General features: G+C 58.7%; 41 protein-coding genes and 2 rRNA genes (1 of these 43 only partly in view). 26 read left to right on the top strand and 17 right to left on the bottom strand.

The window, feature by feature from the left end:
- The 6 genes from ACVWYU_RS27715 to ACVWYU_RS27690 form a co-directional block, all read left to right on the top strand.
- A 23S ribosomal RNA gene (locus ACVWYU_RS27715) occupies positions 1-75 on the top strand; the annotation flags it as partial.
- A 156-nt stretch (positions 76-231) separates the two neighbouring features.
- Positions 232-347, top strand: a 5S ribosomal RNA gene (rrf, locus tag ACVWYU_RS27710).
- A 373-nt stretch (positions 348-720) separates the two neighbouring features.
- The gene (locus ACVWYU_RS27705; protein WP_090324564.1) at positions 721-2,325 is read left to right on the top strand and encodes a tetratricopeptide repeat-containing response regulator; all 1,605 of its coding nucleotides are present in this window, start codon (positions 721-723) and stop codon (positions 2,323-2,325) included.
- Positions 2,322-3,014 (top strand): sensor histidine kinase, encoded by a 693-nt coding sequence (locus ACVWYU_RS27700; protein WP_457374189.1) that lies wholly within the window; start codon positions 2,322-2,324, stop codon positions 3,012-3,014. Before ACVWYU_RS27705 ends, ACVWYU_RS27700 begins: the two co-directional genes overlap by 4 nt.
- 216 nt (positions 3,015-3,230) lie before the next feature.
- Complete coding sequence (locus ACVWYU_RS27695; RefSeq protein WP_457374190.1) at positions 3,231-4,472, top strand: glutamine synthetase family protein; 1,242 nt, start codon at positions 3,231-3,233, stop codon at positions 4,470-4,472.
- 69 nt (positions 4,473-4,541) lie between these two features.
- Positions 4,542-5,906 (top strand): MFS transporter, encoded by a 1,365-nt coding sequence (locus tag ACVWYU_RS27690; RefSeq protein ID WP_090324559.1) that lies wholly within the window; start codon positions 4,542-4,544, stop codon positions 5,904-5,906.
- 64 nt (positions 5,907-5,970) lie between these two features.
- Here ACVWYU_RS27690 and ACVWYU_RS27685 read toward each other — a convergent pair whose 3' ends face one another.
- The 4 genes from ACVWYU_RS27685 to flgA all read right to left on the bottom strand — a co-directional run bounded on the left by ACVWYU_RS27685 (position 5,971) and on the right by flgA (position 8,579).
- The gene (locus ACVWYU_RS27685; RefSeq protein ID WP_090324558.1) at positions 5,971-6,717 is read right to left on the bottom strand and encodes a flagellar brake protein; all 747 of its coding nucleotides are present in this window, start codon (positions 6,715-6,717) and stop codon (positions 5,971-5,973) included.
- A 92-nt stretch (positions 6,718-6,809) separates the two neighbouring features.
- Positions 6,810-7,277: a flagella synthesis protein FlgN gene (locus ACVWYU_RS27680; RefSeq protein ID WP_457374188.1), complete on the bottom strand. Its 468-nt coding sequence runs from the start codon at positions 7,275-7,277 to the stop codon at positions 6,810-6,812.
- 49 nt (positions 7,278-7,326) lie between these two features.
- A complete protein-coding gene (gene flgM / locus ACVWYU_RS27675; RefSeq protein WP_247257879.1) occupies positions 7,327-7,653 on the bottom strand; it encodes a flagellar biosynthesis anti-sigma factor FlgM in 327 nt (108 codons plus the stop codon).
- A gap of 164 nt (positions 7,654-7,817) precedes the next feature.
- Positions 7,818-8,579 carry a flagellar basal body P-ring formation chaperone FlgA gene (flgA, locus tag ACVWYU_RS27670; protein WP_247257880.1) on the bottom strand — a complete coding sequence of 254 codons (762 nt, stop codon included), beginning with the start codon at positions 8,577-8,579 and terminating at the stop codon, positions 7,818-7,820.
- 83 nt (positions 8,580-8,662) lie between these two features.
- On the opposite strand from flgA, the gene ACVWYU_RS27665 reads away from it, so the two are divergent.
- The 6 genes from ACVWYU_RS27665 to flgE all read left to right on the top strand — a co-directional run bounded on the left by ACVWYU_RS27665 (position 8,663) and on the right by flgE (position 13,679).
- Entirely contained in the window at positions 8,663-9,595 is a 933-nt protein-coding gene (locus ACVWYU_RS27665; protein ID WP_090324552.1) for a chemotaxis protein CheV, read from the top strand.
- 46 nt (positions 9,596-9,641) lie between these two features.
- Positions 9,642-10,469 carry a protein-glutamate O-methyltransferase CheR gene (gene cheR, locus ACVWYU_RS27660; RefSeq protein ID WP_457374187.1) on the top strand — a complete coding sequence of 276 codons (828 nt, stop codon included), beginning with the start codon at positions 9,642-9,644 and terminating at the stop codon, positions 10,467-10,469.
- 269 nt (positions 10,470-10,738) lie between these two features.
- A complete protein-coding gene (flgB, locus tag ACVWYU_RS27655) occupies positions 10,739-11,146 on the top strand; it encodes a flagellar basal body rod protein FlgB (protein WP_090324548.1) in 408 nt (135 codons plus the stop codon).
- 3 nt (positions 11,147-11,149) lie between these two features.
- A complete protein-coding gene (gene flgC / locus ACVWYU_RS27650; protein ID WP_034146132.1) occupies positions 11,150-11,593 on the top strand; it encodes a flagellar basal body rod protein FlgC in 444 nt (147 codons plus the stop codon).
- A 15-nt stretch (positions 11,594-11,608) separates the two neighbouring features.
- Complete coding sequence (gene flgD, locus ACVWYU_RS27645) at positions 11,609-12,331, top strand: flagellar hook assembly protein FlgD (protein ID WP_390957081.1); 723 nt, start codon at positions 11,609-11,611, stop codon at positions 12,329-12,331.
- Between the two features lie 31 nt (positions 12,332-12,362).
- Positions 12,363-13,679, top strand: a complete 1,317-nt coding sequence (gene flgE / locus ACVWYU_RS27640) for a flagellar hook protein FlgE (RefSeq protein WP_390957080.1) — start codon at positions 12,363-12,365, stop codon at positions 13,677-13,679.
- Between the two features lie 251 nt (positions 13,680-13,930).
- On the opposite strand, the gene ACVWYU_RS27635 is transcribed toward flgE, so the two are convergent.
- Complete coding sequence (locus tag ACVWYU_RS27635) at positions 13,931-16,825, bottom strand: ribonucleoside-diphosphate reductase subunit alpha (RefSeq protein WP_090324544.1); 2,895 nt, start codon at positions 16,823-16,825, stop codon at positions 13,931-13,933.
- Positions 16,826-17,558: 733 nt separating this feature from the next.
- Between ACVWYU_RS27635 and ACVWYU_RS27630 the strand changes: the two genes are divergently transcribed.
- Complete coding sequence (locus ACVWYU_RS27630) at positions 17,559-18,281, top strand: response regulator (RefSeq protein ID WP_090324542.1); 723 nt, start codon at positions 17,559-17,561, stop codon at positions 18,279-18,281.
- On the top strand, positions 18,278-19,888 hold the full coding sequence (locus tag ACVWYU_RS27625) for an ATP-binding protein (RefSeq protein WP_247257885.1): 1,611 nt from the start codon (positions 18,278-18,280) through the stop codon (positions 19,886-19,888). The genes ACVWYU_RS27630 and ACVWYU_RS27625 overlap by 4 nt, the downstream gene beginning before the upstream one ends.
- Before the next feature lie 100 nt (positions 19,889-19,988).
- On the opposite strand, the gene ACVWYU_RS27620 is transcribed toward ACVWYU_RS27625, so the two are convergent.
- Both ACVWYU_RS27620 and ACVWYU_RS27615 read right to left on the bottom strand, forming a co-directional pair.
- A complete protein-coding gene (locus tag ACVWYU_RS27620; RefSeq protein ID WP_457374186.1) occupies positions 19,989-20,714 on the bottom strand; it encodes a 4'-phosphopantetheinyl transferase family protein in 726 nt (241 codons plus the stop codon).
- A 109-nt stretch (positions 20,715-20,823) separates the two neighbouring features.
- The gene (locus ACVWYU_RS27615; protein WP_090324537.1) at positions 20,824-21,615 is read right to left on the bottom strand and encodes a dienelactone hydrolase family protein; all 792 of its coding nucleotides are present in this window, start codon (positions 21,613-21,615) and stop codon (positions 20,824-20,826) included.
- A 145-nt stretch (positions 21,616-21,760) separates the two neighbouring features.
- Between ACVWYU_RS27615 and ACVWYU_RS27610 the strand changes: the two genes are divergently transcribed.
- From ACVWYU_RS27610 to ACVWYU_RS27600, 3 genes are all read left to right on the top strand, one after another.
- Positions 21,761-22,363, top strand: coding sequence for a hypothetical protein (locus tag ACVWYU_RS27610; RefSeq protein ID WP_247257887.1), 603 nt, complete (start codon positions 21,761-21,763; stop codon positions 22,361-22,363).
- A 121-nt stretch (positions 22,364-22,484) separates the two neighbouring features.
- On the top strand, positions 22,485-23,162 hold the full coding sequence (locus ACVWYU_RS27605) for a response regulator (RefSeq protein WP_247257888.1): 678 nt from the start codon (positions 22,485-22,487) through the stop codon (positions 23,160-23,162).
- A complete protein-coding gene (locus ACVWYU_RS27600) occupies positions 23,159-24,505 on the top strand; it encodes an ATP-binding protein (RefSeq protein ID WP_457374185.1) in 1,347 nt (448 codons plus the stop codon). The genes ACVWYU_RS27605 and ACVWYU_RS27600 overlap by 4 nt, the downstream gene beginning before the upstream one ends.
- Positions 24,506-24,548: 43 nt before the next feature.
- Here ACVWYU_RS27600 and ACVWYU_RS27595 read toward each other — a convergent pair whose 3' ends face one another.
- Positions 24,549-25,547, bottom strand: a complete 999-nt coding sequence (locus tag ACVWYU_RS27595; RefSeq protein WP_090324531.1) for an AraC family transcriptional regulator — start codon at positions 25,545-25,547, stop codon at positions 24,549-24,551.
- 337 nt (positions 25,548-25,884) lie between these two features.
- Here ACVWYU_RS27595 and ACVWYU_RS27590 point away from each other — a divergent pair, with 337 nt between their 5' ends.
- Both ACVWYU_RS27590 and ACVWYU_RS27585 read left to right on the top strand, forming a co-directional pair.
- Positions 25,885-27,219 carry a dicarboxylate/amino acid:cation symporter gene (locus ACVWYU_RS27590; RefSeq protein ID WP_390957074.1) on the top strand — a complete coding sequence of 445 codons (1,335 nt, stop codon included), beginning with the start codon at positions 25,885-25,887 and terminating at the stop codon, positions 27,217-27,219.
- A gap of 144 nt (positions 27,220-27,363) precedes the next feature.
- On the top strand, positions 27,364-28,545 hold the full coding sequence (locus ACVWYU_RS27585) for a CaiB/BaiF CoA transferase family protein (protein ID WP_457374184.1): 1,182 nt from the start codon (positions 27,364-27,366) through the stop codon (positions 28,543-28,545).
- Positions 28,546-28,582: 37 nt separating this feature from the next.
- On the opposite strand, the gene ACVWYU_RS27580 is transcribed toward ACVWYU_RS27585, so the two are convergent.
- Positions 28,583-29,077, bottom strand: a complete 495-nt coding sequence (locus tag ACVWYU_RS27580; RefSeq protein WP_247257892.1) for a SprT family zinc-dependent metalloprotease — start codon at positions 29,075-29,077, stop codon at positions 28,583-28,585.
- A gap of 158 nt (positions 29,078-29,235) precedes the next feature.
- Entirely contained in the window at positions 29,236-29,838 is a 603-nt protein-coding gene (locus ACVWYU_RS27575) for a Yip1 family protein (protein WP_010457124.1), read from the bottom strand.
- A 313-nt stretch (positions 29,839-30,151) separates the two neighbouring features.
- Here ACVWYU_RS27575 and ttcA point away from each other — a divergent pair, with 313 nt between their 5' ends.
- Positions 30,152-30,976, top strand: a complete 825-nt coding sequence (ttcA, locus tag ACVWYU_RS27570) for a tRNA 2-thiocytidine(32) synthetase TtcA (RefSeq protein ID WP_247257893.1) — start codon at positions 30,152-30,154, stop codon at positions 30,974-30,976.
- Positions 30,977-31,108: 132 nt separating this feature from the next.
- A complete protein-coding gene (locus ACVWYU_RS27565) occupies positions 31,109-31,783 on the top strand; it encodes a DNA-3-methyladenine glycosylase I (protein WP_090324523.1) in 675 nt (224 codons plus the stop codon).
- A gap of 61 nt (positions 31,784-31,844) precedes the next feature.
- Here ACVWYU_RS27565 and ACVWYU_RS27560 read toward each other — a convergent pair whose 3' ends face one another.
- The 3 genes from ACVWYU_RS27560 to arsC are packed head-to-tail and all read right to left on the bottom strand — an operon-like array spanning position 31,845 to position 33,218.
- The gene (locus tag ACVWYU_RS27560) at positions 31,845-32,270 is read right to left on the bottom strand and encodes a DUF2069 domain-containing protein (protein ID WP_457374183.1); all 426 of its coding nucleotides are present in this window, start codon (positions 32,268-32,270) and stop codon (positions 31,845-31,847) included.
- Position 32,271: 1 nt separating this feature from the next.
- On the bottom strand, positions 32,272-32,868 hold the full coding sequence (gene wrbA / locus ACVWYU_RS27555) for an NAD(P)H:quinone oxidoreductase (protein ID WP_090324520.1): 597 nt from the start codon (positions 32,866-32,868) through the stop codon (positions 32,272-32,274).
- Positions 32,865-33,218, bottom strand: a complete 354-nt coding sequence (gene arsC / locus ACVWYU_RS27550) for an arsenate reductase (glutaredoxin) (RefSeq protein ID WP_090324518.1) — start codon at positions 33,216-33,218, stop codon at positions 32,865-32,867. The genes wrbA and arsC overlap by 4 nt, the downstream gene beginning before the upstream one ends.
- A 114-nt stretch (positions 33,219-33,332) precedes the next feature.
- Here arsC and ACVWYU_RS27545 point away from each other — a divergent pair, with 114 nt between their 5' ends.
- The gene (locus ACVWYU_RS27545; protein ID WP_090324517.1) at positions 33,333-33,800 is read left to right on the top strand and encodes a TlpA disulfide reductase family protein; all 468 of its coding nucleotides are present in this window, start codon (positions 33,333-33,335) and stop codon (positions 33,798-33,800) included.
- Between the two features lie 84 nt (positions 33,801-33,884).
- Here ACVWYU_RS27545 and ACVWYU_RS27540 read toward each other — a convergent pair whose 3' ends face one another.
- The 4 genes from ACVWYU_RS27540 to ACVWYU_RS27525 form a co-directional block, all read right to left on the bottom strand.
- Positions 33,885-34,289 (bottom strand): META domain-containing protein, encoded by a 405-nt coding sequence (locus ACVWYU_RS27540; RefSeq protein WP_090324515.1) that lies wholly within the window; start codon positions 34,287-34,289, stop codon positions 33,885-33,887.
- Complete coding sequence (locus tag ACVWYU_RS27535) at positions 34,289-34,723, bottom strand: hypothetical protein (protein ID WP_090324513.1); 435 nt, start codon at positions 34,721-34,723, stop codon at positions 34,289-34,291. The genes ACVWYU_RS27540 and ACVWYU_RS27535 overlap by 1 nt, the downstream gene beginning before the upstream one ends.
- Positions 34,724-34,800: 77 nt before the next feature.
- Positions 34,801-35,793, bottom strand: coding sequence for a 2-hydroxyacid dehydrogenase (locus ACVWYU_RS27530; protein WP_090324512.1), 993 nt, complete (start codon positions 35,791-35,793; stop codon positions 34,801-34,803).
- A 21-nt stretch (positions 35,794-35,814) separates the two neighbouring features.
- Positions 35,815-38,568: a response regulator gene (locus tag ACVWYU_RS27525; RefSeq protein ID WP_457374182.1), complete on the bottom strand. Its 2,754-nt coding sequence runs from the start codon at positions 38,566-38,568 to the stop codon at positions 35,815-35,817.
- A gap of 215 nt (positions 38,569-38,783) precedes the next feature.
- Between ACVWYU_RS27525 and ACVWYU_RS27520 the strand changes: the two genes are divergently transcribed.
- The 4 genes from ACVWYU_RS27520 to rlmD all read left to right on the top strand — a co-directional run.
- Entirely contained in the window at positions 38,784-39,503 is a 720-nt protein-coding gene (locus tag ACVWYU_RS27520) for a response regulator transcription factor (protein WP_457374181.1), read from the top strand.
- Positions 39,493-40,896 (top strand): histidine kinase sensor domain-containing protein, encoded by a 1,404-nt coding sequence (locus tag ACVWYU_RS27515; protein WP_457374180.1) that lies wholly within the window; start codon positions 39,493-39,495, stop codon positions 40,894-40,896. The genes ACVWYU_RS27520 and ACVWYU_RS27515 overlap by 11 nt, the downstream gene beginning before the upstream one ends.
- Before the next feature lie 87 nt (positions 40,897-40,983).
- Positions 40,984-41,886, top strand: a complete 903-nt coding sequence (gene cysM / locus ACVWYU_RS27510) for a cysteine synthase CysM (RefSeq protein ID WP_090324505.1) — start codon at positions 40,984-40,986, stop codon at positions 41,884-41,886.
- Positions 41,886-43,208, top strand: partial view of a 23S rRNA (uracil(1939)-C(5))-methyltransferase RlmD gene (gene rlmD / locus ACVWYU_RS27505; protein WP_247257901.1) — the 5' portion only. 30 nt of this gene lie beyond the right edge of the window; only the first 1,323 of its 1,353 coding nucleotides appear in the window; its start codon is at positions 41,886-41,888; the stop codon falls past the right edge of the window. The genes cysM and rlmD overlap by 1 nt, the downstream gene beginning before the upstream one ends.

The raw sequence follows: 43,208 nt of genomic DNA, 5'->3' as shown, positions 1-43,208 counted from the left end.
CGTTGATAGGTTGGGTGTGTAAGCGCTGTGAGGCGTTGAGCTAACCAATACTAATTGCCCGTGAGGCTTGACCATATAACACCCAAGCAATTTGCTTGCTTCGAGCTGAAAAGCGAAAGAGCACCAGATTGCGGTGTGTGAGACGCAATGAACCGAAAGTTCGCACAAACACACAAACTATCGCATACCCAATTTGCTGAAGCGTCGAAAGACGGTTCGGTACCCGAATTTCTTGACGACCATAGAGCATTGGAACCACCTGATCCCATCCCGAACTCAGAAGTGAAACGATGCATCGCCGATGGTAGTGTGGGGTTTCCCCATGTGAGAGTAGGTCATCGTCAAGATTAAATTCCGAAACCCCTATCTGCGTATGCAGGTAGGGGTTTTGTTTTTGCGCGCAGGAAAGTGCCGTGATGGGCAGAGAGCGCCTGACGGTTGTGCCAGATTCCCGAGGCATTGCATTAGAAGCCTGTTTCGCAACGAAAAAGGGCAATTACCCTCCCGCCGCTTCAAGAGAATGGCACCACTGGCCGATAACTCATTTGGGCGCAGTGAGCTTGATTTCTCGCCATCTCTTTTCGTCGCTTCGTTCTGAGAAAATCGCTTGCTAGATAATGGCTACTCGCTATCATCTGCGCGCCGAAAAAGGCATTGAGTCTGCTCTTGTTTGCGTATTGGCCTTGTGGTTTTTCTTCTTAAATTGCCTGGAAATCTTCGATGCTGTCGTATCACCAAAAGAGCTTTTTGATCGTCGATGATTTTTCGGATTTCCGCAGTTCGGTCAGATCCATGTTGCGGGAGTTGGGTGTCAAGGATGTGGACACTGCCGATACCGGTGAGCAGGCGCTGCGCATGTGTTCGCAGAAGTCCTACCATTTCATCCTGCAGGATTTTCACCTCGGAGATGGCAAGAAGAACGGCCAACAGGTACTCGAAGACCTGATGATCGAAAAGCTGATCAGCCATGAAAGTGTATTCGTCATGGTCACCGCTGAAACCAGCCAGGCAATGGTGCTCAGCGCTCTGGAGCATGAGCCCGATGCTTACCTGACCAAGCCTTTCAACCGCTCTGGCCTGGCTCAGCGCCTGGAGCGACTGGAGCAGCGCAAAACCTTGCTCAAGCCGATCCTTCAAGCTCTTGATCGTGGCAAGCCGGTTGAAGTCCTCAACGCCTGCATTGCCCTGTGCAAGCAAGACATCCGTTACTCGCCACTGTGCCTGCGCTATCGGGCTGATGCCCTGCGCGACCTCAATCAGAATGAGGCGCTGGAGCGCCTCTACGACAGCATCATTGCAGATCGCCCTTTGCCTTGGGCCTTTGCCGGCTTAGGTCAATTGCTGTTCAAGCGGGGTCAGGTTGCGCAAGCTAAAGGCGTCTACGAAAAGGCACTGAAAGTGTTCCCGATGATGCCGGCGCTTTACGACGGGATGGCGGATGTGCTGGTCGCCGAAGGTGATACCAAGGCCGCGCAGGCGGTGTTGGAAGAAGCGATTCGCTTGTCGCCACTGGCGGTGCGCCGACAAGCGCAGTTGGGCAAGTTGGCGATGACCAACGAAGATTTTGACACAGCCTCCAAAGCCTATCGTCAGGCTGTCAGCCAAGGAGCGCAGTCACGTTTCAAGGATGCGGAAAGCAACCTCGGGCTGGCCCATGCCTTGATCAGCAAAGGCAGTGAAAAGGGTCTGGATACGCGAACTCGCCTGGAGATCAATACGACACTGAGCGCTGTGGCCAAGGAAAATCCGTCCGACCCCGGTCTGCAAATTCGTGCGCGGTTAATGAAGGCTACCAGTCTTCTGCTCAACGACGGCGAAACTGCTGAAAAGCTTACTGAACAAGCAATGATGCGCCTTGAAGGCATGGAGCAATTCATGAGCGCGGAAGCTGCACTTCTGGTAGCCAAGCAACTACAGATGCTCGGACAACCCAGCGCAGGCGCCTCCATGTTGAAAAACTGTGCGGAAATCTATGGTGACGATCCAACCGTCATGAAGGGCATCGCCAAGCTGACCGACGATCCGGCTATCCTCAACTCCGGTAACGCTGCTGCCGACCTCAACCGCCAAGGCGTACGCGTGTACAAGACCGGTAATCTGGTCGAGGCCCGGGAAGTGTTCCGCAAAGCCCTGGCGCTACAGCCGAAAAACATCAGTATCGCGTTGAACCTGGCGCAGGCATTGCTGCATGGCACTGATACCAACGTGCCATCTGCCGAGCTCGAAGAATGTCGGACCTGCCTGAAAATGGTTGGTTTGATGCCTGACACCGATACCCGTTATCCGCGTTATAAGAAGCTTAAAAGCAAGGCGTTTGGCGAATGAACGACAACCAGCAGGCGTTGGATTTTTCTACGGTGATTGCTTCCACCGTACATGACATGAAGAACTCGTTGGCGATGCTGATGCAGGCCCATAGCCAATGGTTGGCGAATCTGCCCGACACGGCCCGTCATTCTGCGGAGCAGGGCGTGATCGAGTTCGAGTTCGCTCATCTCAACGGCATGCTGGTGCAGTTGCTCGGACTGTACAAGTTGGGTGTCAATCAAATGCCCCTGCAACCGGCCTACCATGAACTGGATGACTTCATCGAGGCACAATTAGCGTGTCATCAGGACGTGTTCGCCAGTCGTGGTATTGCCGCTTCTTTTGAGGTCGATCCGCTGAGCCCTCTGGGTTTCTTCGATCGAGAGTTGATTGCATCGGTATTGGCCAACAGCATCAACAACGCCATTCGTTATGCCCGGCATGCGCTATTGATCACGGTCAGTGACGAGGCTGGGCAATTGGTACTGACCATCAACGACGACGGCGAAGGTTATCCGACCGAGATGATCGAGCGGCAGGCGGAATACGTGCAGGGCATCAATCAAAGTAGTGGTAGCACGGGCTTGGGTCTTTACTTTGCGGGACGGATCGCGGCCTTGCATCAGCGAAACGGCGTCGGCGGGCATACCAGAATCAGCAACGGCGGCCCGTTGGGGGGAGGCGTGTTCAGTCTTTACTTGCCCTGATCTTGCCGCTTGGGCATACAGCTTTTTGTTCGGCGCTGCTTGATATTCCGAACGCGCGGAGCCTATTTTGTACGGGTCGCCGTTCACGGCTCGCGTAAAAACAAGGATTGCGTCATGACAACGGATGACCTGAGGTCACTCGCGCAACGATTGACGGGTATTGATGAGATTGAATGTGTCACGCCCGATTTGAATGGTGTGCCGCGGGGCAAAGTGATGACCGCCGAGGGATTCCTCGAAGGTCGGCGTTTGCAGATGGCGCGGGGTGTCTTGCTGCAATGCATCATGGGAGGTTATCCACCAGCACGTTTTTACGGAAGCGATGACGGCGACCTCGCGCTGGTTGCTGATCCTGCGCAGATTCACCGTTTGCCGTGGAGCAAGCAACCACGCGCATTTGCCATTTGCGATGCAGTCGAACTGACCGGCACCGGCTCCAATCTTTCGACTCGCGGTCAACTCAAATCAGTGATCGCGCGTTACTCCGCCCTTGGTCTGGCACCCGTTGTGGCAACCGAACTGGAGTTCTTTGTCTTCGCCCCCAATACCGACCCGACTCAGCCTTTCCAGCCGCCGAGGGGGCTGGATGGACGTCGCGAGGACGGTCATTCAGCGTTCAGTGTCAGTTCCAATAACGGTTTGCGACCCTTCTTCAGTGAGGTCTACGAATGCATGGCGGCTTTGGGGCTGCCACGCGATACCTTCATGCATGAAATGGGCGTCAGCCAGTTCGAGATCAATTTGCTGCACGGCGATCCGCTGCTATTGGCCGACCAGACCTTCCTGTTCAAGCATTTGCTGAAAGAAGTGGCGCTCAAACACGGCCTCACGGTTGTCTGCATGGCCAAGCCGTTGGCGCACACGCCAGGCAGTTCGATGCATATTCACCAGAGCATCGTTGATATCGATAGCGGACGTAATGTATTTAGTGGCGAAGACGATCAACCGACGGCGACCTTCCATCATTTCATTGCCGGACTGCAGATCTGCATGGCCGATTTCACTGCGCTGTTTGCACCGAACGTGAACTCGTATCAGCGCTTGTTCCATCCCTTCGCATCCCCGAATAATGCCTGTTGGTCCCATGACAACCGGGCGGCAGGCTTGCGTATTCCGGTCAGTTCGCCGGACGCTCGTCGGGTCGAGAATCGCTTGCCGGGGGCTGATGCCAACCCTTATCTGGCAATTGCCGCAAGCCTGGCGGCGGGACTCTATGGCATTGAACGACAACTGGAACCGAGCGATCCGATCCAGGGCGAATTTGAAGTGCCAGACAATCTTTCGTTACCCTGTACCTTGCATGCAGCTCTGGTGCGTCTGAAACGTAGCCAATTGGCGAAGGAACTGTTCGGCTCGGAGTTCATCGAAGGCTACATTGCTTCGAAGACCCTGGAGCTGACCAGCTTCCATGATGAAATTACTCCCTGGGAAAGGCGTGTTCTAGCGGCCCAGGCCTGACGAAATGTCGACATCGGGCTATCGTTTGGATAGCCCGTTTCTCACTGCAAGGAGCCGCTCGGAACGCCGATGCGCCAAATCTGGAAATCCTTTCGAGCGCTTTATTTCGCCTCGCTGATGATGTTGATCGGTTCAGGCTTGTTGAGTACTTACCTGGCGTTGCGCCTGGCTGCCGACCATGTCGATAGCCTTTGGGTCGGTGCGTTGATGGCCGCCAACTATTTCGGTCTTGTGCTGGGTGGCAAGATCGGCCATCGACTGATCGCCCGGGTTGGTCATATTCGAGCTTATTCGGCCTGTGCCGGGATCGTTGGCGCGGCAGTGCTGGGCCATGGCCTGGTGAACTGGTTGCCTGCCTGGCTTTTCCTGCGGGTGATCGTCGGCCTAGGCATGATGTGCCAATACATGGTCATCGAGAGTTGGCTCAACGAACAGGCCGACACCAAGCAGCGCGGGATGGTGTTCAGCGGCTACATGATTGCTTCGTATCTGGGGTTGGTGCTTGGACAACTGATTCTGGTCATGCACCCAGGACTGGGGCTCGAGCTGCTGATGTTGGTCGCTCTGTGTTTTACCTTGTGCCTGGTGCCGGTGGCCTTGACCCGACGCATTCACCCGGCACCCTTGCATCCGGCACCGATGGAGCCTCGGTTCTTTATCAAGCGGGTGCCGCAGTCGTTGAGTACGGTGTTGGGAGCGGGGCTGATCGTCGGCTCGTTTTATGGCTTGGCACCTCTGTATGCCTCGCAGCAGGGGTTGTCCACCGAACAGGTCGGTCTGTTCATGGGTAGCTGTATTTTTGCCGGGTTGCTGGTGCAGTGGCCTCTGGGGTGGTTGTCCGATCGCTATGACCGGGCGCTGTTGATCCGCAGTTTCGCTTTCAGTCTGGCGCTGGCCGCTTTGCCGCTGGCGATCATGGAGCGGGTGCCGCTGGAGGTGTTGTTTATCGCCGGTTTTCTCTGCTCATTGGTTCAGTTCTGTCTGTATCCGTTGGCCGTGGCATTTTCCAATGACCACATCGAGGGGGATCGTCGGGTATCGCTGACTGCGATGTTACTGGTGACCTACGGGGTTGGTGCCAGCATCGGACCGCTGGTTGCCGGGGTGTTAATGAAGTTGTTCGGCAGCCAGATGCTTTACGCATTCTTCAGCTTTTTTGCGTTGGTCCTGGTGTGGCGAATTCGTCCAAAAGCGGTGACCAACCTGCACCAGGTGGAAGATGCGCCGCTGCACCACGTTGCCATGCCGGACAGTATGTCGAGCTCGCCACTGGTGGCTGCACTCGATCCGCGGGTGGATGAGCAGATGGTGCAGGAACAGATGCAGAACCCGATACCTTCCGAACCGGAGTCTGCATCGGAGCCTGAAGCAGATACGCCTCCGGAGCAGCCGGACACGGGCAGCGAAAAAAGTTTCACCGAGGCCAGGCCATAACATTGAGGCAAAAAAAACGGGCAGTCACCGCAAGGGACTGCCCGCTTTTATTCAGACTTCTGTTTCAGAAGTCATCTTTGTCGAAGCGCCGCGCTTCGCGTTGCAGCTGATAGACGAACCGCTCGACCTGCCGTTGCACCAATCCGCTCATGTTATGGAAGCGCACACCGGCGAAGGTAGTGGAGATCTTTTCTTCAAAGTGCAAGTAACGCAACTCAACCGGGGCCATCATCTTGCCAAAAGGCAGGGCGGCCACGAAGCGGTCATAGACTTGACCCAATTGCAGGCTGCCAGAGATGTCGCCAGAGAAGCGCAGCTTGCAACCGGTAGCCGAGATGTCTAGCAACTTGCCGCTGATCGGTGCCTTGAGTTTCTCGCCATCCAGGTCGACGTCGACCAATTGTGCCAGTTTCAACGCAGCGCGGAACGCATTGCGGCGCTGATGGTAGACCACTTCATCGGGCAGTGCGCCGCGATAGCAACGAGTACCGCCGGATTCGTCGATGGTCAGCGGACCGTTGCTTTCCCAGGCAATACGCACGCCTTCGTGGAAGCCTTCGACCTTGAAGGGTTCGCCGGCCAACAAGTAACGTTCGCCGTCTCGGGGAATCATTTCGTCCAGGGCAATCATCTTGCTTTCACGATCAACGTCCACCAGATAGCTCTGGAAGCGCTGGCTGCGCTCATGAAACGTAATGATCAGCGGGTCATGACTTTCTTGCAGCTGGCGCAGGTTGCTGGAGATTTCCAGAGGCGTGCTAAGCACCTTGGGTGGCTGCGGAGCATCATCCGCATTTAAGGCATTGGACACGGTTAATCAATCTCCAGACAAGTTTTGACTACGGCTAGCCAGCATTTTGCCAGCATGTTTCGCGTCTTGATAGAGCGTGCTCATCGACAAGCTTAAGCCTGACTGAGCGGGCGCGGTTTCACAAGCTTGGAGAATGATCCGCTGGCATCGTAGAGCGCAGGAGGTTCGCCGCCGGTAAGAATTTTCAGCTGGGTAGCCGTAGCGGCTTGCTGTATCAGGATCGACTGGCCGTTGCTGGCATTGGTGGTCTGGCACTGGGCCAGGAGGTTGGTCAGCACGTCGCTCTGCGCCAGCAACTGTTCGCCAATGCTCGAATGGCTGGCCAACTGCTCCAGCCCGCTACGGTTAGTTGGCAAGTTGAGGCTGGCGAGAATTTCGCTGCGCTTGCGGCCATGCTGTTCGAGCAAAATGATCAATGCCTGTTTCTGTGCCAGAACGTTTTCGAGCAGGGGCATGTCGCGACCATGCAGGGCGAGGGACTCGGTCTGCAGTAACTCCAGCAATTGTTGCGCTGGAGCAAAATCGTCGGTGATCAGTTGCAGTAAATTAGTATCGTGCATGGCTGGCCTTGGTTTTTAAGCGTCCAAAAGCCTGGCGCAGGCCGTGGGCCTAGCGCTGGGCTTCGAAGTTGAGCAGTTTGCTGGCTACACGGTTGCTGTCGACTTTGTAGCTGCCATCGGCAATCGCTGCTTTCAACGCGGCCACGCGGGCGTTGTCGACGACAGGCTGATCGCGCAGCGTATCAGTGACCTTTTGCAACTGTTGAGCCTCATTGCTGAGATGTACCGATTCCCCGCTCTTAACGGTGCTGGCCTGTTCGGCCGGGGTATTCAGCGCTGCGGACTTGCCGGCGTCGGCCGTTTCCTTGCTCGCGCTGGTACGTGTACTGCCCGTAAGTGACGAGGAGCTGTTCAAACGGCTGAAATCGATGACCATGATAAAAAACCTCTGGGAATTTGGACGCTTGCCCTGTTTTCGGCCATCCCCTGCAAAACTTTAGGCCCATTTATCCGGGAGCTTGCGCGCGTCGGCGCTTGCCCCGCATGGAGCACAGTTTAGGGAACAGCCTCAGGAAGCGCCATCTTCATGAACAGGGAGCCCTACATGGCTACTTCCACCTGCCCCGGCGCGGTGACCTGAGCTTTGATGACCCGCTGCGAGTTGAGGTTCTTGACCCGGATCTGTTCATTCAAGCCACCGTTGGCCAGCGCTTCGCCTGGCATTCGCACGCTGAGCGTACCACTGCGCGCGGTAATCACCACCTGATCGCCCTTGCGAACGACTTCCGCTTGCTCCATGTGCACCAGGGTAATGACCTGGTCGGCGACCATTGGTCGGGTAAGTTTTTGCCCGATCGCCTGATCCATCGAGGTCAAATAGCCCTGGTTGATCATGCTGATATCGCGCTCACGCAATGTCACGTCTCCAGGCTCGACAATACCGGCGCGGCGCAGGGGGCGGGTGGTGGTCACAACGTCACGAAACAGGCGTACTTGAGCGGGTACGAAGACGGTCCAGGGGGATGCTCCCTCACACCGGACCTTGACCGTTACCCGGCCCAGTGGCTTGGCCGGACTCTCCAGCGAGGCTGTCAATTCCTTGTCGCACATCGGCATGCGCATGCGCGGATCGAGCTGGTTAACCTGGATTTCATAGCGACCTTCCGTTTGACTGGTGGCCAGATAGTCTTCTACGGTGAACTCAAGAAAGCCTTGGGTGACGCCGATAAGCATGTCAGGCAAGGTAACCGGGTCAGCAAGGGCAGGGCTGCCAGCGTTGAACAGGCACACAGTCGCCAGCACGCCGAGTAATCTGCGGTAGGGTGTGGTAAGGCGTCGAAAAAATGTCGGTTCTCTGTTCATAGAGAGATAAAAAGCAAGCGCCGTGCCGTTTAGAGATGAATGTGCGTCGCAACAACACTTAGCGTTGGTGTAGGAGTCTGGGCATGGCTGGTGTAATGGATTCGGTAAACCAGCGCACGCAACTGGTGGGGCAGAATCGCCTTGAGCTGTTGTTGTTCCGTCTTGACGGCCAGCAGCTCTATGGGATCAACGTGTTCAAGGTCCGGGAGGTGCTGCAATGCCCCCAACTGACACTGATGCCCAAGTCCAGTCCTGTCGTGTGCGGCGTGGCGAATATTCGGGGGGCGACCATTCCGATCCTTGATCTGGCGATGGCGACCGGCTCCGGGGGCTTGAAAGACAAGAACAACCCTTTCGTGATCATCACGGAGTACAACACCAAGACCCAGGGGTTCCTGGTGCGCTCGGTGGAACGCATTGTGAACATGAACTGGGAGGAGATTCATCCGCCACCCAAGGGCACTGGCCGCGATCACTACCTGACGGCCGTGACTCGCGTCGACAATCAACTGGTCGAAATCATCGACGTCGAGAAAGTGCTGGCGGAAGTGGCGCCGACACCGGAAGCGATTTCGGTTGGTGTGGTGGATGTCGAAACCCAGCACAAGGCGCTCTCTCTGCGTGTGTTGACAGTCGATGATTCGTCGGTGGCACGCAAACAGGTCACGCGCTGCCTGCAAACGGTTGGCGTCGAAGTGGTGGCGTTGAACGACGGTCGGCAAGCGCTGGATTACCTGCGCAAACTGGTCGACGAGGGCAAGAAGCCGGAGGAAGAGTTCCTGATGATGATTTCCGACATCGAGATGCCGGAGATGGACGGATACACCCTGACGGCGGAAATCCGCAACGACCCTCGCATGCAAAAGCTACATATCATCCTGCATACTTCGTTGTCGGGTGTGTTCAATCAGGCGATGGTCAAGAAAGTCGGTGCCGATGACTTCCTCGCCAAATTCCGTCCTGATGACCTGGCATCCCGGGTAGTCGACCGGATCAAAGCAGCAGACATTAGCTAGGGGCGTTCGGCCCCCGGCAGTCAACACGATTTAAGAGGCGGCAGCATTGTCAACGGGTAATTTGGATTTCGAACAGTTCCGGGTATTCCTGGAAAAAGCCTGTGGCATTTTGCTCGGTGAAAACAAGCAGTATCTGGTATCGAGCCGTCTCAACAAACTGATGGAGCAGCAGGGTATCAAGTCGTTGGGTGAGCTTGTCCAGCGCATGCAGACCCAGCCGCGCAGCGGTTTGCGCGAGCAGGTGGTCGACGCCATGACCACCAACGAAACCCTGTGGTTTCGTGATACCTACCCCTTTGAAGTCTTGAAGAACAAGGTACTGCCCGAAGCGATCAAGGCCAGTCCCGGACAGCGTTTGCGCATCTGGTCGGCGGCATGCTCGTCGGGACAGGAGCCGTATTCGCTGTCGATGTCCATTGATGAGTTCGAGCGGGTCAACATGGGCCAGTTGAGGATGGGGGTGCAAATCGTTGCCACCGATCTTTCCGGCACCATGCTGACCAACTGCAAGACCGGCGAGTACGACAGCCTGGCCATTGGTCGCGGTCTGTCGCCCGAGCGACTGCAGCGATATTTCGACCCGAAAGGGCCGGGGCGCTGGGTCATCAAGGCACCGATCAAGAGTCGGGTGGAGTTTCGTTCGTTCAATCTGCTGGACAGCTACGCCAGCCTGGGCAAGTTCGATATCGTGTTCTGCCGCAACGTCCTGATCTACTTCTCTGCCGAAGTGAAGAAGGACATCCTGTTGCGTATTCACAGCACGTTGAAGCCTGGCGGTTATCTGTTCCTTGGTGCTTCAGAAGCGCTGAACGGATTGCCGGATCATTACCAGATGGTCCAGTGCAGCCCTGGGATCATTTATCAGGCGAAGTGATTTTGTCGGCGTCATAAAAACGGGAGTCCTTATGGGGCTCCCGTTTTTTTGTGTCTGGCGAGTACCGCGCCAGGAGCTGGCAAGTGGTGTACTCGGGATTGGATGCCAGGCGGCAGAAAAGCGGCATCCGGCGGAAACCCGTTGCCGCTTTTCTGGCATTGCCGCCTAGCCTCTGCCCGCAAAGCCCCGGTTTACGGGGTTTTCTGACTTGGCATGACGCTTGCTATGTCCATCGTACGAAAAATCAGGTCACCCGAAGGTTTCCCGACATGAGCATCAGCTTCGATAAAGCGCTCGGTATTCACGAACAGGCACTGGGCTTTCGCGCCCAGCGCGCTGAAGTCCTGGCCAACAACATTGCCAACGCCGACACCCCGAACTACAAGGCCCGGGATCTGGATTTCTCCAAAGTGCTCGCGGCACAGAGCGAGAAAAACCAAAACGGCACCATCGCCTTGAACATGACCAACAGCCGTCATATCGAAGCGCAAGGGCTGGGCAATGGTGACGAATCGCTGATGTACCGCACGCCGATGCAACCGTCGATTGACCAGAACACCGTGGACGCCCAGCTGGAACAGTCGAACTACGCGGAAAACGCGATTGGCTTCCAGGCCAGCTTCACCCTGCTCAACAGTAAATTCAAAGGGCTGGTGTCAGCCCTGCGTGGAGAGTAAGCCATGTCTCTATCCAGTGTTTTCAACATTGCCGGTAGCGGCATGAGTGCGCAGACCACTCGCTTGAACACCGTCGCTTCGAACATTGCCAACGCCGAAACCGTCTCGTCGAGCATCGACCAGACCTACCGCGCGCGTCACCCGGTATTCGCCACCATGTTCCAGGGCGGTCAGAGCGGCGGCAGCGATTCGTTGTTCCAGAACCAGGACGCTGCCGGTCAAGGCGTGCAGGTCATGGGCGTGGTCGAAGACCAGAGCAACCTCGAGGCGCGCTACGAGCCGAACCATCCGGCCGCCGACGCCAAGGGCTACGTCTATTACCCGAACGTCAACGTGGTGGAAGAGATGGCGGACATGATTTCCGCGAGCCGCTCGTTCCAGACCAACGCCGAAATGATGAACACGGCCAAAACCATGATGCAGAAAGTCCTGACCCTCGGTCAGTGATAAGGGGCGATTCAGATGAGTGTTAGCGATACCACCAGCAGTTTGAGCCTCAACGATATCCTGGCCAACTCCTCCATCAAGACCAACACCACGACGAATGGTCTGGCGTCAGCAACCAGCAGTGCTACGGGCAACCAAGCCTTGGGCAAGGACGCGTTCCTGCAATTGCTGGTCACGCAGCTGAAAAACCAGAACCCGCTGGAGCCGCAGGACAACGGCGCGTTCGTGGCCCAGTTGGCCCAGTTCAGCAGCCTGGAGGGGATCACCACGCTCAACACCACCGTGAGCGGTCTTGCCAGCAACTACAACTCGTCGCAAGCCCTGCAGGCTTCCTCGCTGGTGGGGCGTTCGGTCATCGCGCCGAGCGACAAGGCTGTGGTCGACACCACCAAGAGTCTCAGCGGTACGGTCGTCGTTCCGTCTTCGGTCGCGGACGTCAGCCTGAAAATTACCAATGCCGACGGCAAGACCGTACGCACCATCGACATGGGGTCTCAGAGCGCGGGCAATGCCAGCTTCATCTGGGACGGCAAGGACGATTCCGGTGTAACGGTTCCTGCGGGCACTTATAGCTTCGGGGCTGCGAGCACGATCGACGGTCAGTCCGTATCGCTTGTCACCAATCTGCCCGCCACGGTCAACAGTGTGACCATCAGCCAAACCGGCGGTGAGTTGATGCTCAATCTGGCCGGGCTGGGCAGCGTCGCCCTGTCCAAAGTACAAACCATTGGTATGTAAAGCCGACTAACCCGGCACAAAGGAGTGGATTATGTCTTTCAACATCGGCCTTAGCGGTCTCTTTGCAGCCAACAAACAACTGGACGTAACGGGCAATAACATCGCCAACGTCGCGACCACCGGTTTCAAATCGTCCCGTGCAGAATTCGAAGACGTGTACTCTGCGACTCGCCTGGGTACTGGCAGCAAGACCGTCGGCAACGGCGTACGTCTGGCCAACGTCTCTCAGCAGTTCAGCCAGGGTGATGTGAACAACACCGGTAACGTGCTCGACATGGGGATCCAGGGCAACGGCTTTTTCGTCCTGAGCAACAATGGTTCGCTGACGTACACCCGTGCCGGTACGTTCAAGACCGACAAGGACGGCTACGTCACCAACAGCGACGGCACTGCACGCCTGCAAGGTTACGGCGTCGACTCCAATGGCAAGATCGTCAATGGTGTATTGACCGACCTGCGAATCGATACATCCAACCTGGCACCAAAATCCACCAGCAGCGTTTCATCGACCATCAACCTGAACTCGACGTCGCCGGTAATCGACCAGACAGTCGCGGCGAACGCTTTCGATCCGTCCAAGACCGCGACGTTCACCAAGTCGTTCAGTACCCCGATTTACGATACTCAGGGCAACCAGCACACCATGGATCAATACATGGTCAAGACTGGGGCGAACACTTGGGATACCTATACCCTGATCGATGGTCGCAACCCGGACGGCAGTGACCCTACTGCTGCCGCGACGCCTCCGGTAGCATCGACGATGACGTTCGATAGCAGCGGAAAGCTGGTATCGGTCAGTACACCTCCTGGTCCGGTCATCAGCAGTGACCTGAAGATCAGCAACTGGACGCCGGGTACCGTGACCAATGGCGTGTGGGCAGCCAATGGGGCTTCTGCCGATCCGGCAGGTGTGACCATCGCCATGGCCAACACCACTCAGTTCAACGCTGACACCGCACGTTCGATTCCGTCGCAGAACGGTTACGCCACCGGCCAGATCACCAACCTGACCATCGACGGCAGTGGTGTGTTGCTGGCCAACTTCAGTAACAACCAAACAAAGCCCATCGGCCAGATTTCGCTGGCCAGCTTCACCAACGAACAAGGCCTGCAGCCCGTTGGCGGTACCAGTTGGAAAGAGACCTACGCGTCGGGTATTCCAGGCTACGATGCACCGCAGACCGGTACTCTGGGCTCGCTGGTTTCCAACTCTCTGGAAGAGTCCAACGTCAATCTGACCAACGAGCTGGTTGACCTGATCAAGGCGCAGAGCAACTACCAGGCGAACGCCAAGACTATCTCCACCCAAAGCACCATCATGCAGACCATCATTCAGATGACCTGATACTGGATAGCGCTGCATAAAAAGCCCCTCGTCAGAGGGGCTTTTTTGTGGAAGCTGAATTGGTCGACCCTGTAGGAGCGAGCGTGCTCGCGATGGACGTTAACGATCACGCGTTCCTGCTGATTAACCGTGTTGCTTTCGAGTACATCACGAGCAAGTTCGCTCCTGCGAGAAGCAAAAGAAAACCCCCGATCGGCCAGAGGCCCACCGGGGGTTTCAGACAAGCACCTTACGACGCTTGCAGGTTCAGCTTATTGGCAAGCTTCGCAATCCGGCTCGTCAATGGCGCAGGCCTTCGGCACGGGCGCTGGACCTGCTGGCGCAGCCAGGACCGAGTCGTCGCCGTGGTTGCCGCCACTGGAAACAGCGTTCAGCTTGCCGGTGTTGATGGTCGACTTTTCGGTGCTGGTCGCGGCCAGGGCGCGGAGGTAGTAAGTGGTTTTCAGACCACGGTACCAGGCCATGCGGTAGGTCACATCCAGCTTCTTGCCTGAAGCGCCGGCGATATACAGGTTCAGGGACTGTGCCTGGTCGATCCACTTCTGACGACGGCTTGCCGCGTCAACGATCCACTTGGTGTCCACTTCGAAGGCCGTCGCGTAGAGCTCTTTGAGTTCTTGCGGGATGCGTTCGATTTGCTGCACGGAACCGTCGTAGTACTTCAGGTCGTTGATCATGACCGAGTCCCACAGACCGCGAGCCTTCAGGTCGCGAACCAGGTACGGGTTGATCACGGTGAATTCGCCCGACAGGTTCGATTTCACATAGAGGTTCTGGTAGGTCGGTTCGATCGACTGCGATACGCCAGTGATGTTGGCGATGGTTGCGGTCGGTGCGATGGCCATGATGTTGGAGTTACGAATACCTTTTTGAACGCGGGCGCGCACTGGGGCCCAGTCCAGGGTTTCGTTCAGGTCAACGTCGATGTACTTCTGGCCGCGTTGCTCGATCAGGATCTGTTGCGAATCCAGCGGCAGGATGCCCTTGGACCACAGCGAACCCTGGAAGGTCTCGTAGGCGCCGCGCTCGTCGGCCAGGTCGCAGGAAGCCTGGATCGCGTAGTAGCTGACCGCTTCCATCGACTTGTCGGCGAACTCGACGGCAGCGTCGGAACCGTAAGGGATGTGCTGCAGGTACAGCGCGTCCTGGAAGCCCATGATGCCCAGGCCGACCGGACGGTGCTTGAAGTTGGAGTTCTTCGCTTGTGGCACCGAGTAGTAGTTGATGTCGATCACGTTATCGAGCATGCGTACGGCAGTGTTCACAGTGCGTTGCAGCTTGGCGGTGTCCAGCTTGCCGTTGACGATGTGGTTCGGCAGGTTGATCGAGCCCAGGTTGCAAACGGCGATTTCGTCCTTGTTGGTGTTCAAGGTGATTTCGGTGCACAGGTTCGAGCTGTGGACCACGCCGACGTGCTGCTGCGGGCTGCGCAGGTTGCACGGATCCTTGAAGGTCAGCCATGGGTGGCCGGTTTCAAACAGCATGGACAGCATTTTGCGCCACAGGTCTTTGGCCTGGATGGTCTTGAACAGTTTGACCTTGCCAGGGTATTCGGTCAGGGCTTCGTAGTACTCGTAGCGCTCTTCGAAGGCCTTGCCGGTCAGGTCGTGCAGATCCGGAACTTCAGACGGCGAGAACAGGGTCCATTTACCGTCATCGAAGACACGCTTCATGAACAGGTCAGGAATCCAGTTGGCGGTGTTCATGTCGTGGGTACGACGACGATCGTCACCGGTGTTCTTGCGCAGCTCGATGAACTCCTCGATGTCCATGTGCCAGGTTTCCAGGTACGCACAGACAGCGCCTTTGCGCTTGCCACCCTGGTTAACGGCGACGGCGGTGTCGTTCACGACTTTCAGGAACGGTACAACGCCCTGGGATTTGCCGTTGGTGCCCTTGATGTAAGAGCCCAATGCACGAACAGGTGTCCAGTCGTTGCCCAGGCCGCCGGCGAATTTCGACAGCATGGCGTTGTCGTGGATCGCGTGGTAGATGCCCGACAGGTCATCCGGCACGGTGGTCAGGTAGCAGCTCGACAGCTGCGGACGCAGGGTGCCGGCGTTGAACAGCGTTGGAGTCGAGGACATGTAGTCGAAGGACGACAACAGGTTGTAGAACTCGATCGCGCGGTCTTCCTTTTGCTTCTCTTCGATCGCCAGGCCCATGGCCACACGCATGAAGAAAATCTGCGGCAGTTCAAAGCGCACGCCATCCTTGTGGATGAAGTAACGGTCGTACAGGGTTTGCAGGCCCAGGTAGGTGAACTGCTGGTCGCGCTCGTGGTTGATCGCCTTGCCCAGTTTTTCCAGGTCGAAGTCGGCCAGAACCGGGTTCAGCAATTCGAATTCGATACCCTTGGCGATGTAGGCAGGCAGGGCCTTGGCGTACAGGTCGACCATTTCGTGGTGAGTGGCGCTTTCGGCGACGCCGAGGAAGCCCAGGCCTTCGGCACGCAGGGTGTCCATCAGCAGGCGGGCAGTGACGAACGAGTAGTTCGGCTCACGTTCGACCAGCGTACGGGCAGTCATCACCAGGGCGGTGTTGACGTCGGTCAGGGCCACGCCGTCGTACAGGTTTTTCAGGGTTTCGCGCTGGATCAGGTCGCCGTCGACTTCTTCCAGGCCTTCGCACGCTTCGGTGACGATGGTGTTCAGGCGGCCCATGTCGAGCGGCGCCAGGCTGCCGTCGGCACGGGTGATGCGGATCGAAGGGTGAGCGTTGACCGCTTCTTCGGCCGGGGCACGTACGGCGCGTTCCTTGGAGCGGGCATCACGATAGATCACGTAGTCGCGAGCGACCTTCTGCTCGCCGGCGCGCATCAGGGCCAGTTCGACCTGGTCCTGGATTTCTTCGATGTGGATGGTGCCGCCCGATGGCATGCGACGCTTGAAGGTTGCGGTGACCTGTTCGGTCAGGCGGGCAACGGTGTCGTGGATTCGCGACGAAGCGGCAGCGGTGCCGCCCTCAACTGCGAGAAACGCTTTGGTGATGGCGACGGTGATTTTGTCATCGGTGTAAGGAACGACAGTGCCGTTACGCTTGATCACGCGAAGCTGGCCCGGCGCGGTGGCGGACAGATCCGAATTCGAATCAGCGGCCTGCGGCAAGGTGCCCTGCGGGTTCTCGCGAGTTGTGTCGGTTTGCATGGGTGTCTCCACGTTCTCTATGTTTGTTTGGGCACCATCACGGTGCCCACCGTTCCGTCCTGAAGCACTACAACCGGCGAATGCCGGGCATAACAACTTCGGGACAGTAGGAAGGGTGCTATTTGGGCGCCGCTTCCATGCCGAAGTCTTTGGCCGCACGCCTTGGGCGAGAGGCCGGGGTCCTTTGAGGTGACAGTTGGGGACTGCAACACCCGTACCGTTTTCACCCTTATGGGCCGAAATACAGTAACCATCCGCACGCGCGGTTTGGGCTTTCGAAATTACGTTTGGTTCAACCGGACGGTGGCAAGAAAAGCGCTTGAAATTGGTGTCCGGTTTGTGTTTGGTTTTTTGCGCAAAACCCTACATCTAGGGTTTTTTTGGCGCCGGGGTACAAGATAATGCGTTTTAGGGGGGGATTGCAACGTACTACCTGTGGATAAACCTGTGCGTAAATTGTGTGTGAAAGAGCGAATCGGCGTGTAGGCCGCAATGCTGCTGGACCGAACCTTTTTTCATCAATTTTCAGTGATCGAAAACGGCCGGGTGGATTTTTAAGGGCGCGAACCCTATCACAAAAAACCGACTTGTCCGAACGCATTTGCCGGCTTGTGTTCTGCGCGAGCGACGTTTATACAATCGGCCAGCATGTAGACAATTTATCCTCCCCAATCATTACAAAAAGACGGGAGGACCCTTCCTTATTAGAGTTCTTGGCAAATAGAGGTCCCCCGTGGAGCAAGAAGCCTGGCAGGTATTGATTGTCGAGGACGACCAGCGTCTGGCCGAACTGACCCGCGATTACCTGGAAGCCAATGGCCTGCGCGTGTCCATCGAGGGCGATGGCGCCCTGGCCGCAGCCCGAATCATCAAGGAAAAACCGGACCTGGTGATCCTTGACCTGATGCTGCCCGGTGAAGATGGCCTGAGCATTTGCCGCAAGGTCCGCGACCGTTATGACGGCCCGATCCTCATGCTCACCGCCCGTACCGACGACACTGACCAGATTCTCGGCCTCGACCTGGGCGCCGATGACTATGTGTGCAAACCGGTGCGTCCGCGTTTGCTGCTGGCACGCATCCAGGCGTTATTGCGGCGCAGCGAGGCGCCGGAAGCAGCGCCGGAAAAACAACGTCGCCTGCAATTTGGCCCACTGGTCGTGGATAACGCATTGCGCGAAGCCTGGCTCAACGATACGGGCATCGAATTGACCAGCGCCGAATTTGACCTGCTCTGGCTGTTGGTGGCCAACGCCGGGCGCATTCTATCCCGGGAAGAGATCTTCACCGCCTTGCGTGGCATCGGCTATGACGGCCAGGACCGCTCCATCGACGTACGCATTTCGCGCATTCGCCCGAAAATCGGCGATGACCCGGATCACCCGCGGCTGATCAAGACAGTACGCAGCAAAGGCTATCTGTTCGTCCCAGAGGCCTGCGTAGACTCGTCCCTGTGAACTCGATCTTCCTGCGTATCTACGGCGGCATGTGCGCCGCGCTGATCCTGGTGGCGGTGCTCGGGGTGCTGGCGTTGCACATGCTCAACCAGGTACGCAGCGAGCAGTACCGCGAGCGCCTGGCCCATGGCACGTTTTCGCTGATGGCCGACAACCTGCAACCGATGAACGAGACCGAACGCCATCGTGCCTTGCTGGTGTGGGAGCGGTTGCTGGGAATTCCGCTGGCGCTGAAAACCTTCAGTCAGACCGACCTTGACCTGACCCAACGCACCCGCGTGCTGCATGGTCAGGCGCTGGTGGAGCAGACCGGCCCGCATGCGGCCAAGGTGTACCGACTGGTCAGCGACAAGGAACAACTGGTGCTCACAGGGGAAGTCCAGCAAATCAGCGAGCAACTGGCCCGGGCGACGATTTACCTGTTGACCGACGAGTTGGTGCGCGTACCAGTGGCCGAGCAACCCGAGCGCTTGGCGCAACTGAAGCAGGACAAGGGCTTTGGTTTCGATTTGCGTCTGGTCACGGTCGATGAGGCGGACATGGACGAGGACCAGAGTCGACGCATTTCCGAAGGCGACACGGTGATGGCGCTGGGCAAGGAGGGCGATTCGATCCGTGTGTTTGCGGGGATGGTCGGCACGCCGTGGGTACTGGAAATCGGCCCTTTGTATCAGATGAATCCTTATCCGCCGGAGTGGCTGGTGCTGATTGCCGCGCTGGGCCTGACCCTGATCGGTTTGATCGTTTACCTGCTGGTTCGCCAACTGGAGCGCCGCTTGCGCGGTCTTGAAGCAGCAGCCACGCGCATCGCCAAGGGCAGTCTGGAAACCCGCGTGCCGGCGCGCGGTGCTGACTCGGTAGGGCGTCTGGCGTCGGCGTTCAATGGTATGGCCGAGCACTTGCAACAGTTACTGGCGATCCAGCGTGAGCTGGTGCGCGCCGTTTCCCACGAATTGCGGACACCGGTGGCGCGCCTGCGTTTCGGCCTGGAGATGATCGGTTCGGCCACCACGCCGCAAGCGCTGGAAAAATACTGTGAAGGCATGGATCACGACATCGAGGATCTCGACCGACTGGTTGACGAAATGCTCACTTACGCACGGCTGGAGCAGGGCTCGCCGGCGCTGAACTTCCAGCGCATCGACCTGGATGCGCTGGTCAATCAGGTCATCGAGGAGCTGGCGCCGTTGCGTGCCGATGTCACGGTGCAGCGCGGGTTGTGCCTGTCGGCGGCCGATTGCGACGACGCCTGGGTCGAGGCCGAGCCGCGCTACCTGCATCGGGCACTGCAGAATCTGGTCAGCAATGCCATGCGTCATGCGCAATCACGGGTGACCATCAGTTATCAGGTTGGCCAGCAACGCTGTCGTGTCGATGTCGAGGATGACGGACCGGGCGTGCCGGAAATCGCCTGGGAGAAAATCTTTACCCCGTTCCTGCGTCTGGATGACAGCCGTACCCGCGCATCGGGTGGACATGGCTTGGGGCTGTCCATCGTGCGGCGCATTATTCATTGGCACGATGGCCGGGCGTTGATCGGCAAAAGCAAGAGCCTGGGGGGCGCGTGTTTCAGTTTGAGTTGGCCGCGCAATCAGGAGAAGCGATGAGATGAGCGCTGGATACGGGCCGCCATCGCCGGCAAGTCGTCCAAAACAGAAGTGAATGCGCCGCTAACTTGCGGGCGCCAGCTTGCCGACGATGGTGCCCTCAGGCCCGGATACTCACCAGACTCAACAACTGCCCGTCCCTGACCCCGAACTGCGCATCAAGCTCGGTGCCATTGCGCCACTCGGCGGACAGGTTCGTCAGTAATCGCAGCCGCACGTCTCCACGCTCGGTCCACTCCAGTACTTCGGCGTGTTCAAAGTAGAAGCGCTGCTGAACGATCGGATAGAGCGCCTTGAACAGGCTCTCTTTCACCGAAAACGTCAGGGTCACCCATAACGCCAGTTGATCGTGACGGCCGGCCGCCATGCGCTGCAGTTCCGGCGGGGTGAGGATCTCTGCGGCCAGACGCTCGGCCCGTTCGGCGTTGAGCAGGTTTTCCAGGTCCATCCCCAGGCCGCGCCAATGGCTTTTCTTCGCGACGATAGCGGCGGCGCGGCCCGTGCTGTGGGTGATCGAGCCGCAAATGTGTGCCGGCCAGACTGGGGCCCGGTCTTCACCGATGGCCGGGCTGAGGTTCAGACCTCCCAGTTGCTGCAGCGCGGCACGGGCGCAGACACGACCGGCGAGAAACTCGGCCTGGCGCTTGGCAACCGAGCGCTGGATGGTCGCCGGCACTTCAATGGCGCTGCGCTGGAAATCATCGCTGAGCAGTTGTGAGGTATTGAAGTGCGTGCTCAGCAGCACGGTGTCGGGCAGCACATACGGCAGCGGCCAATGAGCATCGAGTGGGGAGCAGAAAGCGGGCAGGGCGGGGACGGAGTTCATGTCGGGCATTTTGCCGGGTTGGATTGACGCTGGGTAGTAGTTAAGGGCTTTGTGGCGAGGGAGCAAGCTTCCTCGCCACAGGCATGTTCGGCTCCCGACGTTGGGTGTGTCAGCTAAATATCTTTTTGAAAAACGCCTGCATGTCCGCCCAGGACTTTTCATCCGCCGCCTTGTTGTAACCGATGTCCGGCCCGCCATGATCGCCGTGGCTCAAGCGATCGGCATCAGGGTTACTGAAACCGTGCTTGGCACCGTCTAGGCTGACGAACGTGTAGTCAGCCCCGGCCTTGTCCATTTCGGATTTGAACGCAGTGACATTTTCGGAGGTGATCATGCTGTCCTTGGCGCCGTGTTCGACGAGAATTTTTGCTTTCACACTGCCCGGCGTAGCAGGAGTGTTGGTCGCCAGTGCACCGTGAAAACTGACGACACCCGCCAATGGCACACCCTGACGCGCGGCATTGAGTACCACGCCGCCGCCGAAGCAGTAGCCGATGGCGGCCATTTTATCAGGGTTGGTTTGCGGCTGTTTCTTCAGCAGATCGAGCCCCGCCTGGAACCGCGCACTGGCCGCTGCACTGTCCTTCAATACCGCTTGCATGAATGCCATCGCGTCGTTGGGGTGTTCGGTGTTCTTTCCATCGCCATACATATCAATGGCCAGGGCGCTGTAGCCCAGGCCGGCCAGATCCCGGGCCCGGCGTTTGGCGTAGTCGTTCAGCCCCCAGAACTCATGCACTACCACGACACCAGGGCGCGGACCCTTGATTGCATCGTCGTAAGCGTAATAGCCGATCAGTTTCGTGCCGTCGGCACTCTGATAAGGAATTTCCTGAGTCTTGATGGCGGCCTGGCTGAGCCCGCTCAGGGTCAGCAAGGCGAGAGCAAGGAACATACGCATGGTCGAATCTCCTGTTGAAGCTCATCGTAATACTCGGGGCGAGTTGGTTCAGCTTAGGTTAAGCCCGCGTTCAGGGTGAGTTCAGGGCGGCGTGAGTAGTCTTGCCCCGTAGCCAACAAACAAGTAGCTCACATGGAGTTCTACCATGAATGGATTCAAAAACTTGCTTCTGGCATTCACCGTTTTGAGCGCAAGCTCGGCAGCGTTTGCATCCGACGATACTTTCGGCAGCCTTACCTTTGGGCAGACCAGTGACAAGATCAAAAAGTCCCACGCCCTGAACGACAACCTTAACCATCCAAACGCCGACGGCGTGATTGGCAAGGACAACACCTGGGGTGTGCGCCTGGGGCAGCAAAACAGCCAGGGCCGCTATTACGCCACTTACGACAACGTGTCGGGCTCGCACAATGGCATTAAACTTCGTCAGGAAAATCTCCTGGGCAGTTACGATCTGTTCTACCCGGTGGGTGGCGATACCAGGCTGTTCGGCGGCGCCTCCGCCGGACTGACCAAGATGACCCAGGAATCGCCAGGCTTCAGTCGCGATCGCAACATCGGTTATGCGCTGGGTGGACAGGCGGGAGTTTTACAGCAGATTTCGCGAAATACGTCCGTTGAACTGGGGTACCGTTATCTGCGCAGCAATGCCAGCACCGAGATGAGCGAGCGCGGTGGTAGCAAACAGGGTTCGCTAAGCCTGACCAGTAGCGCCCAGACATACGTTTCCGCCAACTACGCGTTCTGAAAAAAGCGTTCGCGACAGGCCGGCCCCGGATCAACCAGGAGGTTGAACCGGGGCCGGCCCGTAAACTATCGAGGTGCGCTGTTCGTACCTCTGGAGAAATTGATTTGCCTTGGAGCGCGTTATGAAACTGCTGGTCGTTGAAGATGAGGCTCTGTTGCGTCATCACCTGCAAACCCGGCTGACGGACAGTGGCCATGTCGTCGAGTCTGTGGCCAATGCCGAAGAGGCTTTGTACCAGACCGAACAGTTCAATCATGACCTGGCGGTGATCGACCTCGGCCTGCCGGGCATAAGCGGGCTCGAGCTGATTCGCCAACTGCGCTCGCGCGGCAAGACCTTTCCGATCCTCATCCTCACGGCGCGTGGCAACTGGCAGGACAAGGTCGAAGGCCTCGCCGCCGGTGCCGACGACTATGTGGTCAAGCCGTTCCAGTTTGAAGAGCTCGATGCCCGGCTCAATGCGTTGCTGCGTCGGTCCAGTGGTTTCACCCAGTCGACCATTGTCGCGGGCCCATTGCTGCTCGACCTCAATCGAAAACAGGCAAGCCTTGATGAGCAGCCGCTGGCGCTGACAGCATACGAGTACCGTATTCTTGAATACCTGATGCTTCATCACCAGCAAGTCGTGGCCAAGGATCGTCTGATGGAGCAGCTGTATCCGGACGACGATGAGCGTGATCCAAATGTGATCGAAGTGCTGGTTGGCCGCCTGCGACGAAAACTCGAAGGTCGTGCGGGCTTCAAGCCGATCGATACCGTGCGGGGCCTCGGCTACCTGTTCAATGAGCGCTGCAGTTGATTCGTTCCCTGCGCGTCCGCTTGATGCTCGCCGCCACCATTCTGGCGGTGTTGTTCATGCTCGCGTTGCTGCCGGCGATGCAGGGTGCGTTCAGCCTGGCACTGCAGGATTCTATCGAGCAACGACTGGCGTCGGACGTTACGACGCTGATTTCCGCTGCGCGAGTGGAGAACAACCGCTTGCAGATGCCGGCACAATTGCCCGACGAGCGCTTCAACCTCACCGATGGCCGTTTGCTCGGTTATATCTATGACCGTGAAGGTAATCTGGTCTGGCGGTCTAAGGGCACTCAGGAAGAAAACATCAATTACAAACCGCGCTATGACGGGCACGGTAATGAGTTCGCAAGAATCCGCGAAGCCAATGGCCAGGAGTTCTTCGTCTATGACGTCGAGGTCAAGCTGCTCGGTGGTAAAAACGCGGCGTTCAGTATTGTCACGCTGCAACCGGTGCGCGAATACGAACACACCCTGGAAGGCCTGCGGGAAAACCTCTATCTGGGCTTCGGCGCGGCATTGCTGGTGCTGCTGGCCTTGCTTTGGATTGGTCTGACGTGGGGCTTGCAGGCATTGAGCCGCCTAAGTAAGGAGCTTGACGAAATCGAAGGCGGCACTCGCGAAAGCCTCAGCGAACAACATCCTCGCGAACTGTTGCGCTTGACCGGTTCTCTGAACCGCTTGCTACACAGCGAACGCGAACAGCGTAGTCGTTATCGTGATTCCCTTGACGATCTGGCGCATAGCCTGAAAACCCCATTGGCGGTGCTGCAAGGCGTCAGTGAAGACATGGCGCAACGCGCCGAAAATCGCGAGCAAGCCTGGGTCCTGCAAAACCAGATCGAGCGTATGAGTCAGCAGATCAGCTATCAATTGCAGCGCGCCAGCCTGCGTAAAAGCGGTCTTGTACGGCATCAGGTGCGCCTGCAGCCTGTGCTGCAAAGTCTGTGTGACACTCTGGACAAGGTTTATCGTGACAAGCGCGTGCGAGTCGCCATGGACTTGCCGCCGCAGTGTTACATGCCAATAGAGCAGGGCGCCTTGCTGGAGATGATGGGTAACCTGCTGGAGAATGCCTATCGCCTGTGCCTTGGCGAAGTGCGAATCAGCGTGCGTCAGACCTTGAGTGGTATCGAGTTGTGCGTCGAAGACGACGGCCCCGGCGTCCCGCCCGACCAGCGCGCTCGAATCCTGCAACGCGGTGAGCGCCTTGACCGGCAACATCCGGGACAGGGCATTGGCCTGGCAGTGGTCAAGGACATCATTGAAAGTTACAGCGCCAAACTGACCCTGGACGACTCACCGATGGGGGGCGCGGCATTCCGGATTCACTTTCCGGCGGTTTGATCCTCGTTTCAAGCTTCGCGAGCCCAGGCTTCTGCAGGCTCGTTCAATTTCCCTGAGCGCGGTACGCCCCCGGCGTCAGCCCCGTCCATTTCTTGAACGCACGATGAAACGCCGAGGGCTCGGAAAACCCCAGCTGTTCGGCAATCTGTTGCAACGACAGGTCGGCGCGACTCAAGTGATAAATCGCGATGTCGCGACGCAACTGATCCTTCAACTCCTGAAAACTGCTGCCTTCTTCGCGCAGATGGCGGCGCAATGTCTGCGGGCTGATGTGCAGGTGCGCGGCCACGGCTTCCAGATCCGGCCAGCGCGAACTGTCGCGACTGAGCAGCCTGCGCAGCTGACTGCTCAAACTGTCGCCATCGTCGGGGCGCGACAGCAGATCGGCAGGGGAGCGCTCAAGGAAATGCTTGAGCGTCCGCTCGTCCTGTAGCAGCGGCATGTTCAGGTAGCGACTGTGAAACAGCAGGCTGCTGTGGGCGGTTGAAAATTCTAGTGGGCAGGAAAAAAGCAAATCATATTCGGCCCCGTGCTCCGGACGCGGATAGCTGAACGTGGCCTGCTCCAGGCGTATGCGCTGGCCGATCAGCCAACTGCCGAATCGATGCCAGATCACCAGCAGGCTCTCGGTGAGGAAATGGTCTGGATCCCACAGATGCGCATCTTCCAGGCTCAGGCGGATCATTTCATCTTCGCGCGTCAGGGTCAGGCGCGGGGCATCGGGGAATAGGCTATAAAACAATAAGCCACGATTAAGTGCCTTTTCCAGATTACGGCAGTGGATCACGGCATGACACATCATCGCGAAGCTGCCCGGCTTGCTCGGGCCTTGCCCGAAACCCAGGTACTCATCGTCCAGTGCCTGCCACAGTGCCTGGATCAGTTGGGCGAACTGTTCAGGAGCGATGCGCGCCCGCGGCTCGTCGAGCAATTCGGGGCTGATCCCCAACTGCTGCAGCAGACCCGAATAGTCGTAGCCGCATCGCTGCGCACCACCAAGAGCGGCACGGGCGAAATGACTGGCGATGGTACGTTCGCGCATAGAAGACAGCCCATCCATTGAGCGACGGATGGTAGCTGCGGGAATTGCTGATGAACAGGGCGGATATCCGCCAATTTGCAGGACGCGATCCGTCGGATGGGCGGAAATCCGCCACTGCTTTGTAACTGACGGGTGACAAGGGAATGCCTGCAAACCTTGATGTCAAAAGGCTTGCAGGGTTTTCGCGGAACGTGGCACGGGCCTTGCGATACAACGAGTAGATGCTTGCCGTCGCGCAGCTCGAAAAACAAATCCCTCCAGTGCAGGAGGGTTCGCAATTCAGGTGTCGTGGACAACAGATGGATGTTGTCACCGCGCACTCTTGAGGAACTTTGCAATGACGACTCGTCAGCCACTGTACAAATCCCTGTATTTCCAGGTGATCGTTGCAATTGTCATCGGTATCTTGCTCGGTCACTACTATCCACAGCTCGGTGTGGCGGTTAAACCACTGGGTGACGGGTTCATCAAACTGATCAAAATGATCATCGCCCCCATCATCTTCTGCACCGTCGTCAGCGGTATCGCGGGCATGCAGGACATGAAGTCGGTCGGCAAGACCGGCGGTTACGCGCTGCTGTACTTCGAAATCGTTTCGACCATCGCCCTGCTGGTGGGCCTGGTCGTGGTCAACATCGTGCAGCCAGGCGCTGGCATGCACATCGACGTCAGCACGCTGGACGCCTCCAAAGTCGCCACCTATGTGGCGGCCGGTGCCGATCAAAGCGTCGTCGGCTTCCTGCTCAACGTGATTCCGACCACCATCGTCGGCGCGTTCGCCACGGGCGACATCCTGCAAGTGCTGATGTTTTCGGTGATCTTCGGTTTCGCCCTGCATCGCCTGGGGGCCTATGGCAAGCCGATCCTGGACTTCATCGATCGTTTTGCCCACGTGATGTTCAACATCATCAACATGATCATGAAGCTCGCCCCGATCGGTGCCTTTGGCGCCATGGCGTTCACCATCGGTGCCTACGGTGTCGGCTCGCTGGTGCAACTGGGTCAGTTGATGGCCTGCTTCTACATCACTTGCCTGTTGTTCATCCTGATCGTGCTGGGCGCTATCGCTCGGGCCCACGGCTTCAGCGTGTTGAAAGTTATTCGCTACATCCGTGAAGAACTGCTGATCGTGCTGGGTACTTCGTCCTCCGAATCGGTACTGCCTCGCATGCTGATCAAGATGGAGCGTCTGGGTGCGCAGAAATCCGTGGTGGGTCTGGTGATCCCGACCGGTTACTCATTCAACCTCGACGGTACTGCGATCTACCTGACCATGGCGGCCGTGTTCATTGCCCAGGCGACTGACAGCCACATGGACATCACTCACCAGATCACCCTGCTGGTGGTACTGCTGCTGTCCTCCAAGGGGGCTGCGGGCGTGACCGGTAGTGGTTTCATCGTGCTGGCCGCTACCCTGTCTGCCGTTGGCCACCTGCCGGTTGCCGGTCTGGCGCTGATCCTTGGTATCGACCGCTTCATGTCCGAAGCCCGTGCGCTGACCAACCTGGTGGGCAACGCCGTTGCCACTCTGGTGGTGGCCAAGTGGGTCAAGGAGCTGGACACCGACGTGATGCACGCCGAACTGGCCTCGGGCGGTCGCGGCATTGCCGATGAGCCTAAAGATGATGTTCTGGGCCACGTCGAAGGGGCAACCCCGACTAGCGCCAAGTAAACCTTGGCATGATGAAAGAACCCGCTTCGGCGGGTTTTTTCATGCCCGGGATTTGAGCACAACGGTCAGCTCGACTGGCGCATAAGGTGATTGCTGCATGGCGGCCGGTTGCCTAGGCTGGTGCATCGTCAATGGAGAACGCACATGCCCGGTCCACTTGCATCTCTCAAGGTTCTGGATTTCTCGACATTGTTGCCGGGGCCATTCGCTTCGTTGTTGCTGGCGGACATGGGCGCGGAGGTGCTGCGCATCGAGTCGCCGACTCGCATGGACCTGCTACGCGTGCTGCCGCCCCATGACCGGGGCGTTTCCGCCAGTCATGCTTACCTCAATCGCAACAAGCGCAGTCTGGCACTGGACCTCAAACAGCCCGAGGCGCTGGAAGTGATCAAGCAGCTGCTGCAGGACTACGACATCGTCCTGGAACAATTTCGTCCAGGCGTCATGAAACGATTGGGCCTGGGCTATGAAGCCTTGAAAGCGATCAACCCGAAGCTGATCTACGTGTCGATCACCGGCTACGGCCAGACCGGCCCCTACAAGGATCGCGCCGGGCATGACATCAACTACCTGGCCCTGGCCGGGCTCTCGAGCTACACCGGCCGCGCCGACAGTGGCCCGTTGCCCTTGGGCGCTCAGGTGGCGGACGTCGCCGGAGGCTCGCTGCACGGGGTGATCGGTCTGCTGGCGGCGGTGATCGCCCGACAGCAAACCGGTCAGGGGCAATATCTGGATGTGAGCATGACCGATTGTGCGTTCAGCCTGAACGCCATGGCGGGCGCCGGGTATCTGGCATGCGGTATCGAGCCGGGTCGGGAAGACCAGGTGCTCAATGGCGGCAGTTTCTACGACTATTACCGCTCGCGGGACGGGCGCTGGTTGTCGGTGGGCAGCCTGGAGCCGGATTTCATGAAGCAGCTATGTACGGCGTTGGGGCTGGAGAAACTGGCCAGTCTCGGCTTATCGCCGCAACCGGCCCAGCAAAAGCGCCTCAAGGAGGCGCTGAGGGTCGAGTTCGAGAAGCGCGATTTTGCCGAATTGTGTGCGTTGTTTGCCGAGCTGGATGCCTGCGTCGAACCGGTATTGAGCCTGAGCGAGGCGGTGCAGCATCCGCAAATGCAGGCGCGGGAGTTGGTGACCGAGGTGCCACGGGGGGACGGTACGAATCAAGCACAGATGGCGTGCCCATTGAAATTTTCGCAAGGTTTGCCGCCACCCAGACATATTGGCGCGGCGCTGGGGCAGCATACGGATCAGGTGTTGGATGAGTTGGGGTATAGCGCTGAGCGGATTGCTGAATTACGGCGTGCCAAAGTGGTCCTTTAGTGCCCGCGATGAGGCCAGCACGGGTACCCAAAAAACACTACTCGACCCGCATTTCCCCACTGAACACCAACGTATTCCGACAGCGCCGACACAAATACCGCCGGCCCTGTCTCACCAGACTGTGGCGCTGCGCTGAAAACGGAAAATCGCTGTCTGCGCACGGGCATTTATAGATGTAACGGGTCACGCTGCGGCGTTTGACGTCATATGTGTGGCAACGGTTGGGCGGCAGTTCGTACACGCCGCGCATGATCAATTGCCACTCTTCGCCATGGGGCTGGATGCGATCGCCGAACAGCTGATGGGCGATCAGGTGCGCGACTTCGTGGGCCACGGTTTGCTTGAGGAAGTCTTCGGTGTTTTCCCGATACAGTTGCGGATTGAAGCGCAGCAAGTTCTCGTGCAAATGCGCGACGCCGGCTTTTTGCCCACGCAGCTTGAGGCTCACCACGGGGCGTTTGAAAGGTCGTTTGAAAAAGGATTCGGCTTGTTGGAAACAGTCTTCGACGCGGGAATTGAGTTGCTCGGGCATGCTTGATGGATCTCCAGAGACGTCGAGTATGCCGCAACCCTCGGGCCTTGCGAATTGCCGAAGCGCCGAATGGTCGTTGCCATTCTCCAGGCTGAAGAATTAAAAGGCCGCCTTGCGGCGGCCTGTGTTGGCAGATCTTGTTTTTTTGGGGGGTGTTGCTAATTGGTATAGACCGGCCCCACGCCGAGTCCCCAGACAATCACGGTGAACGCCATGATGGCCACCAGCACCACCAGGCCTACGGCAAGTACCGAGCTGGAAAACAGAAAGCCCTCGTCGGATGGAATGTTCATGAACGTCGGTAGCCCGACATACAGCAGGTAGACCGTGTAGCAGATCGCTGCGGTGCCGACGATCATTCCCAGCCACATATGCGGGTAAAGGGCTGCGAGGCCGCCAATGAACAGCGGAGTCGCCGTGTAGGTCGCAAACGCCACACAGCGTGCCAGGCTTGGATTGGCGTCATAGGTACGGGCCATCCAGTGAATGAATGCGCCCATGACCGCCACACCGCCCAGCATGGCCAGATACGACATGATGGTCATCCATAGCGCGCTCTCCTGGGTCAGCATCACCGGCGCTCGATTGCCAATGACCCAGCCGACCTGTGTGGTGCCGATAAACGCCGACACCGCAGGGATCGCCGCCAGAATCAGCGTGTGCGTCAGGTACATGTGGCTGATGCTTTCCTCCTGGTCGCCACGGATTTCTTTCCATTCCTGATCAGGGTGGGTGAAAAGCCCCACTACGTGATGGATCATGCCAGTCACTCCTCTTTTTTTACCGTCGCCCCCCAGTGGAGCGCCTACGGGCCTAGCAGGCCAAGTAAGTTCTAGGTCTGGATATGAATGCGACCTTATGTCGCAGTATAGGAAGGAGTTTCCCTGGAAGGAGTAGGGTCATTAGAGCAAATCGCGCTGTAAACAAGGGTCTTAATCGCCATGGGGTCTGTGCGAGACCGGATTTGCGGCGACCAGGCAAGCTCCCTTGCCAGGAGGATTCCGAGGGCCTTCGCCAGCGGGGCGTTTTTGCGTAAAATGCCGGCCTTTCGTCACACCTCACGGATTTCGCGTCATGGGCACTCTTACGGTCAACCAGAACAAACTGCAAAAGCGCCTTCGCCGTCAGGCCGGTGAGGCTGTTGCCGACTTCAACATGATTGAAGACGGCGACAAGGTCATGGTCTGCCTGTCTGGTGGCAAGGACAGCTACACCATGCTCGATGTGCTGATGCACTTGCAGAAGGTTGCGCCGATCAAGTTCGAGATCGTGGCCGTGAACATGGATCAGAAGCAGCCGGGCTTCCCTGAGCACGTACTGCCTGCCTATCTCAAAGAGCTGGGCATCGAGTATCACATTGTCGAGAAAGACACCTACTCGGTGGTCAAGGAGCTGATTCCGGAAGGCAAGACCACGTGCTCACTGTGTTCACGTCTGCGTCGCGGAACGCTTTACACCTTCGCCGATGAAATCGGCGCGACCAAAATGGCGCTCGGTCACCACCGTGACGACATTGTCGAGACGTTCTTCCTGAACATGTTTTTCAATGGCTCGCTCAAGGCCATGCCGCCAAAACTGCGTGCCGACGATGGCCGCAACGTGGTGATTCGCCCGCTGGCCTACTGCAACGAAAAAGACATTCAGGCCTATTCGGACCTCAAGCAATTCCCGATCATCCCGTGCAACCTTTGCGGTTCCCAGGAAAACCTGCAGCGTCAGGTGGTCAAGGAAATGCTGCAGGACTGGGAGCGCAAGACCCCTGGCCGTACCGAAAGCATTTTCCGCAGTCTGCAGAACGTGATCCCGTCGCAGCTGGCGGACCGCAACCTGTTCGACTTCACCAACCTGCGTATCGACGAAAGCGCTGCATCGCGCTTCGTCAATGTGGTTAACCTCTAACCACAATTACGGTGGGAGCGAGCTTGCTCGCGATGGCGTCGTGACAGTCGACAACACTACCGGCTGACACATCGCCATCGCGAGCAAGCTCGCCCCCACTTTTGGTTTTCGTTTCAATCCTCAGGAGAGGGCATGCGCGACTACAAGTGGCTGAACGAATACTGCTTGAACCGTTTCGGTTCGGCGGCTGAACTGGAAGCCCATCTGCCCGTTCCCAAGACCCCGGCGCAATTGCGCAAAATCAGCGACGATCGCTATCTCTCGACCATGGCATTGCGCGTGTTTCGCGCCGGGCTCAAGCACAGCCTGGTCGATGCCAAGTGGCCGGCCTTTGAAGAGGTGTTCTTCAAGTTCGATCCGGAAAAAGTCGTGCTGATGAGCGCTGAACATCTGGAGCGCCTGATGCAGGACGCACGGATCATCCGCCACCTGGGCAAACTCAAGAGCGTACCGCGCAATGCGCAATTCGTGCTGGATGTGGCCCATGAACAGGGCAGCTTCGGTGCGATGATCGCCGATTGGCCGGTGACCGATATCGTCGGGCTCTGGACCTTCCTGAAAAAGCGTGGCTCTCAATTGGGCGGTCTTTCGGCGCCGCGCTTCTTGCGCATGGTCGGCAAGGACACCTTTGTGCCGAGCTACGACGTGGTGGCGGCATTGAATGCGCAGAACATCATCGACAAGGTGCCCGGCAGTCTGCGGGATCTGGCGTTGGTGCAGGATGTGTTCAACCAGTGGCATGAAGAAAGTGGCGGGCGGCCCATGAGTCAGATTTCGATGATGCTGGCTTACACCGTGAATCATTGAGACCGAATCGATTCCATCGCGGGCAAGTACGGCGATTCGACTTGCCTGCGATGGCGACAGATCAGGCGGCAGCGATTTCGCCTTCGCCCGCCAGCTTGCGGTTCAACTGAAACCGCCAGCGCACATACAGCAGTGCCGAGCAGAATACCGCCAGGCTCGCGCCCATCTCCAGAAGGCCGAAAATCTGCCGGTTCGGGTCGTAGGCAGCCAAAGCGCCTTTGATGAAATACAGGTTCACCACAAAACACATCCACGAATGCCCACGGGCGCTGCCGATAATCATGCCCGGTGCCAGTAACAGCAAAGGCACCAGTTCGATCAGCAGAATCACCCACGGTCGCGCGCCATGCAGATCGGCAACTATCAAGTAGTAGACGCAAAGCAGGCCTGCCAAGCCGAAAAAGCACAGCAGGCTGATGACGCGCATGGCTCGAACCCGGGGTTCGAGCCATTCGATGGAAGGCAGGATCTTCGGCTTCTTGGCCACTTCAGCGCTCCAGTTTCAGGGCAGTCTTGGCCAGGCGTGAGCCCAGCGCGCGGCACAACGCCACTTCATGGGCATCCAGACCGCTTTTGCCATCGGCGCCTGCATGGTGGCTGGCGCCATACGGCGTGCCGCCACCCTGGGTTTCCAACAGCGCCGATTCGCTATACGGCAGGCCGGTGATCAACATGCCGTGGTGCAGCAGTGGCAGCATCATCGACAGCAGGGTGGTTTCCTGACCGCCGTGCAGGCTCGCGGTGGAAGTGAAGACCCCGGCCGGTTTGCCCACCAGCGCGCCCGTCAGCCATAGATTGCTGGTGCCGTCGAGAAAGTACTTGAGCGGTGCCGCCATATTGCCGAAGCGGGTGGGGCTGCCCAGCGCCAGGCCGGCGCAGTTCTTCAGGTCATCGAGGGTGGCGTAGAGCGCGCCTTCATCGGGAATCTCTGGCGAAACGGCTTCGCACTCGGTGGAAATCGCCGGCACCGTACGCAACCGGGCTTCAAGGCCGGCCTGTTCGACGCCGCGGGCAATTTGTCGGGCCATTTCATTGGTCGAGCCACTGCGGCTGTAGTACAGCACCAGAATATAGGGTGCAGTCACGGCAGCAGCTCCAGGATCTGCTCCGGCGGACGGCCGATGACGGCTTTGTCGCCGACTTCGAGAATCGGTCGCTCCATCAGTTTCGGGTGAGCGGCGATGGCGGCGATCAATTGCGCTTCGCTCAGGCTGCTGTCGGCCAGGTTGAGGGTCTTGTACTCGTCCTCGCCAGTGCGCAGCAGTTGCCGGGCACTGATCCCGAGTTTGCCCAGCAGGCTCTGGATTTGCGCGGCGTCCAGTGGCGTTTCGAGGTAGCGCACCACGGTCGGCGTCAGGCCACGGGCTTCAAGCAGTTCGAGCGCACCGCGGGATTTCGAGCAGCGCGGGTTGTGATAAAGCGTCAGATCGGTCATGAGCGGGTCGCATCTTGCGTAAGGTGGCGGCTATTCTAACTGTGCAGCGCGCAATCCAGAACCTCGGGAGGCGATGGGTCGCAGGCGCATTCAATTTTTGACAAGGAACACAACATGACTAGGCGACTGGCAGCGGCATTGGCGATCATCGGAGCGTTGATGCTGGGGGGCTGCGGTAATGACTATGGCATTGACCAGAACGGTCAGAAAATCGCCTCCGATCGTCTGGACGGCAAGTGGCTGGTGCTTAATTACTGGGCGGAATGGTGCGGCCCGTGCCGTACCGAAATCCCGGAACTGAACCAGTTGGCCGATCAGATCAAGGACAAGAAGATCGGAGTGTTCGGGGTCAACTTCGACAATGTGCAGGGCGAAGAGCTCAAAGGCGCCAGCGAAAAACTCGGGATCAAGTTCACCGTGTTGGCGCAGGATCCTGCCGAATTGTTCGATTTACCGCGCAGCGAAGCGTTGCCGGTGACGTACATCATCGATAACAAAGGCAAGGTGCGCGAACAATTGATGGGCGAGCAGACGGCGGCGGGGGTGATGGCGAAGCTGGAGGCGTTGCAAGCTAAAAATTAAGGATAAGGATCACGGCCAAGCTTTTCAGCGATAAGCACCTGCTGAAAGCTTGACCGGGAACAGAGTATTTACAGGGGAAGGGGATCAACCCTCTTCAAGCCACCAGCGCAGTGGCTTGCCTTCGGCCGGCCAGAAACGCATCTGGTCGATCGGCGAGACGTCCCAACGCTGTACGTTTTCCAGCGCTTGCAGGAAACGTTTTTCCTGTTCCATCAACGCTGGAGCGCAGAGTTTTCGGGTACTGCCGACTTTGCCGAAGCTGAGTTTGTCGCCTTCGAGCGTATAAGGCGCGAACCAGTGGTTACAGCCGCCGTTACCGTAGGCCCGACCGTCTTCACCCAGGGTGATGGTCAGGTGGCTGTAGTCCATCAGCGGGCGTTCGCCGATCCACTCCAGGATGTAGCTGCGGTTCTGTTGCAATTGCACCGGTTCGGCGGCGCAGCCAACCAGGCTGGCACCGACCATCGCGGTCAGAGCGAGGCGTTTCATCACGCGGGCTCCTGGCATTTCGGGCACAGGTGTTTCTCACCAACCGACTTCCAGCCCAACTCGGCAATCCGCGCAGAGGCCGCTGGTTTTTCCGCTTTATTGCCCAGTTTGGCGTCGACCGCGAATTCGAAGCTCAGCTCTTTGGCGCAGCTGTCGCAATTCACTTGCCAGGTGTGGATCGCCAATTCGCCGAACACGGGACCACTGGCCACCGCGACCCATTGGCCCGGTGGGTTGATCAGGTGGCGAACCGTTTCGACGGTCAGGCGCATGGACAAGTCCTTGGCGCCTTTGAGGGTCACAATCAGCACGTCGTTGTTGCGAATCGAGCCGCCGTTGCCGGTGACTTGATAACGCCCCGGCACCAGGGCGCGGCATTCGGTGAGGGTGTGTTGCGGGTTCATCAGGCTGTAGCGGAAATCGTGTTCGACCATGGGTCCTCCAAATATGCGCGATATGCTAGCACGGGCATACGCGCAGCATGGCGCGGGCATATGACCTTCGATCAGGTTCAGTCGCCCTCGACCCTGTTTTCGGGGTTGCCGGCCATCCATGCCGAGATATTGCGCAAGGTGGTCGCGGCAATCGCGCCCAGGGCTTCGCGGGTCAGGAAGGCCTGGTGTGCGGTCACGATCACGTTGGGGAACGTCAGCAGTCGCGCCAGCACATCGTCCTGCAATGGCAAGTCGGAGCGATCTTCGAAGAACAGCTGTGCTTCCTCCTCATAGACATCCAGCCCCAGATAACCCAATTGACCCTCCTTCAAGGCGTCGATCAACGCTGGCGTGTCCACCAGGCCACCGCGTCCGGTGTTGATCAGCATCGCCCCCGGCTGCATGTGCGCCAGTGATTCGCGGTTGATCAAATGCTTGCTCTCTTTGTTGAGCGGGCAATGCAAGCTGATGATCTGCGACTCGGCCAGCAGTTGCGGCAAGCTCAGATAACGAGCGCCCAGTGCCTCGACTTCCGGGTTGGGGAAGGGGTCGTAGGCCAGCAGTTTGCAACCGAAACCGTTCATGATTCTGGCGAAGGTCGCGCCGATTTGTCCGGTGCCGACCACGCCGACAGTCTTGCCCACCAGGTCGAAGCCGGTCAGGCCGTGCAGGCTGAAATCGCCTTCGCGGGTGCGGTTGTAGGCGCGGTGCAAGCGACGGTTAAGCGCCAATATCAGGGCTACCGCATGTTCGGCCACCGCATGCGGCGAATAGGCCGGGACGCGCACAATCGCCAGCCCCAGGCGTTTCGCCGCCGCCAGGTCGACATGGTTGTAGCCGGCCGAGCGCAGGGCGATCAGGCGAGTGCCGCCAGCGGCAAGGCGTTCGAGCACCGGGGCGCCGAGGTCATCATTGATGAAGGCGCAGACCACCTCGTGGTGCTCCGCCAATGCTGCGGTATCGAGGCTCAGGCGTGCCGATTGAAAGTGCAGCTCGATATCGGCGGGCAGATCCGCGGCGAGAAAGCTGTCACGGTCATAGGTCTGGCTGCTGAAAAGAATCGTGCGCATGCTGTCCTCCTGGAAAGTGCATCAGGCATTGATACGCGCCTGGGCGGCCAGGCGATTGATTGCCCGGTCGAGTTCTTCGAGAGCGCCGAAGGCTTTCGGGTCCTGTTGCTTGAGCAGGGTTTCGCTGCGCTGGCAGGCAGCGCGCAGTTGTGGAACGCCGCAATAGCGGGTGGCGCCGTGCAGGCGATGGACTCGTTCGATCAGGGCATTGTGGTCGTGGCTTTCCTGCGCCTGGCGGATCGCTTCACGGTCTGCTTCCAGCGACGCCAGCAACATCGCCAGCATGTCCGCCGCAAGATCGGCCTTGCCGGCGGCCAGGCGCAAACCTTCTTCGTGATCGAGCACCTGCAATTCAAAGGCACCGCCGTGGCTCTCGCCCGAACGCTCCGGACGCTGGTTGCGCAGCGCCAGGCCACTCCATTTCAGTACCACTTGCGCCAGTTGCCGCTCGCTGATTGGTTTGGTCAGGTAGTCATCCATGCCGCTTTGCAGCAAGGCGCGTTTTTCGTTGGCCATGGCATGGGCGGTGAGGGCGACGATGGGCAGCGGCGTGCAATGCCGTTCGCTTTCCCACTGTCGAATTGCTTCAGTGCTTTGACGTCCGTCCATGCCGGGCATCTGCACGTCCATCAGCACCAGATCGAATGTCTCGTTCTGTACCGCTTTGACGGCGGCATAACCACTTTCCACCGCGAGCACCTTGGCGCCCATGTCTTCGAGCAGGGTTTGCACCAACAGCAGATTGGCCGGATTGTCGTCGACGCACAGCACCTTCGGCGCACGGCTGGAAACCGGTTCGCCGGGTTCGTTACGCGATTGGCGCGGGTTGACCAGATCGGACAGCGCGCGACGCAGTTTACGGGTGCAGGCCGGTTTGGCCTGCAGTTGGCTGTGGGGGTTGGGAACCGAGAGGTGGAACAGCGTCTGTTCCGTGGTCGGGCACAGCACCAGCACTTTGCAGCCCAGGTGTTCGAGGTCCCAGATGTACTGGTTGAGGCGTTCCGGCGGCATGTCGTTGCTGGTGACTCCCAGCACGGCCAGGTCGATCGCCTGTTCAGTCTGGTGGACCCCGGTTACGCCGTTGGTCAGGCTTTCCAGGTTGTTGAACGGTGTGACGTCGAGGCCGCAGTCTTCCAGTTGATGCTGCAACGCCTGGCGGGCCAGTTCGTGGTTTTCCAGTACCGCCACCCGCCGTCCAAGCAACGGTGGGCCGGGCAGGTCCTCGGTGTCGTCGCGGGTCTTGGGCAGGTTGAGGCTGATCCAGAATTCCGATCCCTCGCCCGGCGTACTGTCGACGCCAATCTCTCCCCCCATCTGTTCGATCAGGCGCTTGGAGATCACCAGCCCCAGCCCCGTGCCGCCAGGTTGTCGCGACAGCGAATTATCGGCCTGGCTGAAGGCCTGGAACAGCGCGCGCACGTCCTGGTTAGACAGGCCGATGCCGGTGTCCTGAATGCTGATGCGCAACTGCACGCTGTCTTCGTGTTCTTCTTCGAGCATGGCCCGGGCGACGATGGTGCCTTCACGGGTGAACTTGATCGCGTTGCTCACAAGGTTGGTGAGGATCTGCTTGAGGCGCAGCGGGTCGCCCACCAGTGACAGTGGCGTGTCGCGGTAAACCAGGCTCACCAGCTCCAGCTGTTTGGCATGGGCGGCTGGGGCGAGGATGGTCAGGGTGTCCTGCAGCAAGTCGCGCAGATTGAACGGAATATGGTCGAGCACCAGTTTGCCGGCCTCGATTTTCGAGAAGTCGAGGATTTCGTTGATGATGCCCAGCAGGCTGTCGGCGGACTTTTCGATGGTGCCCAGGTAGTCGAGCTGGCGCGGGGTCAATTCGCTTTTTTGCAGCAGATGAGTGAAACCGAGGATGCCGTTGAGCGGCGTGCGGATTTCATGGCTCATGTTGGCGAGGAACTCGGATTTGATCCGGCTCGCCTCCAGCGCTTCCTTGCGCGCCAGATCGAGTTCGATGTTCTGGATTTCGATGGTTTCGAGGTTCTGGCGCACGTCTTCGGTGGCCTGATCGATGCTGTGCTGCAATTCTTCCTGGGCATTTTGCAGGGTGCCGGCCATGCGGTTGATCCCTGACGCCAGTTCATCCAGCTCTTGGCTGCCGAGGGGCGGCAGACGGGTTTCCAGATGTCCGTCCTTGAGCTGAGCCACGGCTTGCTTGATCTGATTCAGCGGCCGATTGATGGTGCGGCCCATACGCAATGCCAGCAGCGCCGCGCCGCTCAGGCCGGCTGCAATCATCAGCAGGCTGGCAAACAGGCTGCGGTAGCCGCGTAGCAGCATGCTGTTATGGGACAGTTCGAGTTCGACCCAGCCCAGGAGGCGGTCGGTTTCATCGGGAATCAGGTCGCCGGCCAGGTTGCGGTGTTTGCCGAAAACCGGCAACAGATAGCGCGTGGCGTCACTGCCGCTGCGGCGCAGCATCTGCGTACCATCGCCCGACGGTGTCTGGGTGACCATGGTTGGGCCGGCGTGGGCCAGCGGCGTACGGTCCGGTGCGAGAAAGGTCACGGCACGCACATCCGGTTGCTCCAGGGACTGTGTGGCGATGCGCTCCAGCAGTTCGCTGTTCTTGTGTCCCATGGCCGGGGCCACCAGCGGTGCCAGTTGCTCGGCGATCATTTCGCCGCGCTGCATGAGTTGGGTTTGCAGGTCGGATTGCTGCATCCAGGTAAAATAGCCGCCCAGGACCAACGCCATCAGGCTGGTCGGCAATAGAGTCAGCAACAGCACGCGGCCTTTAATTCCAAGATTCTTGAGCACGCACTTCTCCTGCATCCCGCTATTTATAGAGCTGCACGTGCGTCCGGCACGCGCCACTTGCGCAGTGTAGCGATTTGCAGGCAGGCAATCTTCGTAAAATTGTTGTCGTCATTCGTCGCTCATCCCGGCGTCTTTTCGTTCAGCTCAAGCCCTTGGGTTGCCGTGGACGGTGCAATCTTGAATAATTATCAACTGAGAGTTATTTGCAGATACTCATGACGCCTATTGCAGTTGGCCATCCACGTATCCTCTCCATTGAAGACGACCTCGTCCTCGGTGCATATGTTCACGAGCATTTGGGTCGCAGCGGCTTTCAGGTGACCTGGTGCCAGAACGGCCAGGAAGGTCTGAAGGTTGCCCGCGAGCAAGCCTTCGATGTGGTGCTGATGGATATTTTGCTGCCAGGCCTGGACGGGCTGTCGGTGTTGACGCAACTGCGCCGCAGCCATTCCACTCCGGTCTTGCTGATGTCGGCGCTTGGCGCCGAAGAGGATCGCATCAGCGGCTTTCGCCTCGGGGCCGATGACTACTTGCCCAAACCCTTCAGCATGGTGGAGCTGCGGGTGCGCATTGAAGCGATCCTGCGCCGGGTCGCGCTCGACCGTCGGCCGATGCCGACAGCGGTTACCCCCTCGATGGACAGCCTGCATTTCGACGATGAACGCTTCGACGTGTTTTATACCGGGCAGGCCGCGGGCCTGACCCGCAGTGAATATCGACTGCTGGAAACCCTGGACCGCCATGGCGATGACGTGTTGAGCAAGGCCTTCCTCTATCAGCATGTACTGCAACGAGGCTACGCCGCCCATGACCGTAGTCTGGACATGCACATCAGTCAGATTCGCCGCAAGCTCAAGGCCATCGGCTACACCGAGCGTGAACTGCGCACGGTCTGGGGCAAGGGCTACATCCTGAGTGCCACCGATGACCTGTAACTTTCCGGGACGGCATTCGCTGTTCTGGAAACTGGCTTGCCTGTTGGTGGCATTCTGTCTGCTGATGATTTGGTTGAGCTGGTCCTGGGGCCGCTACATGGAAGAGCAAAACCAGTATCTGTCGGAGGAGGCTCGCAACACCTTGAGACGCTATGCCGCCGAAGCCGAGCAAGCGTGGCAGCAGGGGCAGCAGGGGCAGCAGGCGGGCGTCGATCGCTGGCTGAAAAATATGCGCCAGCAGGAATCCGGCTGGGTTGGCGTCATCGATGGAGATTTGCAGTCGCTCAGTAGCCAGCCCCTGAGCGACGAAGAAGTCCAGCAGCTGACCTTTCTGCGCCGTATCGATTGGCCCATTCACCGCAAAGGCCTGCCATGGCTGCGTCTGCCGTTTCCCGGCGATCCGTACGCCGGCAGTCTGGTGATTGAATTGCCCCAGCGGTACATGCCCGGGCGCTACACAGTTTTCTGGCGGGTGATCACCAATGGGGTGATTCCTGGGCTGTTCACCCTGCTGCTGTGCGTGGGGCTCTACCGTTTACTGGTGGTGCCGCTCAATCACCTGCGTGAACAGGCCAATGCCTGGCGTGCCGACCAGTTGAATGTGCGGCTGTCGAGTCGCACCACCAATCGTACGGATGAATTGGGCGAGTTGGGCAGGGCGTTCGATCACATGTCCGAACGCCTGCAAAGTACGGTGGCCTTGCAACAGCAATTGCTGCGCGACCTGTCCCACGAATTGCGCACGCCACTCAGTCGCCTGAGAGTTGCCAGTGAAAGCGAGCAGGGGCTGGAGCCATTGCGCGAACGCATTGGCCGTGAGGTCGATGGCATGCAGCGTCTTGTGGAAGACACGCTGCAACTGGCCTGGCTCGACACCGGGCGCACTCGACTGCCCGATGAAGCGATCCAGATTCAGGCGCTGTGGGAGATGCTCATGGAAAACGCCTGTTATGAAAGTGGCTGGCCCGAAGCGCAGCTGCGATGTTCAGTGGATGCGTCCTGCTGGGTACGCGGCCATCTCAACACCCTGGCCCAGGCCCTCGAAAACATACTGCGTAACGCCATTCGACATTCACCCGCGGGCGGCATTGTCCACCTCGGCGGTCGGCGTGATGGCCGCTACTGGCATTTATGGCTGGAAGATCAGGGCGGTGGCGTGGCGCAAGATGATCTGGAGCGGATTTTCCTGCCGTTCACTCGTCTCGATGACTCGCGGCGGGGGAATGGCGGGTTTGGGTTGGGGTTGAGCATCGCGAGGAATGCCGTGCTGCGTCAGGGGGGGACAATCTGGGCGGAGAATACCGGGAAGGGGCTGCGGATGAATTTGCGCTTGTTGGCTGATGACGCGGTCGAGAGCACCCACCTTCTGCAAATTCCGCCCTTATACCCATAAGCCATAAGCACCACACTTTGCGTGATATGGCCTGACCCGGTTTGCCGGTATGATAGGCGCCCCCGCAGTCTGGATTGCGAATACGCCATGACCTTGCAGTACCCAACCATCGCCGATTGCGTCGGCAACACTCCGCTGGTCCGTTTGCAGCGCTTGCCTGGCAACACCAGCAACACCCTTTTGCTCAAGCTCGAAGGGAACAACCCGGCGGGTTCGGTCAAGGACCGTCCGGCGCTGTCGATGATCACCCGCGCCGAACTGCGCGGGCAGATCCACGCCGGCGATACGCTGATCGAAGCGACCTCGGGTAATACCGGGATCGCCCTGGCCATGGCTGCCGCGATCAAGGGTTACAAGATGATCCTGATCATGCCGGACAACTCCAGTGCCGAACGCAAGGCCGCGATGACCGCCTACGGTGCCGAGCTGATTCTGGTCAGCCAGGAAGAAGGCATGGAAGGCGCCCGCGACCTTGCCCAGCGCATGGAGGCCGAAGGCCGTGGCAAGGTGCTGGATCAGTTCGCCAACGGCGACAATCCCGAGGCGCACTACACCACCACTGGCCCGGAAATCTGGCGCCAGACCCAGGGCACCATCACCCATTTCGTCAGCTCCATGGGCACCACCGGCACGATCATGGGCGTCTCGCGCTATTTGAAAGAGCAGAGCGAGAGCGTGCAGATCATCGGCTTGCAGCCAATGGAAGGTTCGGCGATCCCGGGCATCCGTCGCTGGCCACAGGAATATCTGCCGAAGATCTACCAGGCCGATCGGGTGGACCGTATCGTCGACATGGCCCAAAGCGAAGCCGAAGACGTGACCCGTCGCCTGGCCCGCGAAGAAGGCATTTTCTGCGGCGTATCCTCGGGCGGTGCGGTGGCGGCGATGCTGCGTCTGTCAAAGGAAGTTGAAAACGCGGTGATCGTCGCGATCATCTGCGACCGTGGCGACCGATACCTGTCGACCGGCATTTTCGACGCGCCCAACTGATGGCCAAGCACGAAAGAGGCCTGCGCTTCCAGCCCACCGGCGGCAGCAAGGCCCCGCAAGTCCCGACCGGCAAAAAACAGCGCCTGACCATCGAGCGCCTGGCCAATGACGGTCGCGGCATCGCGTTTTTCGAAGGCCGCACCTGGTTCGTCATCGGCGCGTTGGCCGGTGAAGAAATCGAGGCGCGCGTGCTCGGTGCCCACGGCAAAGTGGTCGAGGCGCGCACCGAACGGGTGTTCAAGGCCAGCGAGCTGCGCCGCCCGATGCCGTGCGCCCATGCCGGCCGCTGCGGTGGTTGCAGCGTGCAGCATCTACCGCACAACGAACAACTTGCCCTGAAACAGCGCATGCTCGCCGAGCAATTGTCGAAGGTCGCGGGTGTCGAACCCGAAGAATGGGCGGCTCCTTTGAGCGGTCCGGAATTCGCTTATCGTCGCCGTGCCCGAGTGGCTGTGCGCTGGGACATGAAGGCGAAAAAACTCGAAGTGGGTTTCCGCGCCGCCGGCAGCCAGGACATCGTCGCCATTGATCAATGCCCGGTGCTGGTACAACCCTTGCAGCCCATCATGGCCGGTTTGCCGGAAATGCTGCGGCGCTTGAGCAAGCCTCAGGCACTCGGTCATGTGGAGTTGTTCAGCGGTTCATCGTTGGCCGTGTTGCTGCGGCACATGGCGCCGTTGTCCGAAAGTGACATGACCATCCTCAAGGATTTCTGCGCGTTGCATGAAGCCCAGTTGTGGCTGCACGGTGACGGCGAGCCGCAACCGGTCGAGGCCGATCAGTCGTTGGGCTATCGCCTGGAACCGTGGAATCTGGAGCTGGCGTATCGGCCCGGGGATTTCATTCAGGTCAACGCCGGGGTCAACGAAGCGATGGTTGCCCAGGCGCTGGCATGGTTGAAGCCAACTGCGGATGAACGTGTTCTCGACCTCTTCTGTGGCCTGGGCAACTTTGCCTTGCCGCTGGCGCAGAGCGTACGTGAGGTGGTGGCAGTGGAAGGGGTGCAGGTGATGGTCGAGCGGGCAGCCGCGAACGCCGTTAGCAATAATCTGCATAACGCGAAGTTTTTTCAGGCCGATTTATCCCAGCCTTTGACCGACGCCGAATGGGCCGCCGAAGGCTTTTGTGCGGTACTCTTGGACCCACCCCGTGACGGTGCTTTCGAGGTAGTGCGCAAGCTCAAATCTCTGGGCGCCGAACGGTTGGTGTATGTATCGTGCAACCCGGCAACTTTGGCGCGCGACACGGTCGAATTGATCAAGCAGGGCTACCGGTTAAAACGTGCCGGGATTCTCGATATGTTTCCTCAAACGGCACATGTC

Source organism: Pseudomonas sp. TE12234, from assembly GCF_054061835.1.
Note: the sequence above shows the minus strand (reverse complement) of the source record. Positions and strands in the feature narration are given on the sequence as shown.

Coding starts and splice junctions, on each gene's coding strand:
- ACVWYU_RS27605 (WP_247257888.1), top strand. CDS start 22,485: ATGAAACTGCTGGTCGTTGAAGATGAGGCTCTGTTGCGTCATCACCTG.
- ACVWYU_RS27635 (WP_090324544.1), bottom strand. CDS start 16,825: ATGCAAACCGACACAACTCGCGAGAACCCGCAGGGCACCTTGCCGCAG.
- ACVWYU_RS27565 (WP_090324523.1), top strand. CDS start 31,109: ATGCGCGACTACAAGTGGCTGAACGAATACTGCTTGAACCGTTTCGGT.
- ACVWYU_RS27705 (WP_090324564.1), top strand. CDS start 721: ATGCTGTCGTATCACCAAAAGAGCTTTTTGATCGTCGATGATTTTTCG.
- flgB (WP_090324548.1), top strand. CDS start 10,739: ATGAGCATCAGCTTCGATAAAGCGCTCGGTATTCACGAACAGGCACTG.
- arsC (WP_090324518.1), bottom strand. CDS start 33,218: ATGACCGATCTGACGCTTTATCACAACCCGCGCTGCTCGAAATCCCGC.
- flgC (WP_034146132.1), top strand. CDS start 11,150: ATGTCTCTATCCAGTGTTTTCAACATTGCCGGTAGCGGCATGAGTGCG.
- ACVWYU_RS27620 (WP_457374186.1), bottom strand. CDS start 20,714: ATGAACTCCGTCCCCGCCCTGCCCGCTTTCTGCTCCCCACTCGATGCT.
- flgD (WP_390957081.1), top strand. CDS start 11,609: ATGAGTGTTAGCGATACCACCAGCAGTTTGAGCCTCAACGATATCCTG.
- ACVWYU_RS27665 (WP_090324552.1), top strand. CDS start 8,663: ATGGCTGGTGTAATGGATTCGGTAAACCAGCGCACGCAACTGGTGGGG.
- ACVWYU_RS27700 (WP_457374189.1), top strand. CDS start 2,322: ATGAACGACAACCAGCAGGCGTTGGATTTTTCTACGGTGATTGCTTCC.
- ttcA (WP_247257893.1), top strand. CDS start 30,152: ATGGGCACTCTTACGGTCAACCAGAACAAACTGCAAAAGCGCCTTCGC.
- ACVWYU_RS27680 (WP_457374188.1), bottom strand. CDS start 7,277: ATGCACGATACTAATTTACTGCAACTGATCACCGACGATTTTGCTCCA.
- flgE (WP_390957080.1), top strand. CDS start 12,363: ATGTCTTTCAACATCGGCCTTAGCGGTCTCTTTGCAGCCAACAAACAA.
- ACVWYU_RS27535 (WP_090324513.1), bottom strand. CDS start 34,723: ATGGTCGAACACGATTTCCGCTACAGCCTGATGAACCCGCAACACACC.
- ACVWYU_RS27575 (WP_010457124.1), bottom strand. CDS start 29,838: ATGATCCATCACGTAGTGGGGCTTTTCACCCACCCTGATCAGGAATGG.
- ACVWYU_RS27615 (WP_090324537.1), bottom strand. CDS start 21,615: ATGCGTATGTTCCTTGCTCTCGCCTTGCTGACCCTGAGCGGGCTCAGC.
- ACVWYU_RS27610 (WP_247257887.1), top strand. CDS start 21,761: ATGAATGGATTCAAAAACTTGCTTCTGGCATTCACCGTTTTGAGCGCA.
- ACVWYU_RS27690 (WP_090324559.1), top strand. CDS start 4,542: ATGCGCCAAATCTGGAAATCCTTTCGAGCGCTTTATTTCGCCTCGCTG.
- ACVWYU_RS27585 (WP_457374184.1), top strand. CDS start 27,364: ATGCCCGGTCCACTTGCATCTCTCAAGGTTCTGGATTTCTCGACATTG.
- cysM (WP_090324505.1), top strand. CDS start 40,984: ATGACCTTGCAGTACCCAACCATCGCCGATTGCGTCGGCAACACTCCG.
- ACVWYU_RS27515 (WP_457374180.1), top strand. CDS start 39,493: ATGACCTGTAACTTTCCGGGACGGCATTCGCTGTTCTGGAAACTGGCT.
- ACVWYU_RS27590 (WP_390957074.1), top strand. CDS start 25,885: ATGACGACTCGTCAGCCACTGTACAAATCCCTGTATTTCCAGGTGATC.
- flgM (WP_247257879.1), bottom strand. CDS start 7,653: ATGGTCATCGATTTCAGCCGTTTGAACAGCTCCTCGTCACTTACGGGC.
- ACVWYU_RS27695 (WP_457374190.1), top strand. CDS start 3,231: ATGACCGCCGAGGGATTCCTCGAAGGTCGGCGTTTGCAGATGGCGCGG.
- ACVWYU_RS27595 (WP_090324531.1), bottom strand. CDS start 25,547: ATGCGCGAACGTACCATCGCCAGTCATTTCGCCCGTGCCGCTCTTGGT.
- ACVWYU_RS27530 (WP_090324512.1), bottom strand. CDS start 35,793: ATGCGCACGATTCTTTTCAGCAGCCAGACCTATGACCGTGACAGCTTT.
- ACVWYU_RS27545 (WP_090324517.1), top strand. CDS start 33,333: ATGACTAGGCGACTGGCAGCGGCATTGGCGATCATCGGAGCGTTGATG.
- ACVWYU_RS27520 (WP_457374181.1), top strand. CDS start 38,784: ATGACGCCTATTGCAGTTGGCCATCCACGTATCCTCTCCATTGAAGAC.
- flgA (WP_247257880.1), bottom strand. CDS start 8,579: ATGAACAGAGAACCGACATTTTTTCGACGCCTTACCACACCCTACCGC.
- ACVWYU_RS27540 (WP_090324515.1), bottom strand. CDS start 34,289: ATGAAACGCCTCGCTCTGACCGCGATGGTCGGTGCCAGCCTGGTTGGC.
- ACVWYU_RS27580 (WP_247257892.1), bottom strand. CDS start 29,077: ATGCCCGAGCAACTCAATTCCCGCGTCGAAGACTGTTTCCAACAAGCC.